The organism is Mesorhizobium sp. CNPSo 4670, from assembly GCF_057784235.1.
In genome coordinates this window covers 1-56864 of the sequence record NZ_JBWJFQ010000023.1, presented here as the reverse complement: position 1 = coordinate 56864, position 56864 = coordinate 1, and the positions used below count along the sequence as shown (strand labels likewise).

Sequence of the window (56864 nt, the reverse complement as noted above, 5' to 3'; positions counted from 1 at the left end):
TACGACAAGGTCTGGGTCTATGGTCCGCCGGATTTCTACGATCCGTTGACCGGCCTGGATGTGCCGTCGGCTGTCGGGGCAAAGATGAAATTCGTCGGTTTCCTGCAACGGAGCCTGCAGCGGAACGAGATGCCCGGCCACCGGCCCGAGGGCGACTATATCCTCGTTACCACCGGTGGCGGCGGTGACGGCGCCGACCTGATCCACGACGTCCTCGATGCCTATCAGCAGGATCCCCAATTGCAGCATAGGGCGCTGATCGTGCTTGGGCCTTACATGCCGGCGCGCAAGCGCAACAAGCTGCTGAAGAAGGGGGCCAAGATCCCCTATATCAAGATCATCGAGTTCGACAACCGCATGGAAGACCTGATTGCCGGCGCCAAGGCGGTCGTGGCGATGGGCGGCTACAACACCTATTGCGAGATCCTGTCTTTCGACAAGCCGGCGCTGATCGTGCCGCGCGTCAAGCCCCGCGAGGAGCAGCTGATCCGTGCACGGCGCGCAGCCGAACTCGGCCTCATCGAGATGCTCTTGCCTGAGGAAGCCAAGGATTCCCAGCGGTTTGCCGATGCACTGAAGGTGCTAGCGGACCGGCCCCGCCCATCGCAGAGCAATCCGCATCTGACGCTGGAAGGGTTGCCGCATATTTCCGAAATCGTCGCGGAACTGCTCGAGCGGCGGGCCGGCCGTCACCTTTCGGTCATTGAAGGCATGAACTGAGTTGCAAAACCGCAAGATCGTCGTGGTTCTGAAAGGCTATCCGCGGCTGTCGGAAACCTTCATCGCGCAGGAACTGCTCGGTCTGGAGCGTGCGGGGTTCGACCTGATACTGTTCGCGCTCAGGCGGCCGACCGACGCAAAACGCCACCCCGTGCATGACGAGATCAAAGCGCCGGTCCACTATCTGCCGGAATATCTGCATGAAGAGCCGCTGCGCGTGGTTCGCTCGCTGTTTGCTCATCTGATGCGGCCGGGCTTCTGGCGCGCGCTCGGATCGCTGGCGACCGATATCCCCCGCGACTTTACGCGCAATCGCGCGCGCCGTTTCGGGCAAGCGCTGGTGCTGGCGGCCGAATGGCCGGAAGACGCGGGCTGGCTGCACGCACATTTCGCGCACACGCCGGCATCGGTGACGCGCTATGCCAGCCTGCTTCGTGGCCTGCCCTGGAGCTGCTCGGCCCATGCCAAGGACATCTGGACTTCGGCGGACTGGGATCTGGCCGGCAAGCTTTCCTCGGCGCGCTGGACGGTCACTTGCACGAAAACCGGCTTCGACCGTCTGACGAAACTCGCCAACGGCAACTCGTCCGTGCATCTGAGCTATCATGGGCTCGACCTTGATCGCTTCGGCAGTTTCGCCGCGGCGCGAAAACAGCATGACGGCTCGGCGCGGGACGAACCGGTCGTCATCCTGAGTGTCGGGCGCGCCGTCGCGAAGAAGGGTTACGATACCTTGCTGGAGGCCCTTGCCCTTTTGCCCGGTGATCTGGCGTGGCGTTTCGAGCATATCGGCGGCGGCGAGGAACTGGAACGGCTCAAGGCGCTGGCACAAAAGCTCGGACTGGATGGTCGCGTCGCCTGGAAAGGCGCGCTTGCGCAGGAGGAGGTGCTTGAGCACTACCGCTGCGCCGACATCTTCGCCCTGGCCTGCAGGATCACCGCAAATGGCGACCGGGACGGTCTGCCGAATGTCCTGGTGGAGGCGGCCAGCCAGCGGCTTGCCTGCGTTTCGACCGATATTTCCGGCGTGCCGGAGCTTCTATCGCCTGAAGAAACCGGGCTGCTGGTTCCGACGGAAAACCCAATCGCCCTGGCACAGGCGCTGGAGCGCCTGATCCGTGATCCCGTGCTGCGTGCCCGCCTCGGCGACGCCGCGGAGCAGCGCGTACGCGGCGATTTCGATCATACGGCAAGCATCGGGCAGCTCAAGGACCTGTTCGAGCGGGAGTGGCGGGCCGCCGAATGAAGCGGCTGCGCGTCTTCTTCTATGTCCAGCACCTGCTCGGCATCGGCCATCTCGCGCGCGCCAGCCGCATTGCGGCGGCTCTGGCCGATGACGTGTTTGACGTCACCGTCGTAACGGGCGGAGCGCCGATCGCGGGGTTTCCGGGACCGGGTGTAAAATCTGTCACCCTGCCACCCGTCACCTCCGGCGATGAAGGATTTTCCGGGCTTGTCGACCTGCAGGGCAAACCCATCGACGATGATTTCAAGAAATGGCGTTCGGAGATGCTGCTGCAGGCATTCCGGGATTGCAGGCCTGATATCGTCATTGTCGAGGCGTTTCCATTTGGACGCCGGCAGATGCGTTTCGAACTCTTGCCGCTGATCGAGGCCATCGACGCGACGTCGCCCAGACCGCTGCTCGCGACGTCCGTGCGTGATATCCTTCAGGAGCGCGTCAAGCCGGGCCGAAACGAAGAAACGGTCGATCTCATCAACAGGCATTTCGACCTTGTCATGGTCCACGGCGATCCGGCTTTCGCAACCCTCGACAAGACATTTCCACTGGCTGGGGCGATCAGGGCCGAGGTCACCTACACAGGGCTCGTTGCCGCGCCGCCATCGCCCGCGACCTCCGAGCGCTTCGACATTCTGGTGTCGGTCGGCGGTGGGGCTGCCGGAAAGAGCCTTGTAAGCTCAACCGTCGCGGCGGCGCGCAATGCCAACAACGGTTGGAAATGGTGTTTGATCACCGGCCCAAACCTGCCGAAAGACGAGTTTGACGCGATCGCGGGCGATGCCACGCCGGGCCTGTCCATCTTCCGGTTCCGCGAGGATTTCGCCAGCCTGCTGAGCGGCGCCCGCCTGTCAGTCTCGCAGGCGGGTTACAACACGGTCTGCGATGTCCTGCGCGCGGGTTGTCGCTCCCTACTCGTTCCATTTGCAGCCGGCGGCGAAACCGAACAGACGGTTCGCGCCCTGATGCTCGAAGACCTCGGTCTTGCAACAGTGCTGACGGAAAAAGACCTAACGCCTGAAGGTCTGGCGCAAGCGATCGAACAGGCGCTTGTGGGACCGACGCCATCCGCGCATCGTCTCGACCTAGAAGGCGCGCGCCACGCGGCGCAAATCCTGCGCGAGCGGTATCGAACCTGGTTCCTGAAACTGGGGACCGGTTTCCGAGAAGTTCATCATCAAACAGACGACGGATCCTAGAGCGGTTCATCTTTGCACGGACACGCAGGACCGCCCTATCTCTTTGTTTTGACGCAAATTCCCTGAGGGGAAGCGCTACGCGCTATGCCATCAAACAGTTCCAATCAGCATGAAGCGCGTATAATTTTTTGTCGGCAGTTCGCCCGAGAACCGCACCTCCCGCAGCGCCGCCATGGCTTCGAAGGCTGCAAGTGAACCCACGCAGTTGATGTGCGTCGGCTCGCTGAAATAATCGTTCGATTGCAGCAGTACGTTCGTGCCCGGCGGAAGCAGGGCAAGCCAGGCGCGCAGATCGGCTATGTGCTCGCAGCTCGTATTGACCGTCAAGTCGGGCCTCCCGGCCGCATAGTCGAGTGCGTACATATCCGCCGTCAGCGCCCGGAACCGGTCGCCAGCTTCCCGGTTGAGGGTCCGGGCGACCGGCGCGACTTCGGGATCGATGTCGATGCTATCGACCGCCGCGATGTCGAAGCGGGCGTCGTTGAGAAGCATCGCCGGCAAGACGCCGTACCATCCACCCAGAACCCATATGCGGCCGAACCGGCCGCCGAAGCTTTCAAACAGCCTATCGCGCGCCCACATCTTGCAGGCGACCTGCTTGTGGTTGAAGGCATTGGCGATATCGGCCTCCGGATGCTTGGCGACGACGCGCGCCAGCCCTGCCACGAGAGGGCAGTTGACATAGGCAGCAATTCCCCGCGTGAGGTCCAGGGCTTGCTCGTGCCAGTCCATGCCGGCATTGCGCGGTTGCGTAACATCCATCATATTCGTCTTGTATGTTGGGATTTCGGGCGACACAACGCAATCTTGCCTCCCGCAAGGCCGTTTGATTCGCGGACGTGATTATGCTGCAAGCCGCTTCGCCATTGCCCGGTGCCGGAGAGAGCCTGTTGCGTCTGTCCGGACTATCGGCGTCGATCCGCCAGCGCCAGCCGCGCAACTGCGGCCTCGTGCTGAAACGCGCCGCCTCGCAGGTTGCTTCCATCGTCGAGGGCACAATCTCCGTGCACTGCAGCTTCGAGATTGTCGCTGGCGACGAAGAAATCGCCGCCACTCCATTCGCCTGCGGGTGCCTCTACATCCTGCATCCTTCCAACTGAAGGTCCACAGTCGCATATGGAACCCAGCCTAGCCCGCTATATCTGGACGCACACCAAGAAGCAGCAGGTCTGGATATTGATCATCGTCCTGCTTTCGATGATCCCGTATTTCATGTCCTTCGACCTGCCGAAGCTGATCGTCAACGGTCCGATACAAGGTAGCGGCTTCGAGCAACCCGGCGCGACCCGGCCATTCATGAAGCTACACTACAACGTGCCGTTCATTGGAGAGGTCCAGTTCTTCTCCGGCTTTCAGCTCGACCGCAAGGAGACGCTGTTTGCCCTGAGCCTTGTGTTCCTCTTGCTGGTCGTCATCAACGGCCTGTTCAAACTCTACATCAACACCTACAAGGGCCGCCTCGGCGAGCGCATGCTGCGGCGGATCCGCTTCGATCTGGTCGATCGTGTGCTGCGGTTTCCTCCGGTTTACTTCAAGCGGGTGAAATCCGCCGAAGTGGCGACCATGGTGAAGGACGAGGTGGAGCCGCTGGGGGGCTTCATCGGCGATGCCTTCCTGCAGCCGGTACTGCTCGGCGGCCAGGCATTGACGGCCATGCTGTTCATCATGGTCCAGAACGTCTGGCTCGGAATGATAGCGGTCGTGATCGTGGTGATCCAGATCGTGCTCATCCCGCGAATGCGGCGGCGGCTGATCGTGCTCGGGCGCGAGCGGCAGTTGACGGCGCGTGCGCTTTCGGGCCGGGTTGGCGAAATCGTCGACGGCATCGGCGCGGTTCACGTCCACGATACGTCGAATTACGAGCGCGCCGACATAGCGGCCCGGCTCGGGCTCATCTTCAAGATCCGCTTCGACCTTTACCAATGGAAATTCATGGTGAAGTTCCTCAACAATTTTCTCGCGCAGCTCACGCCCTTTTTGTTCTACATGATCGGCGGGTATCTGGTCATCCAGGGGCGGCTGGACGTCGGCCAGCTCGTGGCCGTGATCAGCGCCTACAAGGACCTGCCCGGACCGATGAAGGAACTGATCGACTGGGATCAGGCGCGGCAGGATGTCCAGGTCAAATATCAGCAGGTCGTTGAACAGTTCACCGTCGACGGTCTCATTGAGCCGAGAATCGGCGCATTGACGATCGAAGATCCCGGCCCGATGACCAACCCCCTGTCGGCGATCGGTGTGTCCATCGCGGACGATGGCGGTGCCATGCTCCTCGACCGTATCTCCCTGCAGGTCAAGCCGGGAGAGACGGTGGCGCTGGTCAGCACCGCGACAGGTGGCGCGGAGGCGCTTGCAGAAGCTTTCGCGCGGCTGAACTGGCCGGCCAGCGGGAAGGTCGCTTCGGGCGCCGATGACCTGCTTGAACTCCCCGAAGCAGTGACCGGCCGGCGCATGTCATACGCCTCGTCGGATGTCTTCCTGTTCCAGGCCAGCCTTCGCGACAACCTGCTCTACGGGTTGAAGCATGCGCCGCTGACGCCGGTGACTTATGATGGCGCCGCGGCAGACCAGCACCGCTGGAACATGCATGAGGCGCGCCGGTCGGGCAATCCGGATCTTGATATCCAGAGCGACTGGATCAACTATGCTTCCGCCGGCGCTACCGGCCCGCACGACCTCTTTGAAGCCGTGCGCCGGGTGCTCGACGCGGTTGTCCTGTCGCGCGACATTCTGGATCTTGGCTTGCGCTCTTCGGCCAACCTCACGCGTCACACGGAGCTTGCCAGGCGGATCGTCGAACTGCGTGCGGCGCTGCGAACCCGGCTGGAGCAGGAAGGGCTGAGCGGCCTGGTGGTTCCTTTCGAACCGGGCGCTTACAACAAGGAAGCAACGATCGGCGAAAACCTGCTATTCGGCGCCGCCGCCGGCCCCAAGCTGGCCGACAGGGCTCTGGCGGCCAATCCCTATTTTGCTTCCGTGTTGAAAGAAGCCGGCCTCGACCGCACGCTCTACGAAATGGGCATGGAGATCGCCGAACAGGCGATCGAGCTGTTTGCCGACCTGCCGCCCGATCACCAGTTCTTCCAGCAGCTCGCCTTCATGAGCGCCGAGGAGATACCCGCCTACGAAACCTTGCTGCAACGGCTCAAGAACCGTCCACACGAGGCGGTTTCCGAGAACGACCGTGCCATGATCGTCACCTTGAGCTTTGCCTATATCGAACCCCGGCACCGCTTCGGCCTGCTCAGCGACGAGCTGATGAGCAAGATCGTCTCTGCACGCAACCGGTTTTATGAAAACCTGCCGCCCGAGCTGCAAGATGCGATCGAACGGTATGATCCCGCCAAATACATTGCCGCGGCCACCGTCATGGACAATGTCCTGTTCGGGCGTGTGGGCAACAGCCATCCCGACGCGCCGGACCGCATACGCTCCATCGTCTATGACATTCTTGACGAACTGGGACTTTATGCCGAGCTGCTGGATGTCGGCCTCGACTTCAACGTCGGCTCCGGCGGCAGGCGGCTGACCGGTGGACAGCGACAGAAGCTCGATGTTGCCCGGGCCCTGCTCAAGCGTCCCGATTTTCTCATTCTCAACCGGCCGCTGTCGGCGCTGGACCATCGCATGCAGGAGAAGGTGCTTCGAAACGTGCTCGAGGCAGCCAGGTGCGACGGCCATTCGCCGGCAATAGTATGGGTGGTGACGAATCCGGCAATGGCGGCGATGTTCGATCGCGTTGTCGTCTTCGACTCGGGTCAATTGGTGGAAGACGGAACACACGAGACACTTTTGGCAGGCAACGGTATCTTCAAGGAACTGCTGTCATAGAGGTACGGACATTCAGATGGGATCGTTCTGCAGGTGGGAATTTGCCAGGCGACATCGCCCGATCGCACGACATCGGGCGAGCCACCGCGTGGCTCGCCTCGCCATCCCGGAAACAGAATTGATTCCATCAGGGCGTTCGTTGCTCTAGTCTGGCAAACGCGAATTTTGGGAGGTTTGCGACAATGCTGCTCAAGGATGAAGTTGGAATGCTGCAACGCATTCCCTTGTTTTCCGGCATCGAGTCGACAAAACTCAAGCTGCTCGCGTTCACATCCGACCGGGTGAGCTACAGCGCCGGGCAGATCCTCTTCCGTCAGGGCGACGAGGGAGACGCCGCCTATGTCATCCTTTCAGGCAGCGCGGATATTCTGGTCGATTCCGACAGCGGACCGATAAAAATTGCCGAAATGGTGCCAAATTCGATCGTTGGCGAGATCGCCATATTGTGCAACAGCTCCCGCACAGCCACCGTCAGAGCGGCAAGTCCGGTGGAGGCCTTGAGAATCCGCAAGGATCATTTCTTGAGGCTTATGCGGGAGTACCCGGAAATGACCATCGAGATATTGCGGGTTCTTGCCGACCGCCTAAGCCATACGACCGCGGATCTGATCGACGCACGAAGCGCCAAATAACAATGACTGCTCGATCCACCGTCGCTACGGCACTGGCCCCTGAGAAGGCCACCCTGACAAAACCTGTCTCGCCTAGCAGCCGTTGTTTGGCTACGATGAGTGACGGTACTGCGAAGGGCTAGCATGGACGACGATGTTTTCCTGGTCAGGTTTTGGGGGGTACGCGGCAGCATTTCGGTATCCGGGCCAGAATTCTCCCGCTATGGCGGCAACACGATCTGCATCGAGATGCGATGCGGCAAGCATACGCTCCTGTTCGACGCGGGCTCTGGCCTGCGGCCTGCCGGCGGGGCGCTTCGGGCGTCGGGCATGACCGATTTCGACCTGTTCTTCACCCATTGTCATTACGATCACATCATCGGGCTGCCGGTGTTTGCGCCGATCTATGACCGGAGCGTCAAGATTGCGCTCTGGTCCGGGCATCTTGCAGGACGCATGACGACCAGGCAGATGGTCGATGAGTTCATACGGCCGCCGTGGTTTCCGGTGAGACTGGATATCTGCAAGGCAAGCCTCGACTACCACGATTTCGTATCCGGCGACGTGCTTCGGCCGCGCGAAGGGGTGGTGGTCCGAACCGCCAGTCTTGTCCATCCGGGCGGCTGCATAGGCTACCGGGTCGAATGGGGCGGCCGCGTCGTGGCGGTGATCACAGACACCGAGCACGAGCCGGACAAACTCGATCAGGCGGTGCTCGGCCTGATCGCAGATGCCGACCTCGTCGTTTACGATTGCACCTACACCGAGGAGGAAATGGAACGCCGCCGCGGTCACGGGCACTCGACATGGCAACAGGGCGTCAAGCTCTGTGAGGCGGCCGGTGCGCGGGGGCTTGCGCTGTTTCACCACGATCCGACACGCACCGACGAGCAACTGGACGAGATCGAGAAACTGGCCAAAAAAAGGTTTGCCGGCGCTTTTGCCGCGCGCGATGGCCAGACGCTCAAATTCCCGGTCTCATTGAACAAGAAGCGCTGAGCTATTTTCCTCTGCCGGCGCTGCGCCCGATCAGTGTCCTGATCGGAAGCCATGCGCAGGCCTCAGTCCGTGCGGTGAGCGTGAACAGCCGTTCGACGAAAAGCCAGGCCGACTCATCATGGACGAGATGGTGGGTGAGCAGGCCGACCGGTTCGCCGCCGTCGAATGCATGCTGCAATTGCGCGACGATCGCCTGAACCAGCAGGCCATGATCGCGGCAGCCGCGTGTGCCATGCCAATCCATGATGTCGACATTACTGTTGATGACCGCCAGGGGAGCCGGCTTCGGCGGCCCATAGACCGACAATGCCGCAAATCCTATCGATCCAAGGTCGGATACCAGGCCGGCGTCGATCCTGTTCCAGGGCGGCACCAGCATCGGAACGGCACGCGCGCCGTGCAGGCCCATCAGGTGCGACAGCCCGCGAGCCAGATCATCCAGGACCGCCTCGCGTGGCCGATGCGCGCCGAGCTCCTGCTTTTTCTGGCCCTCGGGCGAATGATTTCGGTGCGCCCAGCCATGGATGGCGATCGTGGCATGCGGCGCCTCGTCAAGCCGGACCACAAGCCTCTCATCCGTCAGGGCCGGAATGACGGCCAGAGTGACCGGAACCGCGAATTTCCCGGTGAGGTCGAGCAGCCGATCAAGCTCAGGCGTCGGCTCCACGGCGTCATCGTCGCGCAGCCAGAACTCCCCCTTGCGGCCGGCCCGTTGCCAGCGCGCCAGTTCTTCTACCAAGGGCTGCCAGATCCGATCGGGTGTCATGAAACGGGGATCTTCGAAAGAAGTTCGGCCAGACGCGCGGCAGCAGCACCGAGGGAGCGTTCTTCGAGGATGAAACGTCTGGCTTTTTCGGCCATGATGGTTCTTTCGTCGTTATGGGCCAGAAGCCTTTCGATGGCGGAAGCGAACGCCGCCACATCGCCCGGCGGGGTGAGAAACCCGGTCTGACCATTCCGCACGACCTCCGGCACGCCGGCGATATCCTGAGCCACCACCGGAAGGCCGGCGGCCTGTGCTTCAAGATAGGCAATGCCATAGGCCTCGCCGTAGCCCGGCCAGACGTAAATTCCCCCCCTGTAGAGGACATCCGGCACGGCGGCCGGCTCGATCGCGCCAAGCCATTCGATACGGTCGGCGGGCAAGCCGGCGAATTGCGCTTTCACCTCGTCACGGGCAGGCCCATCCCCGACGACCGACATGGTCCAGGGCAGGTGGCCGATCGGGCCGAGCGCTTGCGCCAGCATGCGATAGCTTTCGACCTTGTCGCCCTGGCGCATCATTGCGACGGTAACGAGGCGCGTCGGACAACCGCGTGCCGGCATTTCCCGGAATGCCGATGTGTCGATGAAGGGCGAAAGCATACCGAGAGCGGCGTCGGGAATCGCATCTGCCAGTCCCTGGCGGTCCCTGTGTGTGAAGCAGATGTTCAGCGCTGCCTGTTCGACGGCTCGCGCCACCAAGCCTTGCGTGTCGGCCCACAAACCGGTGTTGCGCCGCCTCGAATAGGAGGCTTCGGCCGTCACATAGGGGACGGCAAAGGCCGACGCCAGTCCGGGCCCGATCAGGTCGGGCGCCTTATAATAGGGATGATAGGAGAACCAGAGATCGGGCTTGCCGTCACGATCCCAAAGCTTGGTCAGCCGCGCGGCTTCCTCTCGGGCTTCGATCTTGAGCGCATCGAAACTTTTCGACTCCGGCTCGCGTAGATACAAGCGCAGTTCGGATGCCAGTTCGACGCTATGCCCGCCATGCTTCAGCGCCTTGGCGAGCATCCGTGCCATCTGGCGGTCGCCGGAGGCGACGGGATGATTGGGCGACTTCAGCGGCGCGTAGAAGGCAATTCGCATCGCGCGACCCTATCATCGGAAAGCCTGCGCAAGTCAATTTCGTAGCATGATCGACTTCACCTCTAAGCAGTGGAATGTGCTATCTGATGGTCATGGAAACAGCTGCCGCGCCCGACCCGTTTGTCGCTTCCTTGCCGGTATTCGCAAAGTTCGAAAGCGTTGCCGATATCGACAATTATCGGCCTTTGCCGGATGGCTGGGCGCTGGCCACCGCCGACATCGTCGGCTCGACCAAGGCGATCGAGGCTGGGCGCTATAAGACCGTCAATATGGCCGGCGCCAGCGTCATCTCGGCGCTGCTCAATGCGCTGGGCCGGCAGGATTTTCCCTTTGTCTTCGGCGGCGACGGCGCGCTCGTGGCGTTTCCCGGCTCGGCGCTGGAGATCGCCCGTAACGCGCTGGCTTCTGTCCAGAGATGGGTGGCGGACGAACTGGACCTGACCTTGCGTGCGGCAATCGTGCCGATAAAGGATATAAGAGCGCAAGGCCTCGACGTTCGCGTGGCGAGGTTCCAGGCCTCGGAAGCGGCGTTCTATGCGATGTTTGCCGGCGGTGGCGGCAGTTGGGCGGAAGCCGAGATGAAGGCGGGGCGCTACCGCATCGACCCCGCGCCGGCCGGGGCGCGGCCTGATCTGACCGGCCTCTCCTGCCGCTGGAACCCGATCGAGGCCCGGCATGGCGAAATCGTGTCGATCATAGCCATACCTGGGGCATCGAGCGACTTGCGCGGTTTTCAGTTTCTGGCCTCCGACATCATCGCCCTTGCCAGCAGGCAGGAACGCGATGGCCACCCGGTGCCGGTAGACGGGCCGGCCTACAGCATTCTGCCCGCCGGCCTCGATGTCGAGGCGCGGGCCACGGCGCCGCCAGGGCGGCGGTGGTTGATGAAGCTGTGGGTGGTGTTCCTGATGACGCTTACGGCTGTTACCGATAGATTTGGCTGGACGATCGGCCGTTTCGATCCGAAGGTCTACAAACGCGAGGTGGCCAGCAATTCGGATTTCCGGAAATTCGACGACGGCTTGAAGATGACCATCGACGTTGACGCGGATGTCTTGCAACGGATCGAGAGCCGGCTGAAACAGGCGGAAGAGGCGGGCATCTGCAGCTATGGCCTGCACCGCCAGCAGTCGGCCTTGATGACATGCCTCGTCATCTCGCCGCTGCAGCCCGATCATGTTCATTTCATCGATGGTGCCGACGGCGGCTATGCGATGGCTGCCGCACGCCTGAAGGCGAAGGCGCCGGTCCGATGACGGCTTGCGGAAATCGATTTTCGGCAATATGCCTCGGCCATGGTTCTCGGGATCCGATGAGCTTCGCCATGGGCCGCGGGTAGTCTGTCCGAATTGACGGGAAAGCAGATTTTTGGACGCCTCACGATCGACATATGACCGTCTCCTGGACCGGATTTCGACGCGTTCGGCGCAAGTCGGCGTGATCGGATTGGGCTATGTCGGATTGCCTCTGTCGGTTGCGGTCGCACGCGCCGGCTTTCCGGTATCCGGCTTCGACATCGAAGTCCAGAAGGTCGAGAGCCTGAACAAGGGCCAATCCTACATCGAGGCGGTGACCTCGACAGCCCTTGCCGACCAGGTGGCGAGCGGACGCTTCCGCGCCACTGCGGATTTTGCCGAACTGGCCGTCTGCGATGTCATCATCATCTGCGTTCCGACACCGCTGACCAAACACCGTGAACCGGACCTCTCCTTTGTCAGGAACACGGCAGGCACCATCGCCAAGCATCTGCGTCTCGGTCAGCTGATCGTGCTGGAATCGACCACCTATCCCGGCACCACCGACGACGTGATCAAGCCCATACTGGAAAAAACCGGCTTGCAGTCGACCACAGACTTCTTTCTCGGTTTCTCGCCCGAACGCGAGGATCCCGGCAATCGCAGCTTCGAAGTCGCGACGATCCCCAAGGTCGTGGCAGGCGACGGCATCGAAGCGGCGACGCTCGTGCAGGCTTTCTACCAAAGCGTGGTCAAAACCGTCGTTCCGGTTTCCACCACGGCGACCGCCGAGGCGGTCAAGCTGACGGAAAACATCTTCCGCTCGGTCAACATAGCCCTCGTCAATGAGTTGAAGGTGGTGCTCGGTGCGATGGGCATCGACATCTGGGAGGTGATCGAGGCGGCAAAGAGCAAGCCCTTCGGCTACATGCCTTTTTATCCTGGCCCCGGACTTGGCGGGCACTGCGTTCCGATCGATCCCTTCTACCTGACGTGGAAGGCGCGCGAATACGAACTGCCGACCCGCTTCATCGAGCTGGCGGCGGAGATCAACACGGCCATGCCGCGTCATGTGGTCGATGAACTGGCGAAGGCGCTGGACCGGCGCTGCGGCAAGGCGCTCAGCCGCTCGCGCATTCTCATCATCGGGCTCGCTTATAAGAAGAATGTGCCCGACATCCGCGAAAGCCCCTCATTGCGGCTCATTGAACTCATCGAGGAATGGGGCGGCAAGGCGGATTTCCACGATCCGCATGTGGCCGAGATTCCCAGCACACGGGAGCATATGGCGATCAAGGGGCGTCGCTCGGTCGAATTGACCGAGGCGGCCTTGAAGGATTTCGATGCTGTGGTCGTTGCAACCGACCACGACGCGATCGACTATCAGACGATCGCCGATCACGCTCTGCTGATCGTCGACACACGCAATGTTTTTGGCCGCCTCGGGCTAGCCCGAGAAACGGTGGTGAAGGCCTGACGGCGTCTGGTCGGCGAATTTTTCAGCCGATGTCAGGATCGTGGTTGCACTCCGCCGGCAGCCTCGCCACATGATGGCGCAACAGATAGATGCAGTTCGCCCGCTCCTTGCCTGCAAGGACAGTCATTCGGGACATTCTAGCCGGCTTCATTGATTTCGAGGGTATTATCCTTGGGTCGTTGGCGGACTGTGTTGTGGCGGATCAAAGGAGTGGCCCATCTTGGACGGGTTTGGAGATAGCATGAGCACAGAAATTTCCACCATTCTCGTGGATAAGGTTGCCGATTGGCTGACCCAATCGGCGCTCGAGGGCAACGACCTGGAAACGTTGGTAAAAGGCTTTTGTGAGCGGCTGGCTGCCGCCGGCCTGCCACTGAAGCGGGTGCATCTGAGCTTTTCGATGCTTCATCCGCTTTATGACGCGCTTGGCTTCACCTGGTTTCGCGGCCAGGGCCTCGAAGTAGAAGGCTTCCGCAACGAGGGCGGCGTGCCGTCCGACAGGTTCGTGACCAGCCCATATTACCATCTGCTCAGCAACAAGCTCGACCATCTGCGACGCCGGTTCGACCCGTCGGTGCCGTCGGAGTTTCCTGTTTTTGATGAACTCAGGCTTATGGGCGTCACCGATTACATGGCTTTCGTCCATCCATTCAGCGGCAACACCACGCAGGGCATGATGGGGTCTTGGTCGACCGACAGTGCTGCCGGCTTCAGCGACAGCATGATTTCGGCGCTGCTGCGCATCCAGAACCATCTCGCTATCGCAACCAAGATGGCGGTGCTTACCAAGCTCGCCGACAACATGATGACCACTTATCTCGGCGGCGACGCCGGCAGGCGCGTGCTGGACGGCCAGATCAAGCGCGGCGAGGGCGATACAATCCGGGCCGCACTGGTCATGGCCGATATGCGCGGGTCGTCAAGGCTTGCCGAAACCTCCGGCCGCGAAATCTATATCGATACTCTGAACCAGTTTTTCGACGCCGTTGCCGCACCTTTCAATCGCAAAGGCGGGCAGATCATGAGTTTCATCGGGGATGGCTTCATTGCCGTCTACCCTTGCGAAAGGCACCGCTCGCAGTCCGAGATCGCCTGTCAGGCTGCTCTTGCGGCGGCGCACAAGGCCAGCGCGCGCATGATGGATCTCAATCTGCGCAGGAAGCAGCAGGGGTTGAGCGACATAGGCTTCGGTATCGGCCTGCATGTCGGCAATGTGATGTTCGGTAATGTCGGCCTTACCGACCGGCTGACATTCTCTGTCTTCGGCTCGGCTGTAAACGAGGTCCAGCGCCTCCAGACCCTGACCAAGAAATATCCGCACAGCGTTCTCGCCAGCAAAGACTTCGCCAGCTATTGCGGCACCAACAGCTGGCTGACGCTCGGTAACGAGGAACTGGCGGGCATCAAGAAGCTGACGGTGCTTTCACCCGATCTGTCGGGCGCTCTTGCGCTCGATGAAGACAGTGCGATGGAGCCGGTTCACGACCGGATATCGGACGCCGAGCAGGTCATGCTGCTTCATCGCGATGCCGCCCGGCTGTCGGCAGGCGACCGGCGGAAGCTTCAGTAACCGCCACGATCTGATCCGGACGCTTTTGGTCTGCAATCCGGTCGCGGGTTCCGTCAGGGAACTGGCGACCGTTTAGAATCCAAGTTGCTCTAGGCACGCAATGCGCTAGTCTCGCTTTCTGGGCCTGCCGCCAGGCAGGCCGCCAGATTGGGGCTGGTGTGAGAATGAATTCGGGTATGAATTCGGGTGTTGACCTGCTGCGGATCGAAGATGTTGGCATCTCGTTTGCCATCGTCGGGGGGCCGTTGCATGCTGTCAGGCGTGCAAATCTTCGCGTCCTGCCCGGCAAGGTTACCGCGCTTGTCGGCGAGTCCGGTTCCGGAAAATCGGTGCTCAGCCAGGCCGTGATGGGCATCTTGCCGAAGACGGCCCATGTTCGCGGCCGCATCCTGTTTTCCGATCCTGAAAGGCCCGGCACGACGCAGGATATCCTGCAGATGCCGCGTGACGGACCCGAAATCCGGGCGTTGAGAGGCAGCCGCATCGGCAAGATCTTCCAGGAGCCGATGACATCGCTGTCGCCGCTGCACACGATCGGCAACCAGGTCAGCGAATCCCTGCAGATCCATACGCCCATGCCTCGGGCGGAGCGCAAGGCGCGGACCGAGGAAATGCTCAGCCTTGTCGGTTTTCCCAATCCCAAGCGCGCCTATGATATGTATCCGTTTGAACTTTCGGGAGGATTGCGTCAGCGCGCCATGATCGCCATGGCGCTTATCTGTCGGCCCGCCTTGCTGATCGCCGACGAGCCGACGACGGCGTTGGACGTCACCATCCAGGCGCAAATCCTGCAATTGCTGCGCGGGCTTCAGACCAAGCTGAACATGGCGATGCTGCTCATCACGCACGACCTCGGCGTGGTCGCCAATGTCGCCGACGAGGTGGTGGTCATCTACCATGGAGAGATCATGGAAGCGGGACCTGTCGAGGCGATATTCCGCCGGCCAGGTCACCCTTACCTGAAGGGCCTGATGGCGGCCGTTCCGCATTTCGACCTGAAGCCTGGCGAAAGGCTGAAGGCACTCCGCGAGGTTCCGGTGAATGTCGAGAACCTGCTCGGCAAACAGACGGCGCCGGCATCGAAGGGGCCGGACGACATCCTGCTGTCGGTCAGGGATCTCACGAAGACTTTCACCATCCGCAAGTCCGGATGGTTCGGCGGAGATCACCAACCCTCTGTTCGCGCCGTGGACGGCGTGAGCTTCGATATCAGGCGGGGTGAGTGCCTGGGTCTGGTCGGCGAAAGCGGCTCCGGCAAGACCACCGTCAGCAAAATCCTCATGCGGGCTGTCACCCCTAGCGGCGGCTCTGTGATCTTCAACGGCCGCGAAGGACCGATCGACGTCCTCGAAGCCGAGGGAGACGCCCTGCGCATGCTGCGCGCGAAAATCCAGATGGTCTTCCAGGATCCGGTGTCGTCGCTCTCACCGCGCATGACGGTGGAGAACATCTTGAGCGAGCCCCTGGAAATCCATCGACGTGGCAATGCCGCGTCCCGACTCGCCATGGTCAAGAGCCTGATGCAGGCAATCGGGCTCGATCCGCGCTTCATCCAGCGTTATCCGCACAGTTTCTCCGGTGGGCAGCGTCAACGTATCGGCATCGCGCGGGCGTTGGCGCTGGGGCCTGAACTCCTGATCTGCGACGAACCGGTTTCGGCGCTCGATGTCTCTGTCCAGGCGCAGATCCTGAACCTTCTGAAGGACCTGCAGAAGGAACTGGGCCTGACTTACCTGTTCATATCCCACAATTTGGCAGTGGTGGACTACATGGCAGACCGCATCGCGGTGATGTGCGGCGGGCGTATCGTCGAACTTGCGCCGCGCGAAATTCTGCTTCGGAAACCGGTCCACCCCTACACGCGTTCACTGGTCGCCGCGGTACCTTTCCCCGATCTCGACAGGCCGATGGATTTCAAGACGCTGAAGCTCAGCGGCGCTTCCGACACCAGCGCATGGGGACCGCAATTCCGCGACGAGGGCGAGGAGGATGTGCTGTCGCCGCTCGATCTTGGCGGCGGCCACCTCGTGCTGGCCCGACGTTCGGCCGATGTCAGCGAGCTACGCCATTGATCAGCCGGCGCACTGTCCTTGGCCTCATGGCTTCGGCATTTCTGCCGAGCACGTCGCGCGCCGGCGATCTGGAGCCGGAATTCCTTCAGCCGGAGCTGAAGGCCAGGGCGCTGCCGGCACTCGCCGAACGTCTGCCCAAGAGCCCGCGCGCGATCAATCTCGCTGCGATGGGTCGGCAGCCGGGCCAATATGGCGGCACGCTGCGAACGATCATCGGCAGCCAGAAAGATATCCGGATGATGACGATCTATGGATATGCTCGCCTGGTCGGCTACGACGAAAAGCTCAACATGCAAGCCGACATTCTCGAAAGTTTCGACGTCGCCGATGATCGCGTCTTCACTTTCAAGATACGGGAAGGGCACAAATGGTCTGACGGCAGCCTTTTGACGCCGGAGGATTTTCGCTATTGCTGGGAAGATGTCTGGCTGAACGACGAGCTTTCGCAAGGCGGGCTCGCCCCGGCCCTGATGGCGGACGGCAAGCCGCCACGCTTCGAGATCGTCGATCCGTTGACGGTCCGCTACAGTTGGGACGCGCCCAATCCCGACTTCCTGCCCAAGCTCGCCGCTGCGGCGCCGCTGTCGCTTGTTCTGCCGGCCGCCTATCTCAAGCAGTTCCACAAGAAGTACCAGGACCCATTCCGGCTCGCTGGCCTCATGAAGGAGAACCGGGCCCGGAAATGGACGCTCCTGCATATCCGCATGTCGCGGCAGTATCGCCCGGAGAACCCGGAACTGCCGACCCTCGATCCCTGGCAGAACCGGACCAAGCCGCCGGCCGAGCAGTTCGTCTTCGAGCGCAATCCGTTCTTTCATCGAATAGACGAGAATGGCCGGCAACTGCCCTATGTTGACCGGATTGTCATGAACGTCAGCTCATCGACGATCATTTCCGCCAAGACCGGTGCGGGCGAGAGCGACCTGCAGAGCCTGGGAATTGACTTCACCGATTACTCCTTCCTGAAGGATGCGGAGAAGCGCTACCCGGTGAAGATGCATCTGTGGAAACGCACACAGGGTTCGCGGCTGGCGCTGCTGCCTAATCTGAATTGTGCTGACCTGGTGTGGCGTGGCCTTTTCCGTGATGTGCGCGTGCGCCGCGCACTTTCGCTGGCTGTGGACAGGCGCGAGATCAATTTGGCTGTGTTCTACGGGTTGGCGCAGGAAAGTGCCGATACGGTGCTGCCGGAGAGCCCGCTCTTCCGGCCGGAATTCGCGAAAGCCTGGGTCGCCCATGATCCCGACCAGGCCAATGCCCTGCTCGACGAGGCCGGGCTTCAGAAGCGTGGCGATGACGGGCTGCGGATACTTCCCGACGGACGCCCGGCGCAAATCATCGTGGAAACGGCCGGCGAAAGCACGCTGGAAACCGACGCGCTCGAACTCATCACCGATCACTGGCGCAAGATCGGCATCGCCCTGTTCATCCGGACTTCGCAGCGCGACATTTTCCGTAGCCGCGCGGTTGGCGGCCAGATCATGATGTCGATGTGGTCGGGCATCGACAATGGCGTGCCGACCCCCGATATGAACCCGTACCAGCTGGCCCCCACCATCGATGACCAGCTGCAATGGCCGCTCTGGGGTGCTCACTATTTGTCTCATGGCAAGATGGGTGAGGCGCCCGATCTTCCGCCTGTGGTCGAGTTGATGGCTTTACTCGCGCGCTGGAACGCATCGACCGAAAGCGCGGAGCGCGCCGAAATCTGGACGTCAATGCTGTCGATCTATACCGATCAGGTGTTTTCGATCGGCACGGTGAACGGAACGCATCAGCCGGTTCTGGCATCCTCGCGGCTGCGCAATCTGCCTGACAAGGCGCTCTACGGCTACGACCCGACTTCCTATTTCGGTGTCTATATGCCGGATACATTCTGGCTTGGAGAGTCCTGAGCGTGCTTCGATATCTTGTCTGGCGTATCGCTGTGATGGTTCCAACGCTGCTGATCATATCGGCGCTGGTGTTCACGATCATCGAACTTCCCCCAGGCGACTATTTCGACAGCTATGTTGCCGAGCTTCGGGCTCAGGGCGAAGCGGTGGATTCCGACCGCATCGAGATGATGCGCAAGGAATATGGTTTCGACAAGCCGATGGTTGTTCGCTACTTCTACTGGGTCGGCGGGATGCTGCAGGGCGATTTCGGCTATTCCTTCGAATATGAGCTGCCGGTTCGCGACGTCGTCGGGGACCGAATGTGGCTGACCGTGCTGGTTTCCTTCGTCACGATCATCTTCACCTGGCTCATCGCCTTTCCGATCGGCATGTACTCAGCCACGCATCAATACAGCTGGGGCGATTACGGCCTGACTTTCTTCGGTCTTCTCGGCCTTGCCATTCCGAACTTCATGCTGGCGCTGATCCTGATGTATTTCGCCAACATCTGGTTCGGTACGTCCATCGGCCATCTCATGGACCAGCAATATCTCGGTGAGCCGATGAGTTGGGACAAGGCGAAGTCGATCCTCGCCCATCTCTGGATCCCGGTCTTGATCATCGGCACCGGGGGCACGGCAAGCATGATCCGGCGGCTGCGCGCCAATCTGCTCGATGAGCTACACAAGCAGTATGTGGTGACCGCGCGCGCCAAAGGCCTTCATCCCTTCAAGGCGCTGGTCAAATATCCGCTGCGCATGGCGCTCAATTTCTTCATTTCCGACATCGGCTCTATCCTGCCGGCCATCATCTCCGGTGCCGAAATCACGGCGATCGTCCTGTCCTTGGAAACGACCGGGCCGATGCTGATCAAGGCGCTGCAAAGCCAGGACATGTATCTGGCAGGGTCGTTCCTGATGTTCCTCGCCTTCCTGACGGTCATCGGAGTGCTGATCTCCGACCTGGCGCTGGCGCTGCTTGATCCACGAATTCGTTTGCAGGGCGGTAGCACCAAATGAACACGCATTCGCCGCTGCCCGCTCCGGGTGCTCCACTGCAACACTACGTTTCCACCGCGCCCCTCGACCTGCAGTCGGTCGAGGCGATGACGCCGGAGCAGTCGAAGGTCTTCCAGGCGTCGCAGTTGCGGTTGATGTGGTGGAAATTCCGAAACCACCGGCTTGCCCTTGTATCCGGCATATTCCTGGCAGTGCTTTATTCCGGGATACTGATCTGCGAGTTCCTGGCGCCCTACAATCTGCACACGCGCAACATGGACTACATCTATGCGCCGCCGCAGCGGGTGCGCCTGTTCCACAACGGCGAGTTCGTCGGGCCGTTCGTTTATGGCCGCCAGATGACGCTGGATATGGACACGCTCAAGCGGAACTACATCGAGAACCAGGATGATGTTCAGCGGCTGCGTTTCTTCTGCAGGGGCGACACTTACCGGTTCTGGGGCCTGATCGAAGGTGACAGGCATTTGGTCTGCCCTGCCGAAAACGGCCAGCTCTTCCTGGCCGGCACCGACAGGCTGGGGCGCGATGTGCTCTCGCGCATCATCTATGGCGCACGCATTTCGCTGACGATCGGCCTCGTCGGCATCAGTTTCAGCTTCCTGCTCGGCATCGTCATCGGCGGACTGGCCGGCTATCACGGCGGTATCTTCGACCTGATCGTTCAACGGATCATCGAAGTTCTGCAATCGATCCCCAGCATTCCGCTATGGCTGGCTCTGGCGGCGATTATGCCGATAACCTGGAGTCCGGCGGTGATCTATTTCGGCATCACCGTCATCCTCGGGCTGCTCGACTGGACCGGACTGGCGCGGGCCGTGCGTTCAAAACTTCTGGCCTTGCGCGAGGAGGATTACGTTCTGGCCGCGCAATTGATGGGCGCCAACAGCAGCCGCATCATCGGGCGGCACCTCATTCCCGGCTTCATGTCGCATCTGATCGCGACGGCGACGCTCTCCATACCCAGCATGATCCTGGGCGAGACGGCACTGAGCTTCCTTGGGCTTGGCTTGAGGGCGCCGATAACCAGCTGGGGCATCCTGCTCACCGAGGCGCGCAGCGTCAACGTGATCGCGTTCTATCCATGGCTGCTTTTGCCTATGCTCCCCGTCGTTCTCGTCATCATGGCGTTCAACTTCCTCGGCGATGGCTTGCGGGACGCCGCGGACCCCTACAAGTGAGATCGCCATTCCGCCGCGCGCCATGCCGCCTGCTCCACCCCGGTATGACCCTTGCCGGCGGCCTGTCCGGTTGTTGCAATGTTTGCCGTTCGCCTCTATACGCGGCGAAATTCGATCGAGGTTTAACAAGTGCCCTCGGGTTTCAGCCGCGAACCGCCCTGGTCGCGAGCGTCGCCGATTTCTTGGGCTGGTTCAGGACATACAACCGTATATGAGTCGCCTCGAGAGTTTCATCCGTCGGATGACCGCACAGCGCGACATTCTCGATCAAGTCTGTGTCGAGGTGGCGAAGATCGAGGGCCCCGTGCTCGAACTCGGCCTCGGCAATGGCCGGACGTTCCACCACCTGCGCGAGCGCCTGCCCGGACGCCGGATCGTGGCGTTCGACCGCGCACTTGCCGCACACGACAGCTCAATTCCCGACGCTGAAAACCTCGTGCTCGGCGAGATAAGCGAGACGGCGCCCAGGTTCATCGGCATCGACGCCGCTCTTGTCAATGCCGACCTCGGCACCGGCCACGAAGATCGCGATGTGGTGACCCTTAGCTGGCTTCCCGATCTGATCGCGCGCCTGCTTCGCGTCGGCGGCTTCGCGGTCAGCGGCATACCGCTCCATCACCCGCAGTTGCAACGCCTCCCACCGCCGCCTTCGGTGCCCACAGATCGTCTATTTGTCTATAGGCGTGTGTGAGGGGCCGAGACGACCCAAAGCGCGTCGCGTTGAAACGGATTCAGGCGACACGCTATAAGTCTTGTTGTTATGCATGGCGTTGCCCCAAAGCCGGGCCACTTTCGGGCGACATGCAGTAGAGCGGTTCACCGTTCCACGGAAACGCCGAACCGCTCTATCTCGTTGTTTTAACGCAATTCTCCAGGGAACGTGCCACGCGCCTTTCCCGGGAAAACCGTTTCACACTTTTCCTGGAATTGTTCCAAGTGTTCAGGGGATCGTATAGACTGCTATCTCCCGCTCAATGCCGCGCAGCGCGACCTCGTGGGGCACGGGCGTCAGCGCTTTCCTGTGCAATAGATCGGCGGTGAGATTGTCGTCGACCACCGCACGAGTGGCGAAGATCGCCTGTGCGGTGGCAAGGTTCTGGACCCGCGAAGCAATGTTGACGGTCTGGCCGAAATAGTCCTGTCGCTCGTTCATGGACACGGCGATGCAGGGGCCGGCATGGACCCCGATCTTGAGCAGAAGATCCTCGCGCCCGCTCTTGTCGTTGAGCGCACGCATGGCATCGCGCATCCTGAGGGCCGCGGCAATTGCCCGATCGGGCGTCGCGAAGGTCGCCATCACCGCATCACCGATCGTCTTCACCACCGCGCCTGCCTCCGCCGCGACGATCTCGTGCAGAACCTGGAAATGCTCGCGCACGAGATCGAAGGCTGAGAGGTCGCCCACCCGCTCGTAAAGCGCGGTCGATCCGCGCAAGTCGGTGAACAGGAAGGTCAGGCTGGTGATCTTCAGGCGCTGGTCGATGTCGAGCGTGTCCGCGCGATAGAGATTGCGGAACGTCTGGTTGGTGAGCAGGCGCTTGGCCGTCAGGAAGGGCCGGCGTTTGCCCAGCAAATCATGCAATGCCGGTCCGGCGATGAAGACCGTCGGCAGCACGCGGGTGTCGGTCCTGTTTTCCAGCGAAATGCGCATCGGGCCCGGTTGCATCTCCAGCGTCTGGCTCTGGACATGGTCGCGGTCGAAGACCAAGGACAGGCTTCGGCGTTCCTTTGTTGGTTCGCCCTTCCCGTCGATGAACTGCGCTGAATGGGTGACCGGCTCGAAGACGATGATGAATTCGGACGGAAGCTGTATGAGCAGAAACGCCTTTTCACCCGGTGCAAGCTCGATGTCCTCCAACGAGAACGCCTCTATCTTTTTGGCGAAATCCTCTTCCGGCAGATCGACGCCGGACCCCCAGTAGATCTGGCGGAAATATTCCACCAACGGCAGTTCGTGTGGATTGTGGGCGGCAATCCTGCGCACGCGGGGACTGACGGTGAATGTCACCTCGACCATCTCGTCGAGGGTCGGCGAATAGCCCTCGGCGCACAGCGCGCAGGTGTATTCGTCCTTCTGCAGGGTTTTCAGCGTGGCGTTGGTGTCGAGCACGCCGCCACAGCCGGGGCACAGAACATTCCAGGAAATGTCGAAGATACCCACCCGCGCCGCGTGGAGAAAGGCACCTATGGTGCGTTCCTCGTCGAGGCCATGCTTGCTGGCGAAGGCTGGCGCATTGATGCGGCAAAGTTCGCGGTCCTCGCCCTCCGCGACGGTTCGCTTGATCGCGTCGATTGCCTGCGGATCGACATCGGTCGATTGCCGCAGAAGCGAGAATAGATCCTGAGCTTCGTTCATCGTGCAGGCTCCGGAATATGCGCCCCCGAGGCGTGTTGATCCGGACCGCTCTTTGGTCCGAGTCGCCATTTTACTGCGAAACGGACCGCACGGCCATTCGAATAGACAAGCCTGGTGACAGTCCAATTTCTATTCAGCAGATTTTTACCGGCCGCAAGCGGCACTATGATGGTACATTGGGCATTCATTTTTGGGGCTTTCTCCCGTGCCGACATCCGACAACCCGCCATTTCCCGCGGCTCTGCGCCTTTTCTCCGCAGGGGTTATCATCGTCCTGATCGTGGGCGCCGGCCTGTTTTTCGCGCCGGCACTGGTCAAGCCGCGCTGGCCCTGGCCCGTCACGCCATTCAGTGCCCGCTTCCTCGGCGGCTTCTACACCGCCGAAATGGCGGTGATGGCGGCGCTCTTGTTCTGGAATCGCTGGTCGCCCGGCAGGCTGGTGCTCGTCATGGCCTTCATCTTCACCGTCATCGTGTCGGCGGTTTCGTTGATCAATCTCGGCTATTTTAATTTCGAGCGCAAAGCGGCCTGGCTCTGGTTCCTGGTCTATCTTGCCTCAGCTGCGGTATCCGGGCTGTTCCTGTGGCAGGCCAGGGCCCGTCCTTCAGCAAGAGGCGTGACCCTAAACCCCGCATGGCGCGGCTACATGTTGGCGGAAACGGCGATCCTTGGGCTCTATGGCGTCGGCATGTTGCTGTTTCCCCTGATGGTCAGCAGCACCTGGCCATGGCCGGTCGATCCCTTCCACGCCCAGGTCTACAGCGCCATCTTCCTCGCCGGCGCTGGCGGCGTATATCTGGTCTGGAAAAGCGCACCGCGCGAGGAACTGCTGGTGCTTGGCCTGGCGCAGTTTCTGGTTGGCCTGCTTGCCATTCTTGGCCTCGTCATCACCGACGCTGCGGTGCATCGGATCGACTGGACGGCGCCCAAGACATTGTGCTGGCTTGCCCTTTTCGGCTGGATCGGCATCAGCGGCGTCTTCAAACTCTCCGCCGCCTCCCGCTATTTCAGCACGCAATCGGCAGCATAGCTTGCAGAGACGGCTGGATTTTCAGGTGACGTCCGGTGCATCGTGCCGGGCCTATTGCCTTCGCCGGGAACGCCATGACCAACACGTCATCCTCCGAGAAAATCCAGCCGCAGCTCCGCGCCATCCGGCCAAGCGATGCGGAGGCGCTTTGCGCTATCTTCAACATGCCGGGCTTCCGGTGGGGCACGCTCAGGATGCCCTTCGAGATGGTGGAACAGGTCGAGCGGCGCATCGCCAAGGCCGGCCAGGAAACCACCTGGATCGTCGCGGAGCTGGACGGCAAGGTCGTCGGCCATGGCAGCCTGGTCGTGCAGGGGTCGCCACGCCGGTCGCATATTGGCGAGATCAATATCGGCCTTGACGATGGCTTTGTCGGCAAGGGCATCGGCTCTGCCATACTTGGTGCGCTGCTTGACGTGGCCGACAACTGGCGCGCCCTGAAGCGGGTCGAGTTGACCGTCTATGCCGACAACGAACCGGCCGTCCGTCTGTACACAAGCCATGGCTTCGAGGTCGAAGGTCGGCATGTGAAGGCGGGTTTTACCGACGGGCAGTACCACGACCTGCTGAGCATGGCCCGACTGCGGTTTTGAGATCCGCTGTTTGGAGACTTACCTGTTTTGATCGAGTTGACGATCCAGGTGTGGGCCGGCCGGGTCCAGCAAGTCTGGTCTCCCTTGGCGTTTGCACCGCGAGCGGCTAGACGGGACCAATGACCGCCATCTCTGACCCAACCGCTGCGCCTCCGGCGGAAATTCTAGCTGTGCTGTCGCTGCTCTGCCCGGAAGTCGTGCGTGATATCGAGCAGAGCTGGAATGCGCCGGTTTCCGAGTACGCCCGCCATCTGTGGCGGCCGGTGGCGACGCCTGCATCGGCCCCGGCGGTCGCTGCCCGGTCGATCCTGCGCGACGTCCTGCATCAGCGCCTTGGTGCGATCATGCAGCCTGAAGAGATCGGCAAGACCCTCGAAGAGTTCGAGCGCAGACCGGTGATCCAGTCCGGCCTGCACTGCCTGCTGCTGATGGACCGGATCACCTTCGATGCCCTCCTGCTTGCCTGGCTCGGCGCGGTCGAAAACGGGCTGTCGGCCTTCGTCGGCTTCATGGGAACGACGATGACCATGGAGACGAACGGCCGGGAGGGGCCGGGATGGCTCGATGTCGGCGACGACAAGGTCAATTTGTTTGGCATGGGGCGCCACAAACTGTGCCGCAAGAGCGCCTGCGTGGCCGGTCCCGTCTCCCTCAACAAGCGGGCGCTCGAAGCTGTGGGCGATGAAACGGATGCCAGCCGCTGGCTGGGCACGCTGCTTGCCGGCCACGACAAGGTGTTTGGGACCGCCGCCGATGCGCTGACGGCTCTCAACGAGGATCTGGTCGACGATTGGGATCGTTCCGGCATGGCTCGGCCGGTCTTCATCGATGATCGGCTCGCCGCGGCCGCCATGGCGCGGCATCTGGAACACGACGGCAGCCTTCTTTCCAGGCTGCTCATCGAGCCGGCAAGGCGCCAGCGTCTCGAACGTGCCTTGCAAGAGGCGGCATCGGGCCCATTTGGCAGATTCCTGCCCAATAGCACGGCCTATTTCTGGGGCATCCGCGAGGAACGCGTGCGCAAGCTCGTGCTCGAGAACGGGCAGTTGATCGAGCCTGACAGGCCGCATGGTCTCTCCATCCCGTTCGAGCGGCCGCATCTCAGGCAGGCGCTGCTGGACGGCGTGCTGCTGCCGAACCTGTTCCTGATGTTCCTCGTCCTTGCCATCTTGCCGCGCGTGCGGGTCGTGGGCGGCCTGAGGCAGATCGGCTATGTAGCGCTTTTCCACTCGATCCTGCTGGCAGCGCTAGACCAAAACGCGCTGGAGGAGCGCGAACTGGCTGTAGAGCTGCAGGTTCGGGAAAATGCCTGGGGCATGCGGGTCATCGATGAAAAGATCTCAGTCCGCGAGCAGCTTGCCGGCCTGCCGGAAGGGGCGCTTTTCCCGGACCTCCTCCGGCAATACCGATTGCGGACCTTTGCCGAGACGACCGACGACCTGAAACTGGTTCGCGAAAACGCCCGATGGCGCAAGATCGGCCAGGCAGGGATCAGGGCGACCTGATATCGCCGCAGTTGTCATTGCACAACACCGGCCTTGCGGAGCCCGTCCACCACGAGTTCGAAATCGGCAGGGTTCTTGTAGGGCAAGACCTTGCGACGGTATTCCAGCGAATAATCGGGATTGAGGCGAAGCACCTCCTGCCATGCCGCGCGGGCCTCGGCGAAACGGCCGAGATGGCCGTAGCAGGCGGCCAAAAGAGCGCGCGAGACATCGGTGACGGCGTTGCGAGCCAGCCGTTGCAGCAAGAGGTCAACGGCCTCTTCGTACCTTCCCAGTTGAAACGCGGCCAAAGCCTGGAAGTGCAGAAGCACATCGGGAAAGTACGGATTCAAGGTCTTCCCCCGGGCGAAGCTCTCGAGGGCCTCCTCGGGTCTGCCCGAAAAGTACAGCGCCTCGCCGAGGATGACGTGCCCCTCGGCGAAGTTCGGATTGAGGGCGATCGCGTGCTCGGCCTCGTCGATGGCTCCATCGTGCCGTCGTGTGTACAGCTTGGCTATAGCCAGCGCCCAGTGCGCCCAGGGATCACTGTCATCCAGCGTTACCGCTCGCGTTGCGATCTCTTCCGCTTGCGCCATCGATTCCGGCGGCGAGGCACTCCACCTGTTCAGGTAATCGAGTCCGTGCGTGAGGGCGAGGAAAGCGTGGGCAGAGGCAAACTTCGGGTCCAGGTCGATGGCACGTTGCAAGACATCGCGGGCTGCGACGTTGGTCTCCTTCGTCAGCCGGTGCCACAGCTCCCGGCCCCGCAGGAAACAGTCATACGCCTCCGCGTTGCGCGGGTGCTCGGGGGCCAGCCGCTGACGGTCACCCTCAGTCAGATTGAGCGCCAGCGCACCGACGATCTGCTGGGTTACGTCGTCCTGCACGGCGAATATGTCGGTCAGCTCGCGATCGAACCGCTCCGCCCAAAGATGGCCGCCCGAGGTTGCATCGATAAGCTGCGCGGTGATGCGCACCCTGTTCCCCGACTTGCGTACGCTGCCTTCAAGCACATGCCGCACGCCGAGCTTCGTGCCCACCTCCTGCACCTGGACGTTCTGGCCCTTGAAGGTGAACGACGAATTGCGGGCGATGACGAAGAGCTGCGACAGTTTGGACAGCGCCGTGATGATGTCCTCGGAGATGCCGTCGGCGAAGTAGTCCTGTTCGGCGTCACCGCTCATATTGGCGAATGGCAGGACGGCAATCGACAGCTTCGGCGGCGCTGCCGTCGCCGGTCGGTTCTCGGTTTCCGAGGCAGCGGCCGCCCTGGTCCCGGCGCTGCCGACTTGCAGCGAATAGACCCGGATGGGCTCGGCGATGTTCTTGAGCTGCGTGCTGCCCAGATCGCTGACCGAGAGATCGAGCCTCGCCTTGACCTGGCGATAGGCATCCTCGGACAGGCAGATGGCGCCGGGCGCCGCGACGCCCTCCAAACGCGAGGCGATGTTGACGCCGTCGCCCATCAGGTCGCCGTCGCTTTCCTCAACCACATCCCCTAGGTGGATGCCGATCCTGAACTCGATGCGGCGGTCCTGCGGCACGCCGGCATTGCGCTCCACCATGCCATTTTGAACCTCAACGGCGCAGCGCACGGCATCCACCACGCTGCGGAACTCAACCAGCGCCCCATCCCCGGTGCGCTTGATCACCCGCCCGTTGTGCACGGCGATGATCGGATCGATCAGGTCGCTGCGCAGGGCCCGCAACCTCGCCAAGGTACGATCTTCGTCCGCGCTGGCGAGCCGGCTGTATCCGACGACATCTGCAGCCAGGATTGCGGCCAGCTTGCGATTCTCGCTCATCGGTCCGTCTCCTCGTCCCCACAATAGCAGGAAGACGGAGGGTAAGAGGGAACTTTCGCAACGACGGCTATGTAGCCGCCCGAATCGGCAGCGCTCCGCCCGGGATCCACACGGATCGCCCGATGCCGATTTGCGCTGCCGCTTGCTGGTCGACGCCTAACGGTTCATCCTTGTGAGTACCCTGGCCGTGACGTGCGTGGGGAATCACGCCGCCGCGGCCGCTTTAGGTCTTTGTTTTTATGCATGTCGTTGCCCCAAAACCGGGTTCACTTTTGGGCGACATGCATTGGTGAGGTCTTGTCGATGGACTGCTCGGGCTGCGGTTTCGAGGTTGAGAGCGGATACGCTTTCTGTCCGAGGTGTGGCAAGCGCCAGCCCGTGCCATGCGCCAGTTGCGGCTACCCCTGCGCACCTGATTTCGAGTTCTGTCCGAAATGCGGGGCAAGCGTCGGTGCGGCCGCAAAAGCCGTCGAACGGCCTGCTCCGACACAGAGCCGGACCGTCGTGCCCCCTGCTCGAACGCCGTCGCTGCTTGCCAACATCGAGAGCGACGATGGGCTGCATCCCGTCTCCGACGCCGATCGCCGGACGGTGACGGTCCTGTTTGCCGACCTTTGCGGCTTCACGACACTCAGCGAGCAGCTCGACCCCGAGGTGATGCAAGCGCTGCAAAACGAACTGTTCAAGGAATTGACGGCGGCCGTGCGAAACTTTGGCGGTTTCGTCGACAAATTCATCGGCGATGCACTGCTGGCTCTCTTCGGTGCGCCAGTCGCGCATGAGGACGATCCGGAGCGTGCGCTTCGCGCCGCTCTCGACATGATCGCCCGGACGGCGCGGCTCGGTGAAAGCGCGCGCCACTCCGGCTCGCCTCTGTTGCTCCACATCGGCATAAACACCGGCCCGGTCGTCACTGGCGGATTGGGCATCGGCACCGCCAAATCCTATTCGGTGACCGGCGACACCGTGAATACGGCGCAACGCCTGCAATCGCTGGCAGCACCAGGTGAGGTGCTGGTGGGCGAGCTCACTCACAGGTTGACCCGGCATGCCTTCTCCTACGAGCCGCTGGGTGATGTCGTGCTTCGCGGCAAGGCTGGCAGCGTGCTCGTCCATCGGCTGGATGCACCGCTTGCGGCGCCGCGTGCGGCGCGTGGGCTCGAGGCGCTCGGCCTCAGCGCACCGATGATAGGGCGTGATGCGGAGCTGCACAGAATGCTGGCGAGCCTTGACCAGGCGTGCGGCGGCTCGGCCCAACTTGTCCGCCTCGTTGGCGAAGCCGGTATCGGAAAATCGCGGCTGGTAAAGGAGTTTGTCGCCCGCGTCGGCGACGAGGATCGTTTTCGCAACCTCGCCGTGCGGCAAGCCACGTGCTCACCGCTGGGCGAACGATCATTTGGCGCCTTGGGCGCAGTGGTGCGCAGCGCTGCCGGGATGATGCAGAACGACACTGGGGACGAAATGCGGGGCAAGCTCGCTGGCTTGCTGACCGATCTCGGCCTGCAGGGCGAGGAGGCGAAGCGGCTGATGCCCTTGCTCTACCATGTGCTTGGCCTTGGCGACCCCGATGCCACCTTGCAGCATGTCGAGCCCGAGCAGTTGCGGCGGCAAATTCTCTACGCAGTCCGCACAATCATCGAACGGCGGCTTGCGTTGTCGCCGCTGTTGATCGTCGTCGAAGACCTGCACTGGGCCGACGCCGTGTCGCTCGAGGCACTGCGTTTCGTGATGGACAGGTTGGAACGCACGCGGCTGATGTTGCTGGTCACGCATCGTCCGGGGCCGGACAGCGGCCAGCTCGACTCAAGTCGGGTCAGTCACACAGCGCTCAGGCTTTCGCCGCTCAGCCATGATGAAGGACGCAGCCTGTTGGCGGCGCTTTTCGGCGAGAGCTGGGTAAACTCCGCAGGAACGCTTCTTGACCAGATCCTCGAGCGCGCGGGCGGCAACCCCCTTTTTATAGAGGAGATCGTTCGCGGCCTTATCGATCGCGGTGTCCTAGTGCGCGAGGGCCAGCGATGGCGGACTGTGGCAGGCGAAGCCGCAACCGGCATTCCCGCCACCATCCAGGCAATGTTGCTTGCTCGCGTCGACCGGCTGCCCCAGGACGTGCGCCGGTTGGCCCAGGAAGCCGCGGTGATCGGCCCGCGCTTCGATGCCACACTTCTGAAAACCGTGACAGCCGACCCCGGCCGGCTGGAAGCCGGTTGCGAACTGCTTTGCGATGCGGAAATCATCGAGGAAGTTGCCGGATCAGGCTCGGTTTCGTCGCAAAGCTACCGCTTTACGCAAACATTGCTGCAGGACGTGACCTACCAGAATCTGCTCCTGCAGCGTCGGACCGACATCCACGGTCGGGTCGGCGCCGCCTTGGAGCAACTGTGCGGCGCCAGACCGGAACGGCTCGAGGATTTGACCGTGCTCGGTCATCATTTCGCACAGAGCGCCGAGCGGGAGAAGGGCGCGCAATACCTGCAAGCGGCGGGCGATCGCGCTCGCATGATCTACGCCAACGACGACGCCCTTCGTTTCTACGAGCGGGCACTGACTGCGTTGGGCGCGATCGGGCAAATACCGCTCAAACTGGCGATTGCAGAGCGCATTGCCGATTTGAGCGGCCCGGCAGGCCGCCGCGAGATCGCGCACCACCACTACGAGACGGTGTTGCAGGCATACCGCGAGTCAGCCGATCGTGTCGCTTCGGCGCGCGTTTTGCGTAAGATCGGTCGGCTGCTCTGGGACGTCGGCAAGCGCGACAATGCAGAATCCCGCTATGCCGAAGCGGCAGCGCTCCTCGATGGAGCGGATGCCCCGATCGAGCAGGCGCATCTGTGGCAAGAGCGTGGCCGACAGGCGTTCCGTAGCGGCGATCACGCTCTCGCGGCAAAATGGGCGGACGCGGCGCTGGATTGCGTGGGCACTCTGACAACGGAGCATGCCTCCGAGGCCGGGCGTGATGCCACTCTTGTGACCGCCGAGGCCCTCAATACCAAGGCGGTCGCGTTGGCTCGCCTTGGGCGAAACCGTGAAGCCGTGGGTCAGGTCGAGCGTAGCATTGAACTGGCCGAAGCCGCCGGTCTGCTGGGCGCGGCCTGCCGTGGCTACACCAATCTCGGCGTGCTTTACACCACCATCGATCCGGCAAAGGCGATGGAGGTCTGTCGGCGCGGTCTTGAAGTGGCGCGCCATATTGGTGATCTGGGTTTCCAGGCGCGCCTTCTCGCCAATCTGGCGGTCGCTTGTTGTACTTTCACGGATCGCTGTCCAACTGAGGGCGTGCCGGCTGCCGAGAAGGCCATCGAGATCGACCGAGCGCTCGACCAGCGCGAGCACCTGCCGGTGCCGTTGATCGTCCTTGGGCAAATCCACCAGTGCAACGGCCGTCCGGAGCTGGCGGTCGGCTTGTTCCACGAAGCACTGGACGTAGCCCGCGAAACGGGCGAACCCCAACTGCTGTTTCCGTGTTATGATGGTCTTGCAACGCTTAATCTCGACCTCGACAATCTGGCCGAGGCCGAACGCTACTTTTCCCTGGCGCAGGGTATATGCGCCCAGCACGGGCTCGACCCGGAAGCGCTTGTGGTGCTGCCTTTTCTCGACTAGCCGGGTGGGAGGTTGAAATGTCCGCGCCTAGTGACTTGGTACCGCTTCAACCGGGTGACCGCGCGCCGAACTTGGTACTCGACGCCATTACCCAGGAAGGCAAGATCGCGCTTGACGACTTTCGTGGGCAAAAACCGGTGCTGGTCGGCCTGTTTCGAGGTCTGCATTGTGCGTTTTGCAGGCGCCATATCGCCGCCCAGGCGCGGCTTGATCCGGAGCTGCGCGAAAAGGGCGTGGAGAGCCTGACGGTAGTCAACACGCCGATCGAACGGGCGCGTCTCTATTTCCGCTACCACCCGATGCCGAATCTGCTTGCGGCCTCCGACCCTGAACGCGCTTCACATCGTGCTTTTGGACTGCCCAATCTCGAATTCACCCAAAACGAGACGAACTGGCCATACAAGGTCTCGATGGCAGCGGCAATGAATATGCGGGTCGACATGCCAGGCGAGTTGCCCGGTCCTATGGATCCTATTGCGGCCGCCGAAATCCTCGACAAGAAGGACCATTACGAGCTGACCGAAGCCGACGAGCAGATGTTGGCAACGGGACACGGACAACTGGTCGGTCAGTTCCTGCTGGACCGGCAGGGGATCGTCCGCTGGAGCTTCACGGAGGTTCCAGAGGGTGGGCGATACATGTTTGGGGCACCAAGCCCGCAGGAGCTGATGTCTGCCGTGTCCCAGGTCGCCCAATAGACTTGCGCCGCCACAGCGCTGGTTCGCAAGGCCATGTAAGCAAAAGGCGCCCCGAAGGGCGCCTCTTAGTCGCTTGATTCCCCTGGAAGGAAACTGGAGCGGGTGAAGCGATTCGAACGCTCGACCCCAACCTTGGCAAGGTTGTGCTCTACCCCTGAGCTACACCCGCTCACACGGCGTCTTGGCCGCAAGCCGGGCCTATATGGCTGAAGAGCGCGGCGATTGCAACAGGGAAATGTCAGGCATTTTGCTATGCGGCGGGCGCGCTCGCCGCGATGTCGCATGACGGTCTTGTGTCGGCTGCCCCATTGGCCGTAAACGGCTTGGCAGGAAACGGGACGAAGACAAAACCGATGCCGAAGACCGAAGCTGAGCTGATGGAATTTCTTGCCGAACTCGGGATCGCAGCCTCGACGCGGCGCCATCCGCCGCTGTTCACGGTTGCCGATTCGCAGGCGCTGCGCGGCGAAATCGCCGGTGGCCACACCAAAAACCTGTTCCTGAAGGACAAGAAGGACAATTTCTTCCTGGTCACTGTCGGCGAGGACGCGGTCGTCGACCTGAAGCAGATCCACCAGCTGATCGGCGCTGCCAGCCGCGTGTCCTTCGGCAAGCCGGAGATGCTGATGGAGCTGCTCGGCGTGACGCCGGGCGCGGTCACGGTCTTCGGCCTGATCAACGACGTCGCGGGCCGGGTCAAGGTGGTTCTCGACAAGGCGCTGATGGACCATGCGGTGATCAACGCGCATCCGCTGACCAATGAGGCAACGACGTCGGTCGCGGCGGCGGACCTGATCAGATTCGTCGAGGCAACCGGCCACGATGCTGCTATCTTGAAAGTCTCCGCGTGATCGCCACATGGATGGCCTAAGTCAGATTGTCTGAAAGCGCCTGGCCGCCGGCGGCCGCGCCACGGAAGGGTAAAGAGATGAGCGACAACAATCCGTTTGGCAGCCATGGTGGCCAATACTCCACCACCGTGCAATATGGTGGAACCGAGGCTCCGCGCGCGAAGGCCGCGCTTGGCGAGGCGCCGCCGGCCCCCGCCCCAGGGGCCACCGATGTGATCAAGGACACGACGACCGCCGCCTTTGCCGCCGACGTCATCCAGGAATCGCGCCGTCAACCGGTTCTGGTCGATTTCTGGGCACCCTGGTGCGGGCCGTGCAAGCAGCTGACGCCGCAACTGGAGAAGGCCGTCAAGGCCGCCGGCGGCAGGGTCAAGCTGGTCAAGATGAACATCGACGACCATCCCTCGATCGCCGGCCAGCTCGGCATCCAGTCGATCCCCGCGGTCATCGCCTTCAAGGACGGCCAGCCGGTCGACGGCTTCATGGGCGCGATCCCGGAGAGCCAGATCGCCGAATTCATCACCAAGGTCGGCGGCAAGGGCAATGGTGCGCCGCCGGTGGCCGAGGCCCTGGCCGCCGCAGCCGAGGCGCGTGAGGCCGGCGACATGCAGACCGCGGCCGACATCTACGACGCCATCCTGGCGCAGGCGCCGGAGACGGTCGAGGCGATTGGCGGGCTGGGCGACCTGTTGTTCGAGGCTGGTGACATCGAGGGCGCCGAGTCCTTGCTGGCAACGGCGCCCGAGGCCAAGAAGGATGCGCCACCGCTGGCCGCCCTGCGCGCCAAGATGGCCCTGGCGGCGCAAGCGGCAGCGCTTGGCAACCCGGCCGAGTTCGAACGGCGCCTGGCCGAGAACCCCGGGGATCATCAGGCGCGTTTCGATCTGGCCATGATCCAGAACGCCAATGGCGATCGCACGGCGGCGGCCGACAATCTGCTGGCCATCATCAAGGCCGACCGCGCCTGGAACGAGGACGGCGCCAAGACGCAATTGCTGCAACTGTTCGAGGCCTGGGGCATGACCGACGAGGCGACGCTTGCGGCGCGCCGCAAATTGTCGTCGCTGCTGTTTTCTTGAGCCGGTTACCGATTGTTTTGGTCGCGCAGGCTTGCGGCCGGCGGCCATCGCGCCAGATTACCAGTCGAGGACTGCGCTTCGGTGGGAAGCGATCGGAGGAATGAGGTGCAAGCGGGAAACGCGCATTATCGGCTCGCCAAGAATTTGCCGTCGACGATCCCGATCTTTCCGCTCGAGGGTGCGCTTTTGCTGCCGGGAGGCCGCATGCCGCTCAACGTCTTCGAGCCGCGCTACCTGCAGATGGTGGACGAGGCCATCGCCGGCTCGCGGCTCATCGGCATCATCCAGCCCAGCCTCGACGGCGCCTTGCGCGACGATGGCGAGCCGGAGCTCTGCAATGTCGGCTGCGCCGGGCGCATCATCGCCTTTTCTGAAACCGGCGACGGCCGCTATCTGATTTCGCTGCAGGGCGTTTGCCGGTTCCGCATCGCCCACGAGCTGACGGTCAAGACGCCGTTTCGCCAGTGCAAGCTGGCGCCCTTCCTGGCCGATCTCGACGAGGACCAGGCGGCGAACGAGATCGACCGGCCATCGCTGCTCAAGGCGTTTCGCGCCTATCTGCAGGCCAATGACCTCGAAGCCGACTGGGAGAGCGTCAGCCGGGCCGAAAACGCCATGCTGGTCAACGCGCTGTCGATGATGGCGCCCTATGGGCCGGCCGAGAAACAGGCGCTGCTCGAGGCGGCGGATCTGAAGACACGGGCCGAAACGCTGATCGCCATCACCGAAATGGCGCTGGCGCGCGAGAATGAGGATTTTGGTTCGAGCCTGCAATGAGATGCGTCGATATCTAGCCGGCCTGCAAACAGCAAATTTCCTGCGCTGGCGGCCCGACCTTGCTCTCGACAGATCTTGGGTCCGACACGGATCCGACACTTGAGAAGAGGACACGATGGCAGCGGACGGACGCGACGGGAAGAAGGTCAGTGTCGACCCCAAGCTGCTGGAGCTGCTGGCTTGCCCGCTGACCAAGGGGCCGCTGACCTGGGATCCGGAGCGTGGCGAACTGATCTCCCGGGTCGCCAAGCTCGCCTATCCGGTGCGCGACGGCATCCCGATCATGCTGCCTTCGGAAGCGCGGACGCTCTCCGTGGAGGATGTGTTGTCGCCGCCACGCTTGAGTGGGCCGTCTTGATAGGTGGCGAGATTGGCAGCGGCTGGCGGGACAACGCCCCCCTGTGCTACTGAAAATTGCGTCCCTTGGGCATGACACTTTCCGCCTCTTCCGACAGCATTGCGAGGTCCGGTCGGATCGCCGCGTTGCGTGGCGCGGGGCCGCGATCCGGACCGCTGACGGGGTGTTCCGCAGGGCCGGCGACTGTCAGGTTGGCTTGGCTGACCTTTTCCAGGAGCACGGTCAGCCAGGGCGTCAAATCCTCGATCTTCTCGGCGACGATATGGATGACATCCGATTCCGACTGCAATTTGCCGGTGACGCGGACGAACCTGGCGCCCATGATGACGGGCCGGTAGCGGTCGAAGGTTCTCTGCCAGATGATGATGTTGGCGACGGCCTTGTCGTCCTCCAGCGTCAGGAAGATCGCGTTGCCCTTGCCGGGGCGCTGCCGCACCAGCACGAGGCCGGCGACCGAGACACGCCTGCCATCGCGCACGGATGGCAATCCGGCATTGGGCGTGACGCCGGCCCGGTCGAGCCGCTCGCGCAAGAAGGCGACCGGATGCGCCTTCAATGACAGGCCGAGCGAGCGGTAGTCGTGGATGACATGCTCGCCGAGCGGCATTTTCGGCAGCTTCGTCTTGGGCTCCAGCTCGCGCAGGCGGATCGCCGGCTGGTCGAACAGCGGCAGTTTTTCGGCGGCACTCTTGCCGTCGAGCGCGCGCACCGCCCACAGTGCTTCACGACGATCGAGGCCAAGCGAACGGAAGGCGTCGGCCTGCGCCAGCTTTTCGATCTCGTCGACATCGAGGCCGGAGCGCAACCAGACATCCCTGACCGACTCGTAGCCTGAACCGCGCCGCTTGACGAAAGCGTCCATGCGCTCCTCCGACAGGCCCTTGATCTGGCGGAAGCCGAGCCGCAGCGCATGATTTGTATTGATGACACCACGCATTTCGGCATGGCGTGGGAGGATGCGGGCCGGATCGAAAGATGCTTTCTCCAGCGTGGAGTCCCAGACGGAGAAATTGACGTCGACGTCGCGGATGTCGACGCCATGGTCGCGCGCGTCGCGGACGAGCTGGGCCGGCTGGTAAAACCCCATCGGCTGCGAATTCAGGATCGCGGCGCAGAACACGTCGGGGTAGAAGGTCTTGAACCAGCAGGAGGCATAGACGAGCAGGGCGAAGGAAGCGGCGTGGCTTTCGGGAAAGCCATATTCACCAAAACCCTCGATCTGCTTGAAACAGCGCTCGGCGAAGTCCTTCGTGTAGCCCTTGCCAATCATGCCGTCGATCATGCGCTGGCGGTAATTGCCGATGGTGCCGGTGCGCTTGAAGGTGGCCATGGCGCGGCGCAGTTCGTCGGCCTCCCCCGGCTTGAAACCGCCCGCGACGATGGCGATCTTCATGGCCTGTTCCTGAAACAGGGGCACACCAAGTGTCTTGCTGAGGATCGCCTCCAGCTCCGGCTTTTGATACTCGGCCTTTTCCTTGCCTTGCCTTCGGCGCAGGTAGGGGTGAACCATGTCGCCCTGGATCGGACCCGGCCGCACGATCGCCACCTCGATGACAAGGTCATAGAAATCCCTTGGCTTGAGACGCGGCAGCATCGACATCTGGGCGCGGGATTCGATCTGGAAAACGCCGAGCGTGTCGGCGCGGCAGATCATGTCGTAGACCTGCTTATCCTCCGGCGGCAGGGTGGCCAGCACATAGGGTTGGCCATATTTATCTCGCGCGTTTGGATAGTGATCCTTAAGCAGGGCGAAGGCACGCTGCAGGCAGGTCAGCATGCCGAGCGCCAGCACATCCACTTTCAGGATCTTCACCGCGTCGAGATCGTCCTTGTCCCATTCGACCATCTTGCGCTCGTCCATCGCCGTCTTGACGATAGGGACGATCTCGTCCAGCCGGTCCCTGGTGATGACGAAACCGCCGACATGCTGCGACAAATGACGGGGAAAGCCCATGATCTCGTTGGAGCGCTCAATCACCAGTCTTGCCAGCGGGTCGGCGCGGTTGATGCCGCCAGCGTGAGCTTCCTTCTCGCCAAGTTCCGAGGTAGACCAGCCCCAGATCGTGCTCGACAATGCGCTTCTGACATCCTCGGAGAGGCCCATTGCCTTCGCCACTTCGCGCAAGGCCGAGCGCCCGCGATAGCTGATGACGGCGGCGGCCAGTGCGGTGCGCTTGGCGCTGTATTTCGTATAGATGTACTGGATGACGGTCTCGCGTTTCTCATGCTCGAAGTCGACGTCGATATCCGGCGGCTCGTTCCTCTCCTCGGAAATGAAGCGCTCGAACAGCGTGTCGATCTTGTCCGGCCCGACTTCGGTGATGCCGATGCAGAAGCAGACGATCGAATTGGCGGCCGAACCCCGCCCCTGGCAGAGGATGTCCTGGCCGCGCGCGAACTTGACGATGTCGTAGACCGTCAGGAAATAGCGGGCGTAGTTCAGCCGCTCGATCAGAGCGAGCTCTTCCTCTATGCGCGTGGTCACGGACGCAGGCACCCCCGCCGGATAACGGTTGGCCGCCCCCTCCCGCGCCAGCCGCTCCAGCTCGGCCTGCGGCCCGAGGCCGGACTCCGTCGGCTCGTCGGGGTAGTTGTACTGGAGGTCGCTGAGCGAGAAGGTCAGCTCCTGCGCAAAGCGCAAGGTCTCGGCCAGCGCCTGCGGATGCCTGCGGAACAGGCGCGCCATCTCCATCGGCGGCTTCAGATGGCGCTCGGCATTGGCGGCCAGCTGCAGCCCGACCTCGGCGACGGGCGTGTTGAGGCGGATCGCGGTCAGCACATCCTGCAGCGGGCGCCGCTCAGTCGTGTGATAGAGAACGTCGTTGGTCGCCATCAGCGGGATGCCGGCATTTTCGGCAAACGCCGCTGCCTGCTCGATCCGGAAACGGTCATTGCCCGCATAGTCCGGCGCAACGGCCAGACGGAGATTTCTTCCGAAACGATCCTTGAGCTGGCGAAGCAAGGCGAGACTGTCTTCCGCCCCGGCCGTCAGATCGGGCAAGACCGCAAGCGACATCAGGTCCCCCCATTCGAGCAAGTCGCTGCGCTCGAGAAGAGTGGCGCCCTTCTCGTTCTCGTCGCGCAGGTTGGCTTGCGTCAGCATGCGGCAGAGATGCCCCCAGCCCTTGCGGTCCTGCGGATAGGCGAGAATGTCAGGGGTGCCGTCACCGAAAACCAGCCGGCAGCCGGGATGGTAGGAGAGCGTCTCGACCTTGGCCTGCTGCCAGGCGCGCACCACGCCGGCCACCGTGTTGCGGTCGGCAAGTCCGATCGCGGAAAAGCCGAAAAGCTTGGCGGCGACCACCAGTTCCTCCGGCTTCGAGGCGCCGCGCAGGAAGGAGAAATTCGACTGGATGCCGAATTCTGCATAGGGAATGACGGTCAGCGCATTCATGCGAAGACCCCATGCAGGAACCAGCGTGGCGGCACCTGGGAGCCGCCATAGAGGCCTTGCCGGTAGAGCCAGTAGCGGCGGCCGTCGGCATCCTCGATGCGAAAATAGTCGCGTGTCGATGCCGCCTCGTCGCTCGCGGCCTCGCGCCACCATTCCGCCGCGATGCGTTCCGGTCCCTCGGCACGCGTCACCCTGTAGAGCGCACGCCGCCAGCGGAAGTTCAGCGGCGGGCCCTCCGGCATTTCGGTGGCCGGCACCTCGATGGGCTCGGGCGAGCGGAACAGCCGGATCGGCCGTTCCGGCGGGAAGATGGTCATCGGCGCCTGCATCCGGTCCGGCTTCTTCGGCGGCGTGGTCCGGCGCGGGGCCTCGGTGAAGGGGATCGTGGCGACGGCGCGCTCCGGCAGATGGCTTTCCACAGTGACCGGTTGCAGGACCGCGCCCTCGCCGAGCCGGGCGCGGATGCGGTCGGCGAACAGCGCGATATCGGCGCCGTCATCGGTCGCGTCGCCGGCAAGGTCGGCCTGCTGCATGTCGAAAGCGGCGGCCGACAGCACCGAGAGCCGGACGAGATCGAAGCCATAGCCGGCATCGATATCCTGTTCGAGCGCGGCCAGCCTTTCATGGAACAATTTCTGGATCAGCGGGGGTTCGCGCATCGGCCGCGAGGTGCCGATGGCGATGCGGCTGACCGCGCCGTCGACGCGAAACAAAAGCAGCGCCAGCATCCTGGCGCCCTCGCCACGGCGCTCGAGATCGGTCTTCAATGCCGCCGCCAGCATGCCCACCAGCCGCTCGATATCCTCGGTCAGGGTGACGGGCTCGCTGAGATGACGCTCGACCGAAAGCGGCGCGACGGGAAGGCGCGGCGACACCGCTTCGTCGAGACGGCCAAGCGCCTGGTCGAGGCGCAAAAGCAGCGAGGCGCCGAAGCGGCGGGCAAGCGGCGCGCGCGGTGCCGCCATGACGGCGCCCGCCGTGCGCAGGCCGACGCTTTCCAGGCTGGTGCGGGTGGCGGGCTCGATGCGCAGGGCTGCCAGCGGCAAGGGCGCGAGCAGCGCCTCCTCCTCGCCGCCTGCGACGATGCGGTCACTGGCAAAGCGTGCCGCTGCCCAGGCCGCCCCCGACGTCGCGGCAAGCCCGGCGCGGACATCGAACCCCTGATGGAAGAAGCGCGACAGGATGTCGTCCAGCATGGCGCGTTCGCCGCCGAAAAGATGGGTGCAGCCGGTGACGTCGAGAAACAGGCCGTCCGTTGCGTCCAGCGCCACCAGCGGGGTGTAGCGGTCGCACCAGTCGGCAAGGCCTTCGAGCAGGCGGCGGTCGGCCTGCGGGTCGGCCTCGACGATGTCGATCGACGGATGCATGGCGCGCGCATCGGCGATGCCCATGTCGCGCTTCAGGTGCAGCGCCTCAGCCCGCTCGTCGAGGGCCGAGATGCGCTGCGCGTTGCCCTTGCGATGGCTGATCACCAGCGGCAGGTGATCCGATGGGCGGGAACGCCAGGACCGCCCCAGACGCTGCCGCAGGATCCTTTCGACCGCGAGATAGGGAAACCACAGCGACAGGATTCTTTGCTCTTTCCTCGCCCCATCTTTCATCGAATGCGCGTTCATCGGGGTTCCACTCCAGTGTGAATTGTCCTGGCAGAGCCGTGCGGCTCTTGCCGATGGTGATGGTGAAGGCCGGGCGGCCGATCGAGCCGGCGAGCCGCCCGGCGATGGTGTCGCGCGGCACCGCCGGCGCCGACGCGACGATAAGACGAACGGGTGCGGCCGTCGGTTCGGGCTCGGCGGCCTGCCGCAGCAGGAACACCGGGCGACCGGCACTCTGCGCCCGGGCATGCAGCCGGCGCGTCGCGGTCAGGTCGAGCCGCTGCGGATTGCCGCGGATCTCGAGGATGACGGCGGCGAGCGCCGTCATCCGGGCGGCCTCCTCGGCGACCCACAGCGCATCGACAAGTTTTGGCGCCTCGGAAAACAGCAATTGCTCGGGTTCGATGCCGAACGAGGCATGAAGCCCCCTGGCATAGGGAAAGCCGGCCTCGCGAAAAATCTCCGATGTGCCGATCCACAGCACCGGCAGCCCTTGCGTCTGCTTGAGGATCAGGCTTGTGAGCGACAGAGCGAAGCCGGCGACGGCTCCGGCATCGCGGGTTTCAATGCCATGGATTTCGCTCAAGGCGGCTTTCGGCAAGCCGCCGCTCAGGGCAGCATCGAGGCGTTCGACGCCGGTGGGCAGGAACGCATCCGGCAAAGCCGCGGCAACCCCGCGGCGGACAATTGTCACATCGATGCTGGGACCGGCGTCGACGCGAGCATCAGGGGTCACCGCGGCCGGCGCCTGCAGGCGCTCGGGCAGCGTTCCCTCGATCTTCGCGATCTGGCGGCGCAGGGCAAAAACAGTCTCCCGCGCCACGGCGGTCATCGCCATGACGGTCAGCTTTCACTCACAATTGTTCCTGTTATGTTCCCTATAGATTCCAGAGGGACCCCCAAGAGTCAAGCGGAGTCATGGGGAATTTATTCCTGTCGTGGGGCTTGGCAGAGGCGTGGCCGCCCGCGCCATTTGCCGATTGCGGCGCGAAAGCCTATATGCCGGGATTAAAGGACACAGCATGGCCCGCATCTACAAGACCCGCAGCTGGCACGACGAACTTTCGCCGTCGATGGAGGAAATGGAGTTCCTTGCGCTGGAGGCTTACGCCCATCTGCCGGAGGATTTTCGCAAGCTGACCGGCGAGATCGTCATCCAGATCGCCGAGTTCCCGACCGACGAGATCATGGACGACCTGTCGCTGGAAACGCCCTTCGACCTGCTCGGCCTGTTCGAGGGACGCGGCATCGCCGAGCGCTGGAACCCGCAGACCGGCGAAGGCCCGAACCGCATCACGCTCTACCGCCGCGCCATCCTCGACTACTGGGCCGAAAACGAGGAAACGCTGGGCGACATCGTCACCCACGTGCTGATCCACGAGATCGGCCACCATTTCGGCCTGTCGGACGATGATATGGAGAAGATCGAAGAGGCGGCTGAGTAGGGTGTGCTGATATTCAGGTGATGCCGGCCTGCAAATGGCTGATACCTGCGCTTCCGGTGCTCACGCACCCAAACGTACGCTCCGCTCCGGTTCTCGGAACCCACCTTGTTTGGTCGCTTCGCGCCCGTCTTCGACTCCGGCTCGGCCTGACTGAATCTCAACACACCCTGCGTCGGAGCTAAGCCTACCAATCACTCAGCTTGGTATCCGGCCCATATTCCTGACCGTCGATATCCTTCACCACGGCCTGGCCGCAGCGCATCGTCTTGGCCTTCTTGTCGAAGGCATAGGTCGGAGAGCCGAACAGGTGCCAGCCCTTGTTCAGCGCCGCAGTCACCTTGTGGCAGAAGCTGGCATCGTCAGGGCCAGTGAGAAAGCGGTAGAGTTTCATCAGTCAATTCCTGTCGTGAGTGCCCTTAGCCCGCGAGCATCAGGCGATATCATGCGCCGATGGCCGCCGCCTTCGCCAGCAGTTTTTCAGCTTGCGCCAGGTGCAGCCTCTCGACCATTTTTCCATTCAGCGCAATCACGCCCTTGCCGGCATTTTCCGGAAGCGCAAAGGCATCCTTTACCCGGCGTGCCTCGGCCACGGCTTCTGTTGACGGGGCGAAGGCCAGGTTCGCCGCTTCGATCTGGGCCGGATGGATGAGGCTCTTGCCGTCGAACCCCATGGCCGCCGCTTCCGTGCATTCATGGGCGAAGGCGTCGAGGTCGCGAAAATCGTTGGAGACGCCGTCGAGAATGTCGAGGCGGCCGGCGCGCGCGGCCAGCACCATCTGCATCAGCCACGGCACGAGGTAGCGCCGGTCGGGCGTCGCCGACACGCCGGTGCCGTTGAGCAGATCGTTCGTTCCGGCAACGAAACAAGCCAAGCGCGAAGCCGGATCGCGGCCAAGTTCGGCAATGGCGCCGATGTTGAGCAGCGCCTTGGGCGTCTCGATCATCGCCCACAGTTTCACGCTGTCGGGAGCAAAATTGTCGTCGAGCACGTCGCCGGCCTCGAGCAAGTCGCGCGGCGAGTCGACCTTGGGCAACAGGATGCCGTCGGGCTCGCAGCTAGCGACAGCCAGCAGGTCGTCGGCGCCCCATTCGCTGGCCAGTGCATTGATGCGCACCACCATCTCGCAGCGGCGGCCAACGTGGTTGGCAGCTGGGCGGTTGGCGAAGATGCCGGCCAGTTTTTCACGCACGGCGATCTTGTCGGCCGGGGCGACGCCATCTTCGAGGTCGATGATGACGGCATCGCAGGCAAGCTGCGCGATCTTGGCCAGAGCCTTGTCGTTGGAGGCCGGGATGTAGAGCACCGAGCGGCGTGGGCGATAGGTTTCCATGGCTGATCTATGCCGTCTGTGGATGGTCGAGGCAAGTCGTCTCCAGCCCTGCACGAAAACTGCACACGCTTGCGGAAAACCTCCTCGGATCCGCCCCGCCGTCTCCCTGCCGGCCTGCGAAACAGGCGGCATGCAAAACCGAGCAAAACCCCGTTGGTCCCTTCCTTACCGGTTGCGCAGCGAAGGCTGGTGGCTGGCCGATCCGCCGCGCGCGAATCCCGTGGCGATCCTCATCCCTTTTGCCCGCAAGCGCCCGCCGATCGTCCGGCTGGAAGCCATCAGGAAGGCCAGGTCATGACAACATTCTTCTCTGCGGCACCTAGCTATTGCAGCCGCTTCGGTGTTGCCGTGCTGCTGGTCGCGCTGGCGGATTTTCTGTTTTACGGCCAGCCAGCCGGAATCACGGTTTTCCTGTTCGCGATCCTTATTGCCGCCGGGGTGGTGGCCGTGCATCCCGCCGCCTTCAGCGGCAGGCTGTGGATCAAGCCCACCGCGCTGCTTGTCGCGCTGCTGCCGCTCGCCGAAAATGTCAGCGCGCTGTCGGTATCGATCGCGCTTGCGGCCCTGGTCGTCTTCGCGCTCTCGCTCAGCGGGCGGCTGCGCCATTGCATCGCTCGCATTGCCGGCCAGATCGCACTGTTCGGGCTGGCGGCGCCGTTCCGCTTCATCAGCGATTTCATCCGCTGGCGCAGGGTGGCGCGCCGGTTCGGCCGGCGCCGGGTGCGGCTGGCGGCCGTTGCCGTCTGGGTGATGCCGCTGACACTGGGCGCCGTCTTCCTGGCGCTGTTCGGTGCCGCCAATCCCGTCATTGAATACTGGCTGTCGCTGATCGATCTTCTAAAACTGCTCGATCTGATCCAGCTGGCGCGGATTGCCTTCTGGCTGTTCGTGCTCGCTGGCGTCTGGGCCTTCCTGCGGCCCCGCCTGCCGCGCTTTCGGCAGCGCGGCTCCCGGCCAAACAATCCCCTTGCCGGTGCTCAACCGGCGACCAATCCGCAAAGGCACGTCGTCGAGGACATCGTGTTTGGCAAGGCAGCCATTCTGCGCGCCTTGATCGTCTTCAACGTGCTGTTCGGGCTGCAGACTGGGCTCGACGCCACCTATCTGTGGGGTGGGGTCGCCCTTCCCGACGGCTTGAGCTACGCCGCCTATGCGCATCGCGGCGCCTATCCCCTGATCGTCACGGCACTGCTTGCCGCCGGCTTTGTGCTGGCGGCGCTCAGGCCGGGAAGCGAAACATCGGGGGATCCGCTCATCCGCCGGCTGGTCTATGCCTGGGTGGCGCAGAACATCATGCTGGTCATCTCGTCGATCCTGCGGCTCGATCTCTATGTCGGCATCTACGCGCTGACCTACTGGCGCATCGCGGCTTTCGTCTGGATGGGGCTGGTGGCATCAGGTCTTGCGCTGATCATCGCCCGCATCGCGCTCGGAAAATCCAATGAATGGCTATTCTCCGCCAATCTTCTGACGTTATCCCTGACGCTTTATGCCGGCTGTTTCATCAACTTTGCCGCGCTGATCGCCAACTACAATGTCGACCACTCCCTCGAAATGACCGGCCAGGGCATTTCCCTCGATGCCTGGTATCTGCGCTCGCTCGGTCCGGGTGCGTTTCCGGCGCTGGATCGCTTCCTCGATCATCAGAGTCGAGCCGCCAACAATTCGGTCTTCCGCGAACTGGCAGGGCGGCGCGGCAGCGACGAAGACTGGTACCGCACCGTCCAGCAAAACTGGCGGGCCTGGAGCTTTCGCGACTGGCGCCTGCTTCGCTATCTCGACAGCAAGGGGTCGCTCGTGCTTCCTCAGCCATCGCAACCTTCCTTGCCGGGCCGCTGACCGATGCCGCATCACATCCTCGTCGCCGACGATGACCCGCATATCCGCGAGGTGATCTGCTTCGCGCTGGAAAAGGCCGGCATGAAAACGCTTGGGGTGGCCAACGGCGCCGCCGCCTTGCAGGAGATCGGACGACGGGCGCCGGATCTCGTCGTGCTCGACATCGGCATGCCGGAGATGGACGGGCTAGAGGTCTGCCGGCGGCTGCGGCACACATCCGACGTGCCGGTGCTGTTCCTGTCCGCGCGGGACGAGGAGATCGACCGCATCCTCGGGCTCGAAATGGGCGGCGACGACTATGTGACCAAACCGTTCAGCCCGCGAGAGCTGGTTGCCCGCGTCAACGTCATCCTGCGGCGCGCCCGCCCTGTGCCGCCCGAACCCGCCGACGACAGGCAGTTCGCGCATGGCAAGCTCGCTTTGGCGCCGGCCAGCCATGCCGCCAGTTTCGACGGCAGGCCGCTCGCCCTGACCGGGATCGAGTTCTCGATCCTGAAAGGATTTTTGGCGCGGCCGACGCATGTGCTCGACCGCGACGCGGTCATGGCCAACGCCTATGCCGCCAACATCCATGTCGCCGGCCGCACAGTCGACAGCCATATCCGCAACATCCGCGCCAAGCTGGCGGCGGCGGGTTGCCTGGATGCCATTGAGACCGTGCATGGCGTCGGCTTCCGGCTCGGCCGATGCAGCTGACGGCCTCTAGCAAGTGGATTGGCCGCAAATGGCGGCCGCGCCTTGCCACGGTCGTCGTTGCCATCCTGATCGTGGTGATGGCCTTGCCGCTGGTCGGCCTGTTCTTCTTCCGGCTCTACGAGAACCAGCTGATCCGCCAGACCGAAGCGGAGTTGATCGCGCAAGGTGCCGCCATTGCCGCCATCTATGCGCAGGACGTGCGCGATGCCGGCATCCCGACGGAAAAACTCGGCGCGCCGATGCCGCGGGCAAACTCGGATGCGAGCCGCAGCGTCGATCCGGACCCGATGTACAGGCCGATCGAGCCGCAGCTCGATCTCGCTTCCGACACCGTGCTGCCGACGCGGCCGGCGGCGATGCCTGCCATCATCGATCCCGTCTTTGCCGCGATCGGCGCGCGCCTGTCCGGCATTCTCGACGCCACGCAGCAAACCACGCTGGCCGGCTTCCGGCTGCTCGACCCCACCGGCGTCGTCATCGCCGGACGTGGCGAGGTCGGGCAGTCGCTTGGCGGGGTCGAAGAGGTGCGCGAGGCCCTTGCCGGCCGCTATGCCAGCGCACTCAGGCTGCGCATTCCCGGCTGCTGATCGGCCTGGTCTTCCTGCGCACCGTCAGCCGGCCGATCTATGCGCTGATCGACCGCACAGAGCGTATCGCCGCCGGCGATCGCCAGGCCATCAAGCCGCTCGATCACCATGGTACCTACGAGATGGCGGAGCTTTCCGCCGCCTTCCTCGACATGGCCGAAAAACTGCAGGCGCGATCGGACAGCATCCAGACCTTTGCCACCCATGTCTCGCATGAGCTCAAATCGCCGCTGACGGCGATCCAGGGCGCGGCCGAGCTGCTGCGCGATTCCGGTTCCGCGATGGACGAGGCCGAGCGGCGGCGCTTCTCCAACAACATCGTCACCGATGCGGGACGGCTCAACCTGCTGGTGCGCCGCCTGCTCGACCTGGCGCGAGCCGAAAATCTGGCGCCGAGCGGCGAAAGCACCTCGATCGGCGCAGCGCTGGCACTGCTGCCCGTCGACAACAGGCTGGCGGTTCGCCTCGAGGCCGGCGGCGAGATCGGTTTGCGCATATCGGCCGAGAACGCGGCAATCGTGCTTGCCAATCTCATCGACAATTCGGCCAGGCATGGCGCGACGCAGATTTCAGTCACGGCGGGGAGTACCGGCGGCAAGGCGACCGTCCTGGTCAGCGACGACGGCGCCGGTATTTCGCCGAGCAACCGCAGCAGGATTTTCGAGCCGTTCTTCACCACGCGCCGCGATTCCGGCGGCACCGGAATGGGCCTCGGCATCGTGCTGGCCCTCCTGAAAGCGCATGATGGCACGATCAGGCTGGTTGACTCCGAACGCGGCACGCGCTTCGAGATTATCTTGCCTGCCGCGTGACTCCCCGATCAGCGGCTCGAACCGGAAAGGGCATAAAAGCGTGCGCTACGACATCGTCATCATCGGCGGGGCCATCGTCGGCTCCTCGATCGCTTATTATCTGCGCGAGGAAGGATTTTCCGGCTCGATCGCGCTGATCGAGCGCGATCCGCAATTTGCGCATGCGGCGACGACGCTGTCCTGCGCCTCGATCCGGCAGCAATTCTCGATCCCGGAAAACATCCGGCTGTCGCAGTTCACGCTGAAACTGTTCCGGCGGCTGAAGGACGAATTCGGCGCGGATGCAGATATCGGCTTCCACGAAGGCGGCTATCTCATCCTCGCCGGCGAGAACGGGCTGCCGATCCTGAAAGCCAATCACCAGGCGCAGATCGCCGAGGGCGCCGACATCCTGCTTGAAGATGCCGACGCCTTGGTGCGTCGCTTCTCCTGGCTGTCGGCCGAAGGCATCACCGCCGGCGCCTATGGCCGGACCGGCGAGGGCTGGTTCGACGCGCATGCGATGCTGATGCTGTTCCGCAAGGCGCTGCGCGAGAAGAAGATCGATTTCATCACCGCTGACGTCACCGGCATCGAGCGGCAGGGCCAGAGCGTGACCAGTGTCAGCCTCGACAATGGGGAAAAATTCGAGGCCGGCATCGTCATCAACGCCGCCGGGCCGAATGCCGGCAAGGTGGCTGATATGGCCGGGCTGGCGCTGCCGGTGGAGCCGCGCAAGCGCAACGTCTTCGTCTTCGAGGCGCGCGAGAAATATGCCGACATGCCGCTGCTGGTCGACCCGAGCGGCATCTGGCTCAGGCCGGAAGGCTCGGTCTACATCACCGCTGGTGCCGAGCCGGAAGAGGGCGACGGGCCCGCCGATCCCCAGGATTTCGATGTCGACTGGCCGCTGTTCGAAGAGGTGATCTGGCCGGTGCTGGCCACCCGCATCCCGGCCTTCGAGGCGATCAAGCCGACCCGCGCCTGGGTCGGCCACTACGACTACAACACGCTCGACCAGAATGCGGTGATCGGCCCCCATCCTGAGGTCGGCAATTTCCTGTTCGCCAACGGCTTTTCCGGCCATGGCTTGCAGCAGGCGCCGGCAGTCGGCAAGGCGCTGGCCGAGCTGATCGTGCATGGCGGCTACCGCACGGTGGACTGCTCGGCGTTTGGCTATGGCCGGGTTGCGGAAGGGCGGGCGTTTAGGGAATTGAATGTGATTTGAGGTGTTAGGCGTTGGGAACATGCCGTTCCCGTCGAGTTCCCGCCCACCCCCCTCTGGCCTGCCGGCCATCTCCCCCGCAAGTGGGGGAGATCGACAGCTTCGACGCCGCGTCACCCCTGTCACGTTTCGAGATTGGCGAAAGCGATTGAGCGTGTAATCTCCCTCCTTGCGGGGGAGATGGCCGGCAGGCCAGAGGGGGGTGCTGTCCCGCCGACATCAAATGGGTCTGCACCGCCAACCAGTCGGCTAAGCCGCGGCCAATCACCCCACCTCGAAATACGCCTGCAGCCAGCCCAGCACCCTGCCCCAACCCTCGGCATGCTCCGCCGCCGCGTCGCTCAAGCCGGCAAAGCCGCCATGACAGATGGTGACGCGCGTGCCGGCGGTGATCGGCTGCAGCAGCCACGCCACCGTCGTTTGCCGCCGGCCAAGCGTGGGATGGTCCCACTCATAGGCCCGCGTCTGCACGATCCGGCGCGGCGCTTCGATCTCGAGGAATTCGCCGCCGGCCAGCAAGTCCCTGCCGTCGGCCGGGCGGACGACAACCGTCCAGCGGCCGCCGACGCGAAGGTCGGCCGACCAGTCGGCCATGCGATAGGTGTCGGCGGACCCCCACCATTGCTCGATTTCTCTCGTGACCAGCGCGCGGAAGATGCGTTCCACAGGCGCTTCGATCTCGGCTGACGCCATGATCGTCTCGCCATTCGTCATGCTCTGTACCGCGAGGATGTGTATCATCGGTGCCTCTTCATCCGTTTTGTTTCGGTATCGAAACGAGCCTTTCACCCTTTTGATGGCGGACGCTCGAAACCCTTGCCGGTCTCGAGCAGGCTCTTGAGGCTCGCCAACACCAGCGGCCAGCCCTTGGAGACATTCGGGATCAGCCGGTGCGGGCCGTCGGCCTCGTGGGTGACGGCAAGCTTCATCAACTCGCCGTCCTGTTCGATGGCGAAGGTGCAGCGCGTGTAGCCGTCTTCCTTGACCTCCGGCATCCATTCATTGCGCCATTTGATCACCAGGCGTCGCGGCGGGTCGATTTCGAGGATCTCGCCGCTGTCGGCGACGCTTCCGTCAGGGAAGATCAGTTTCCAGCTGGAGCCGACCTTCCACTCGCTCTCCTGATAGGAGCAGAGGAAGAACTGCCGGTTGAACTCCGGATCGGTCAGCGCCTCCCAGAGTTTTTCGGGCGTGGTGCGGATGTAGGTCACGTAAACGAAGCTGTTGCTCATCAGTCTTCCCTTTCGAGGCGTTTCTTCAGGTCACTCAATGCATCCAGCCGATGGCGCTCGAACTTGCCGATCCAGCGTTCGGCGATCTCGTTGATCGGAACCGGGTTGAGGTAGTGCTGCTTCTCGCGTCCCTTGCGGAGGGTGGTGACGAGGTTGGCTTCCTCCAGGATCGCCAGGTGCTTGGTCACCGCCTGGCGCGTCATGTCCATCTCCGCGCACAGCGCATTCAGCGTCTGCCCGTTCCGGGCATGGAGGTTGTCCAGCAATTGCCGGCGTGTCGGGTCGGCCAGGGCGCGAAAGACGGCATCCATGCTCATGACCTTAATATGCAACCATTTGGTTGCATGTCAAGATGCAGATTTCACGCCGTTCGCGCCAGGATGCGATCGCAAGGGGAGAAAATGTCAGCTCATGCGGGAGAACCAGAAGGCGTCGGGCATGCGCGTCATGCCGATGCGTTCGTAGAAGCCGACGGCGTCGGGCATGGAGATCAGGCTGATGGCGACGGACGGTCCGAGTTGCCGCCGTGCCTCGTCCATCAGGCCTTTGCCGATGCCGAGCCCCTGCGCCGATTGGGAAACGGCGAGCTCGGAGATGTAGCAGACCCAGGAGAAGTCGGTGAGGGCGCGGGCAACGCCGATCAGCGGCTTGCCCTCGACATCGAGACGCGCCGTCAGCACCAGATTGGCGCCCGACAGCATCGCCTGCAGGCGAGTGTCGTCATCGACAGGCCGTGTCTCGCCGAGGCCGGATTCCACCAGCACACGGCGGAATTCGGCGATGTCGAGCGCGGGCTCGCGGGCATAGAGGGTTCGGGAATTTTCTGCCATGACACCCAGACTGCACCATCGGGCGGTAAATTCGAAGCCGTTTTGCGCAGCTGGCCATCCTGCACGAACAGTTGCCTTTTATTTGCCCGCGGCTTTGTGTAAAGCGTGCCTCAGCAATCCCCCGAAACAAGAACACGGGCAAAAGCCATGGAAAAATTCACCAAGCTCACCGGCGTCGCCGCTCCAATGCCGATCGTCAATGTCGACACCGACATGATCATCCCCAAGGATTATCTCAAGACGATCAAGCGCACCGGGCTCGGCACCGGCCTGTTCGCCGAAATGCGCTACAATGACGACGGCTCTGAAAATCCGGATTTCGTGCTCAACAAGCCGGCCTACCGCAAGGCGCAGATCCTGGTCGCCGGCGACAATTTCGGCTGCGGTTCGAGCCGCGAGCACGCGCCGTGGGCGCTGCTCGATTTCGGCATTCGCTGCGTCATCTCGACCTCGTTCGCCGACATCTTTTACAACAACTGTTTCAAGAACGGCGTGCTGCCGATCACCGTCAGCCCCGAGGATCTCGAAAAGCTGATGGATGACGCCTCGCGCGGCTCCAACGCCACCTTGTCGATAGACCTCGAGGCCAAGGAAATCCGCGGGCCGGATGGCGGCGTGGTCGCGTTCGACCTCGACGATTTCAAGCGGCACTGCATGCTCAATGGTCTCGACGATATCGGCCTGACCATGGAGAAGGCCGGCGCCATCGCTTCGTTCGAGAAGAAAAACGCCGAACAGCGCCCCTGGGCCTGAAACACGCGGCCTGACTGCAAGGCCGCACCGACGGCGAGTCTTCGGGTAAGGCGAGGACTTGTCATGACACGTTCGCTTGTTGCCGCCGCCTGCGGGCTGGTGTTGATCCTGCTGCCGATAACGAGCCTCTTCGCACAGCCGCCTGTCATCGACCAGCAGGCGCCGATCCCGTTTGAGAGCGGTCAACTTACCATCACCCAGGAGGAGCCGGACGGCGAAAAGGTGCTCGCCTACGACGGCCAAAAGCTGGCGAGCAATTATGACGTCTTCTTCGACAGGATCGTCGACATCGCCGGCACTGAAGTGGCGCTGGTCGATGTCGGCGACGGCAATATCGACCATCTCTGCGGTCCCCCGGTGATGATCGTGTGGAAGCCGAAAGGCGGCACGATCCAGGGCATCACGGTCGAGCAGGATGGCTGCGGCGCACCGGCGTCGGTGACCGACAATGTGATCTATTTCGTCCCCTATCTGCTGCCGGGCGCCTCGAAGCGGGCGATGCAATGGTCGCCCACCGACGGGCTGACGATTGCGGGCAATCTCACCTACATGCCGGATCCGGGCACGGGCTGGAAGGATGTCGACGTGTCGAAATACGAGGACATGATCGACGCCTTCCACAACGAGGCGGTCTACAGCGACGCCGCGGCCTTGCTTGGCAAGGACATGACCGTTCTGGCAGCCAGTTTCCTGGCCGCCGGCGGTACGAAAACAACCGCGTCCGGCATCGTCTATTTTGATGGCTGCGCGCCGCACAATTGCGGCGGCAATCACGGTTTCATGGCGGTCGACGCGACCAACCAAAAACTCTATTTCGCCCGCAGCAGTGGCAAGCCCAGGATGGATATGTGGCCGCCGGTGCAGACCTGGCCGGCCGAGGTCAAGGCGGCGCTGGACGAGGCGTTTGGATCTGCAAATTAGAGCGGTATGAGGGCGTTCTGATCCGTCGCGATCCTTCCCACCCCCTCTGCCCTACCGGGCATCTCCCCCGCAAGGGGGGAGATTGGCAGCGTCGGCGTTCCGCCCGTCTCTGCAACGTTGGTGATCGGCAATGGCGACATCCGATCTCCCCCCTTGCGGGGGAGATGGCCGGCAGGCCAGAGGGGGGTGCTGTCCCGCGATGCAAAAGGCTATCCGCCCTTGAAATCTCGCCGCCCAGTCGCCCAGTGGTGCGGACTGGCGTTTCATTCCCGGCTGGATATGATCTGACGAAACGGAGGATCACCATGACTCGTTCGCTTCTTGCCGGCGCTTGCGGGCTGGCCCTTTTCCTGATGCCTGTGACGAGCGCTTATGCCCAGACGCAGACGCCCGCGGCGCAGCTGGCGCCGTCGGCCGAGAAACCGGCCACCGACCAGGGTACAGGCGCCGCCGATGCTTCCGACGACGACAAGCAGGCGCCTGTGCCATTCGAAGGTGGCCAGCTGACCATCACCCAGCCGGAACAGGACGGCGAGAAAGTGCTTGCCTATGACGGCCAGCAGCTGGCGAGCAATTATGACGTCTTCTTCGACAAAATTGTCGAGGTCGGCGGCGTCAAGGTGGCGCTGTTCGATGTCGGCGATGGCGGCAATCAATGCGGCCCGGCCACGGTGATCGTCTGGAAGCCGGAAGGCGGCACCATCCAGAGCACGACGGTCGAACAGGACGAGTGCGGCGCGCCGCCGTCGGCGGTGTCCGACAACGCCATCTATTTCGTGCCTTATTTGTTGCCAGGCGACGAGAAGCCGGCTTTGCAATGGTCGCCGACCGAGGGGCTGACGACTTCAGGCAACCTGACCTACATGCCGGAACCGGGCACCGACTGGAAAGACATCAATCCGGAAAAGTACCAGAACATCATCGACGCCTTCCACAACGAGGCCGTCTACAAGGAAGCGCAAAAGCTGCTCGGCAAGGACATGCCCGACATGGCGACCAGTCTGCTGGTCGGCGGCGGCACGGAAAAGACCGCCTCGGGCGCCTTCTACGCCAGCGGCTGCGTGCCGCATGACTGCGGCGGCAATGACGGTTTCATGGCGGTCGACCCGGCCAAGCACAAACTCTATTTCGCCCGCCGCGGCGACAATGGCCAGCCGAACGCCTGGCCGGCGGTAACGACATGGCCGGCCGATGTGAAGGAGGCGCTGGACAAGGCGCTGGGGTCGGCGAACTAGGATATGTTGATATTCAGGTGATGCCGGCCTGCAAACGGCGGGCTCCTGCGCTTCCGGTGCTCACGTACCCAAAAGTACGCTCCGCTCCGGTTCTCGGAGCTCACCATTTTCGGCGCGGCCTGACCTGAATCTCAACATATCCGCCATCGTCGCGACAACAGCCAATCCCGTCTGGCCCATGGCAGGCCCGACCTGTTCCCGGCAAAATGATCGCCACAATGCTGCGAGGCACCCCATGCGAAAACTCATCTCCACCGGCTCGCCGTTCGAAAAGACCGCCGGCTATTCGCGCGCGGTGGTGCAGGGCGACTGGTGTTTCGTGTCGGGAACGACGGGCTATGACTATGCGACTATGACGATGCCGGATACGGTCGAGGCGCAGACGCGCAACTGCCTGGCGACCATCGGCAAGGCCTTGCAGGACGGCGGCTTTGAGATGGCCGACGTGGTGCGGGCGCATTACTACATCACCGATGCCGCCTTCGTGGATATCGTCTTCCCGATCCTCGGCGAGACATTCGGCGACGTCAGGCCGGCGGCGACGATGATCGTTTGCCAGCTCAACAAGCCGGAAATGAAGATCGAGATCGAAGTGACGGCACTGCGGCGCACGGCATGAAGGACGGGCAGGCGATGAAAGTCCGGCGGATCGTTGCCAACATCGAGACATCCGACATCGCGGCAGCGAAGCGCTTCTACCAGGACGTGCTCGGCCTCGGCGTGGTCATGGACCATGGCTGGATCAGGACCTTGGGCTCGCAAGAGAAAATGAACGTCCAGGTCAGCTTCGCCGTCGAAGGCGGCTCCGGCTCGCCGGTGCCTGATCTCTCGATCGAGGTCGACGATGTCGATGCGGCGCTCCACGCCATGAAGGCGGCCGGCTTTGCCATCGAATACGGCCCGGCCGACGAGCCCTGGGGCGTGCGGCGCTTTTATGTGCGCGATCCGTTCGGCCGGCTGGTCAACATTCTCTCGCATCGGTGATCGCGGTTGTAACGCGCAGGCTTGCGCGCCGGGCGCTTGGCGTTTAGCAAGGCCGCGGTTCAATTCTTTCCAGGACGGTTCTCCATGGCAACGAAGCATCTTTTCCTGCTCGCCGGTGACGGCATCGGTCCGGAGGCGATGGCCGAAGTCAAGAAGCTGATCGCCGTCATGAACGACAAGCTCGGCAGCGGCTTTGCCACCGAGGACGGTCTGGTCGGCGGCTGCGCCTACGATGCGCATGGCGCGGCTATTTCCGATGCCGACATGGCAAAGGCGATGGCGGCCGACGCGGTGCTGTTCGGCGCCGTCGGCGGACCGAAATGGGATGCGGTGCCTTACGAGGTGCGCCCCGAAGCCGGTCTGCTGCGGCTGCGCAAGGACATGGAGCTGTTCGCCAATCTGCGCCCCGCCATCTGCTATCCGGCACTCGCCGCGTCCTCGTCGCTCAAGCAGGAGGTGGTCGAAGGCCTCGACATATTGATCGTGCGCGAGCTGACCGGCGGCGTCTATTTCGGCGAACCCAAGCAGATTATCGATCTCGGCAACGGCCAGAAGCGCGGCATCGACACCCAGGTCTACGACACGTTCGAGATCGAGCGCATTTCGGGCGTCGCTTTCGAGCTGGCGCGCACGCGCAAGAACCACGTCACCTCGATGGAAAAGCGCAACGTCATGAAGTCGGGCGTGCTGTGGAACGAGGTCGTCACCCAGACCCACAAAGCGCGTTACTCCGACGTCAAGCTCGACCACATGCTGGCCGATGCCGGCGGCATGCAACTGGTGCGCTGGCCCAAGCAATTCGACGTCATCGTCACCGACAATCTGTTCGGCGACATGCTGTCCGACATCGCCGCCATGCTGACCGGTTCGATCGGCATGCTGCCGTCGGCCTCGCTCGGCGCACCGGATGTAAAGACCAAGAAGCGCAAGGCGCTCTATGAGCCGGTGCACGGTTCGGCGCCCGACATTACCGGCAAGGGCATCGCCAACCCGATCGCCATGATCGCCTCCTTCGCCATGTGCCTGCGCTATTCCTTCGGCATGGTCGAGGAAGCCGACCGTGTGGAAGCCGCGATCGCCGCCGTGCTCGACGAAGGCTTGCGCACCAAGGACATCCTGTCGGCGGGCATGACCGAGGTCGGCACCGTAGAGATGGGCGACGCGATCATCGCCAAATTCCTCGGCTGATCGCGTGGCGGTCGACGTCCGCTGGGCGACGATCGAGGACGCGACGGCGCTCGCCACCCTGCTGTGCGAGATGGCCGTGCACTACCGGCAGCCGCCGCTCAACCACGAGCGGGCCTTGTCGGCGGCGCGAAAATGGCTCGGCGAGGAAAGCCCGACCTATCCGCATTTCGCGCTGGCCTTCGTCGAGGGCGAGGTCAGCGGCCTGGCGTCGGTGGCGATCGCGCATCCCGGCATCGATCTCGAGCGGTTGCTGTTCCTCAAGGACCTGTTCGTGCGCGACGAGGCTCGCAACGCCGGCGTCGGCCGGGCGCTGATCGGCTTTCTCGCCGGCCATTGCCGGCGCCATGGCATCGGCCGTATCGACTTGACTACCGAGGACTGGAACGAGGGCGCGCTGCGGTTCTACGACCGGCTCGGCGCCGAGCGCCACGGCCAAAAGGTCTTTCTCAGGCTCTCGGGAGAGGCACTTAAGGTGGCTAAACCTTGATCCCTGCCGGCACCGGTCCCCACTGGTTTTCCCGGGCCTGTGTCGGAATCAGCGCGAAGACCAGGATGATCAGGCTGCCGATGGTGGGGATGAGGATCACCAGGCTGAGCCAGCCCGACAGGCCGATGTCGTGCAGCCGGCGGACGATCATGCCGAGGCTGGGCAGAAATGTCGCAAGCAGGAAGGTGCCGCACAGGCCAACAGTCACCGCCGCCGATACGTCGCTGTCGAAATGGCCCATATCCGTATCGGTGAACAGGCCGATGCCGCCGATGATCAGCAGGCAAACCGTCCAGAACAGGCAGTAGCCCCAATATTCCTTGCGCCGGGCGCGGCCGGCGAAGTTGAAGTAGTTCCGCGTCACGCCGCGCCAGAAATAGCTCCACAAATCGGTGGGTTCGGCAGGTTCGGAGGAGCGACCGAAATGCTGGGCCTGGGGTGCACCGGCCGCAGCTTTATTGCCGGCCTGAGGCTGTGCGGTGCTCGTGCCGGCGTCGACGGCCGGGGCTGCGGTCTGGGCGGCGATCGAAAAGACGTCGCGCGCCTGCCCGCCGCCCGGCTGGAACTCGACGGCCGTGCCTTTGGATATGGCGGTTTGCCGGCGCAGGTTCTCGCGGGTGAAGGTGTAGCGGTTGCCGTCGGCTCCGGTGATGAAGCCGAAGCCCTGCTCCTCGTCATAGTGAAGCACTTCGCCGCGCATATCCTGCCCCCTGTCATTCGCGCCCGACCCAGACTGTTCAAAGTTCCAGTAGATCGCAAGGGGCGTGCACGAAAATGGGAGGAACCTTGCGGGAGGATGGCGGGACAGCACCCCCCCC

The 56864-nt window shown here is 63.0% G+C and carries 50 protein-coding genes, 1 tRNA gene and 1 pseudogene (1 of these 52 running past the window's edge); 36 read left to right on the top strand and 16 right to left on the bottom strand.

The window, feature by feature from the left end; genetic code table 11:
- The 3 genes in view from AC0ZT5_RS29080 to AC0ZT5_RS29070 are tightly spaced (at most 1 nt apart) and all read left to right on the top strand, a layout consistent with a single transcriptional unit that may run on beyond the window.
- Positions 1 to 720 carry the 3' portion of a glycosyltransferase family protein gene (locus AC0ZT5_RS29080; RefSeq protein ID WP_488499231.1) on the top strand. Its footprint begins 495 nt before the window's first position, so only the last 720 of its 1215 coding nucleotides appear in the window; the start codon falls outside the window, past its left edge; the stop codon is at positions 718 to 720.
- 1 nt (position 721) lies between these two features.
- On the top strand, positions 722 to 1966 hold the full coding sequence (locus AC0ZT5_RS29075; RefSeq protein WP_488499230.1) for a glycosyltransferase family 4 protein: 1245 nt from the start codon (positions 722 to 724) through the stop codon (positions 1964 to 1966).
- The gene (locus tag AC0ZT5_RS29070; RefSeq protein ID WP_488499229.1) at positions 1963 to 3159 is read left to right on the top strand and encodes a glycosyltransferase family protein; all 1197 of its coding nucleotides are present in this window, start codon (positions 1963 to 1965) and stop codon (positions 3157 to 3159) included. Before AC0ZT5_RS29075 ends, AC0ZT5_RS29070 begins: the two co-directional genes overlap by 4 nt.
- Before the next feature lie 90 nt (positions 3160 to 3249).
- Here the strand turns inward: AC0ZT5_RS29070 and AC0ZT5_RS29065 are convergent, their stop codons facing one another.
- Entirely contained in the window at positions 3250 to 3921 is a 672-nt protein-coding gene (locus tag AC0ZT5_RS29065; RefSeq protein ID WP_488499228.1) for a class I SAM-dependent methyltransferase, read from the bottom strand.
- A gap of 83 nt (positions 3922 to 4004) precedes the next feature.
- Between AC0ZT5_RS29065 and AC0ZT5_RS29060 the strand changes: the two genes are divergently transcribed.
- The 4 genes from AC0ZT5_RS29060 to AC0ZT5_RS29045 all read left to right on the top strand — a co-directional run bounded on the left by AC0ZT5_RS29060 (position 4005) and on the right by AC0ZT5_RS29045 (position 8600).
- A complete protein-coding gene (locus AC0ZT5_RS29060; protein WP_488499227.1) occupies positions 4005 to 4259 on the top strand; it encodes a hypothetical protein in 255 nt (84 codons plus the stop codon).
- A 16-nt stretch (positions 4260 to 4275) separates the two neighbouring features.
- Positions 4276 to 6990 (top strand): ABC transporter transmembrane domain-containing protein, encoded by a 2715-nt coding sequence (locus AC0ZT5_RS29055; protein WP_488499226.1) that lies wholly within the window; start codon positions 4276 to 4278, stop codon positions 6988 to 6990.
- A gap of 182 nt (positions 6991 to 7172) precedes the next feature.
- Complete coding sequence (locus AC0ZT5_RS29050) at positions 7173 to 7622, top strand: cyclic nucleotide-binding domain-containing protein (RefSeq protein ID WP_095083929.1); 450 nt, start codon at positions 7173 to 7175, stop codon at positions 7620 to 7622.
- A gap of 123 nt (positions 7623 to 7745) precedes the next feature.
- Positions 7746 to 8600: an MBL fold metallo-hydrolase gene (locus tag AC0ZT5_RS29045; protein ID WP_488499225.1), complete on the top strand. Its 855-nt coding sequence runs from the start codon at positions 7746 to 7748 to the stop codon at positions 8598 to 8600.
- Between the two features lies 1 nt (position 8601).
- Here the strand turns inward: AC0ZT5_RS29045 and AC0ZT5_RS29040 are convergent, their stop codons facing one another.
- Positions 8602 to 9366 carry a polysaccharide deacetylase family protein gene (locus tag AC0ZT5_RS29040; protein WP_488499224.1) on the bottom strand — a complete coding sequence of 255 codons (765 nt, stop codon included), beginning with the start codon at positions 9364 to 9366 and terminating at the stop codon, positions 8602 to 8604.
- Positions 9363 to 10451, bottom strand: a complete 1089-nt coding sequence (locus tag AC0ZT5_RS29035; RefSeq protein ID WP_488499223.1) for a glycosyltransferase family 4 protein — start codon at positions 10449 to 10451, stop codon at positions 9363 to 9365. The genes AC0ZT5_RS29040 and AC0ZT5_RS29035 overlap by 4 nt, the downstream gene beginning before the upstream one ends.
- A 74-nt stretch (positions 10452 to 10525) precedes the next feature.
- Between AC0ZT5_RS29035 and AC0ZT5_RS29030 the strand changes: the two genes are divergently transcribed.
- From AC0ZT5_RS29030 to AC0ZT5_RS28995, 8 genes are all read left to right on the top strand, one after another.
- On the top strand, positions 10526 to 11707 hold the full coding sequence (locus AC0ZT5_RS29030) for a DUF3095 domain-containing protein (RefSeq protein ID WP_477284267.1): 1182 nt from the start codon (positions 10526 to 10528) through the stop codon (positions 11705 to 11707).
- Between the two features lie 112 nt (positions 11708 to 11819).
- Positions 11820 to 13163, top strand: coding sequence for a nucleotide sugar dehydrogenase (locus AC0ZT5_RS29025; protein WP_488499222.1), 1344 nt, complete (start codon positions 11820 to 11822; stop codon positions 13161 to 13163).
- Between the two features lie 241 nt (positions 13164 to 13404).
- Positions 13405 to 14733: an adenylate/guanylate cyclase domain-containing protein gene (locus AC0ZT5_RS29020; protein WP_488499221.1), complete on the top strand. Its 1329-nt coding sequence runs from the start codon at positions 13405 to 13407 to the stop codon at positions 14731 to 14733.
- 176 nt (positions 14734 to 14909) lie between these two features.
- Positions 14910 to 16805, top strand: a complete 1896-nt coding sequence (locus AC0ZT5_RS29015; protein ID WP_488499220.1) for an ABC transporter ATP-binding protein — start codon at positions 14910 to 14912, stop codon at positions 16803 to 16805.
- Positions 16802 to 18700 carry an ABC transporter substrate-binding protein gene (locus AC0ZT5_RS29010; RefSeq protein WP_488499219.1) on the top strand — a complete coding sequence of 633 codons (1899 nt, stop codon included), beginning with the start codon at positions 16802 to 16804 and terminating at the stop codon, positions 18698 to 18700. The genes AC0ZT5_RS29015 and AC0ZT5_RS29010 overlap by 4 nt, the downstream gene beginning before the upstream one ends.
- Before the next feature lie 2 nt (positions 18701 to 18702).
- Entirely contained in the window at positions 18703 to 19701 is a 999-nt protein-coding gene (locus AC0ZT5_RS29005; protein ID WP_477284277.1) for an ABC transporter permease, read from the top strand.
- Entirely contained in the window at positions 19698 to 20879 is a 1182-nt protein-coding gene (locus tag AC0ZT5_RS29000) for an ABC transporter permease (RefSeq protein ID WP_488499218.1), read from the top strand. Before AC0ZT5_RS29005 ends, AC0ZT5_RS29000 begins: the two co-directional genes overlap by 4 nt.
- Positions 20880 to 21090: 211 nt before the next feature.
- Positions 21091 to 21570: a class I SAM-dependent methyltransferase gene (locus tag AC0ZT5_RS28995; protein WP_184872685.1), complete on the top strand. Its 480-nt coding sequence runs from the start codon at positions 21091 to 21093 to the stop codon at positions 21568 to 21570.
- Positions 21571 to 21819: 249 nt separating this feature from the next.
- On the opposite strand, the gene AC0ZT5_RS28990 is transcribed toward AC0ZT5_RS28995, so the two are convergent.
- Positions 21820 to 23235, bottom strand: coding sequence for a DUF5939 domain-containing protein (locus tag AC0ZT5_RS28990; protein ID WP_488499217.1), 1416 nt, complete (start codon positions 23233 to 23235; stop codon positions 21820 to 21822).
- A 205-nt stretch (positions 23236 to 23440) separates the two neighbouring features.
- Between AC0ZT5_RS28990 and AC0ZT5_RS28985 the strand changes: the two genes are divergently transcribed.
- From AC0ZT5_RS28985 to AC0ZT5_RS28975, 3 genes are all read left to right on the top strand, one after another.
- A complete protein-coding gene (locus AC0ZT5_RS28985) occupies positions 23441 to 24265 on the top strand; it encodes a hypothetical protein (RefSeq protein ID WP_488499216.1) in 825 nt (274 codons plus the stop codon).
- A 74-nt stretch (positions 24266 to 24339) separates the two neighbouring features.
- Positions 24340 to 24858 carry a GNAT family N-acetyltransferase gene (locus AC0ZT5_RS28980; protein WP_488499215.1) on the top strand — a complete coding sequence of 173 codons (519 nt, stop codon included), beginning with the start codon at positions 24340 to 24342 and terminating at the stop codon, positions 24856 to 24858.
- A 119-nt stretch (positions 24859 to 24977) separates the two neighbouring features.
- Complete coding sequence (locus AC0ZT5_RS28975; protein WP_488499214.1) at positions 24978 to 26363, top strand: hypothetical protein; 1386 nt, start codon at positions 24978 to 24980, stop codon at positions 26361 to 26363.
- A gap of 14 nt (positions 26364 to 26377) precedes the next feature.
- Here AC0ZT5_RS28975 and AC0ZT5_RS28970 read toward each other — a convergent pair whose 3' ends face one another.
- Positions 26378 to 28147, bottom strand: a complete 1770-nt coding sequence (locus AC0ZT5_RS28970) for an adenylate/guanylate cyclase domain-containing protein (RefSeq protein ID WP_488499213.1) — start codon at positions 28145 to 28147, stop codon at positions 26378 to 26380.
- 303 nt (positions 28148 to 28450) lie between these two features.
- Here AC0ZT5_RS28970 and AC0ZT5_RS28965 point away from each other — a divergent pair, with 303 nt between their 5' ends.
- A complete protein-coding gene (locus AC0ZT5_RS28965; protein WP_488499286.1) occupies positions 28451 to 31750 on the top strand; it encodes an adenylate/guanylate cyclase domain-containing protein in 3300 nt (1099 codons plus the stop codon).
- Between the two features lie 17 nt (positions 31751 to 31767).
- A complete protein-coding gene (locus AC0ZT5_RS28960; protein ID WP_488499212.1) occupies positions 31768 to 32448 on the top strand; it encodes a peroxiredoxin-like family protein in 681 nt (226 codons plus the stop codon).
- Positions 32449 to 32542: 94 nt separating this feature from the next.
- Here the strand turns inward: AC0ZT5_RS28960 and AC0ZT5_RS28955 are convergent.
- A tRNA-Gly gene (locus tag AC0ZT5_RS28955) sits at positions 32543 to 32617 on the bottom strand.
- Between the two features lie 184 nt (positions 32618 to 32801).
- Here AC0ZT5_RS28955 and AC0ZT5_RS28950 point away from each other — a divergent pair.
- From AC0ZT5_RS28950 to AC0ZT5_RS28935, 4 genes are all read left to right on the top strand, one after another.
- On the top strand, positions 32802 to 33299 hold the full coding sequence (locus AC0ZT5_RS28950; RefSeq protein WP_488499211.1) for a prolyl-tRNA synthetase associated domain-containing protein: 498 nt from the start codon (positions 32802 to 32804) through the stop codon (positions 33297 to 33299).
- 77 nt (positions 33300 to 33376) lie between these two features.
- Complete coding sequence (gene trxA, locus AC0ZT5_RS28945; protein ID WP_488499210.1) at positions 33377 to 34378, top strand: thioredoxin; 1002 nt, start codon at positions 33377 to 33379, stop codon at positions 34376 to 34378.
- 105 nt (positions 34379 to 34483) lie between these two features.
- The gene (locus AC0ZT5_RS28940) at positions 34484 to 35155 is read left to right on the top strand and encodes an LON peptidase substrate-binding domain-containing protein (RefSeq protein WP_095083949.1); all 672 of its coding nucleotides are present in this window, start codon (positions 34484 to 34486) and stop codon (positions 35153 to 35155) included.
- A 115-nt stretch (positions 35156 to 35270) separates the two neighbouring features.
- A complete protein-coding gene (locus AC0ZT5_RS28935) occupies positions 35271 to 35513 on the top strand; it encodes a Trm112 family protein (RefSeq protein WP_477224748.1) in 243 nt (80 codons plus the stop codon).
- Positions 35514 to 35559: 46 nt separating this feature from the next.
- Here the strand turns inward: AC0ZT5_RS28935 and AC0ZT5_RS28930 are convergent, their stop codons facing one another.
- The 3 genes from AC0ZT5_RS28930 to AC0ZT5_RS28920 are packed head-to-tail and all read right to left on the bottom strand — an operon-like array spanning position 35560 to position 41340.
- On the bottom strand, positions 35560 to 38907 hold the full coding sequence (locus tag AC0ZT5_RS28930) for an error-prone DNA polymerase (RefSeq protein ID WP_488499209.1): 3348 nt from the start codon (positions 38905 to 38907) through the stop codon (positions 35560 to 35562).
- Positions 38904 to 40379, bottom strand: coding sequence for a DUF6504 family protein (locus AC0ZT5_RS28925; protein WP_488499208.1), 1476 nt, complete (start codon positions 40377 to 40379; stop codon positions 38904 to 38906). The genes AC0ZT5_RS28930 and AC0ZT5_RS28925 overlap by 4 nt, the downstream gene beginning before the upstream one ends.
- Positions 40321 to 41340, bottom strand: coding sequence for an ImuA family protein (locus AC0ZT5_RS28920; protein WP_488499207.1), 1020 nt, complete (start codon positions 41338 to 41340; stop codon positions 40321 to 40323). The genes AC0ZT5_RS28925 and AC0ZT5_RS28920 overlap by 59 nt, the downstream gene beginning before the upstream one ends.
- A gap of 184 nt (positions 41341 to 41524) precedes the next feature.
- Between AC0ZT5_RS28920 and AC0ZT5_RS28915 the strand changes: the two genes are divergently transcribed.
- The gene (locus AC0ZT5_RS28915; protein WP_095084388.1) at positions 41525 to 41947 is read left to right on the top strand and encodes a metallopeptidase family protein; all 423 of its coding nucleotides are present in this window, start codon (positions 41525 to 41527) and stop codon (positions 41945 to 41947) included.
- Between the two features lie 184 nt (positions 41948 to 42131).
- On the opposite strand, the gene AC0ZT5_RS28910 is transcribed toward AC0ZT5_RS28915, so the two are convergent.
- Both AC0ZT5_RS28910 and AC0ZT5_RS28905 read right to left on the bottom strand, forming a co-directional pair.
- Complete coding sequence (locus AC0ZT5_RS28910; protein ID WP_095083952.1) at positions 42132 to 42338, bottom strand: DUF1737 domain-containing protein; 207 nt, start codon at positions 42336 to 42338, stop codon at positions 42132 to 42134.
- 49 nt (positions 42339 to 42387) lie between these two features.
- A complete protein-coding gene (locus AC0ZT5_RS28905) occupies positions 42388 to 43278 on the bottom strand; it encodes an HpcH/HpaI aldolase/citrate lyase family protein (RefSeq protein ID WP_488499206.1) in 891 nt (296 codons plus the stop codon).
- Positions 43279 to 43572: 294 nt separating this feature from the next.
- Between AC0ZT5_RS28905 and AC0ZT5_RS28900 the strand changes: the two genes are divergently transcribed.
- The 4 genes and pseudogenes from AC0ZT5_RS28900 (at position 43573) to AC0ZT5_RS28885 (ending at position 48419) form a co-directional block, all read left to right on the top strand.
- Positions 43573 to 45117, top strand: coding sequence for a DUF4153 domain-containing protein (locus AC0ZT5_RS28900; RefSeq protein WP_488499205.1), 1545 nt, complete (start codon positions 43573 to 43575; stop codon positions 45115 to 45117).
- 3 nt (positions 45118 to 45120) lie between these two features.
- On the top strand, positions 45121 to 45813 hold the full coding sequence (locus tag AC0ZT5_RS28895) for a response regulator (protein ID WP_488499204.1): 693 nt from the start codon (positions 45121 to 45123) through the stop codon (positions 45811 to 45813).
- A pseudogene (locus AC0ZT5_RS28890) lies at positions 45804 to 47212 on the top strand (sensor histidine kinase). Before AC0ZT5_RS28895 ends, AC0ZT5_RS28890 begins: the two are co-directional and overlap by 10 nt.
- A gap of 40 nt (positions 47213 to 47252) precedes the next feature.
- Positions 47253 to 48419 carry an NAD(P)/FAD-dependent oxidoreductase gene (locus AC0ZT5_RS28885; RefSeq protein ID WP_488499203.1) on the top strand — a complete coding sequence of 389 codons (1167 nt, stop codon included), beginning with the start codon at positions 47253 to 47255 and terminating at the stop codon, positions 48417 to 48419.
- 261 nt (positions 48420 to 48680) lie between these two features.
- On the opposite strand, the gene AC0ZT5_RS28880 is transcribed toward AC0ZT5_RS28885, so the two are convergent.
- The 4 genes from AC0ZT5_RS28880 to AC0ZT5_RS28865 all read right to left on the bottom strand — a co-directional run bounded on the left by AC0ZT5_RS28880 (position 48681) and on the right by AC0ZT5_RS28865 (position 50478).
- The gene (locus AC0ZT5_RS28880; RefSeq protein WP_488499202.1) at positions 48681 to 49157 is read right to left on the bottom strand and encodes an SRPBCC family protein; all 477 of its coding nucleotides are present in this window, start codon (positions 49155 to 49157) and stop codon (positions 48681 to 48683) included.
- Positions 49158 to 49201: 44 nt separating this feature from the next.
- Positions 49202 to 49648, bottom strand: a complete 447-nt coding sequence (locus tag AC0ZT5_RS28875; RefSeq protein ID WP_477224737.1) for an SRPBCC family protein — start codon at positions 49646 to 49648, stop codon at positions 49202 to 49204.
- The gene (locus AC0ZT5_RS28870) at positions 49648 to 49959 is read right to left on the bottom strand and encodes an ArsR/SmtB family transcription factor (protein ID WP_064987727.1); all 312 of its coding nucleotides are present in this window, start codon (positions 49957 to 49959) and stop codon (positions 49648 to 49650) included. Before AC0ZT5_RS28870 ends, AC0ZT5_RS28875 begins: the two co-directional genes overlap by 1 nt.
- 93 nt (positions 49960 to 50052) lie before the next feature.
- A complete protein-coding gene (locus tag AC0ZT5_RS28865) occupies positions 50053 to 50478 on the bottom strand; it encodes a GNAT family N-acetyltransferase (RefSeq protein WP_488499201.1) in 426 nt (141 codons plus the stop codon).
- Between the two features lie 147 nt (positions 50479 to 50625).
- Here AC0ZT5_RS28865 and leuD point away from each other — a divergent pair, with 147 nt between their 5' ends.
- From leuD to AC0ZT5_RS28830, 7 genes are all read left to right on the top strand, one after another.
- Entirely contained in the window at positions 50626 to 51231 is a 606-nt protein-coding gene (gene leuD, locus AC0ZT5_RS28860; RefSeq protein ID WP_184872662.1) for a 3-isopropylmalate dehydratase small subunit, read from the top strand.
- A 63-nt stretch (positions 51232 to 51294) separates the two neighbouring features.
- Positions 51295 to 52152 carry an Ivy family c-type lysozyme inhibitor gene (locus AC0ZT5_RS28855; RefSeq protein ID WP_488499200.1) on the top strand — a complete coding sequence of 286 codons (858 nt, stop codon included), beginning with the start codon at positions 51295 to 51297 and terminating at the stop codon, positions 52150 to 52152.
- A gap of 305 nt (positions 52153 to 52457) precedes the next feature.
- Positions 52458 to 53387: an Ivy family c-type lysozyme inhibitor gene (locus AC0ZT5_RS28850; RefSeq protein ID WP_488499199.1), complete on the top strand. Its 930-nt coding sequence runs from the start codon at positions 52458 to 52460 to the stop codon at positions 53385 to 53387.
- A gap of 235 nt (positions 53388 to 53622) precedes the next feature.
- Positions 53623 to 54006 (top strand): RidA family protein, encoded by a 384-nt coding sequence (locus tag AC0ZT5_RS28845; RefSeq protein ID WP_477284329.1) that lies wholly within the window; start codon positions 53623 to 53625, stop codon positions 54004 to 54006.
- 14 nt (positions 54007 to 54020) lie between these two features.
- Entirely contained in the window at positions 54021 to 54371 is a 351-nt protein-coding gene (locus AC0ZT5_RS28840) for a VOC family protein (RefSeq protein WP_488499285.1), read from the top strand.
- An 84-nt stretch (positions 54372 to 54455) separates the two neighbouring features.
- The gene (leuB, locus tag AC0ZT5_RS28835) at positions 54456 to 55559 is read left to right on the top strand and encodes a 3-isopropylmalate dehydrogenase (RefSeq protein WP_488499198.1); all 1104 of its coding nucleotides are present in this window, start codon (positions 54456 to 54458) and stop codon (positions 55557 to 55559) included.
- Between the two features lie 4 nt (positions 55560 to 55563).
- Positions 55564 to 56046 carry a GNAT family N-acetyltransferase gene (locus AC0ZT5_RS28830; protein ID WP_488499197.1) on the top strand — a complete coding sequence of 161 codons (483 nt, stop codon included), beginning with the start codon at positions 55564 to 55566 and terminating at the stop codon, positions 56044 to 56046.
- On the opposite strand, the gene AC0ZT5_RS28825 is transcribed toward AC0ZT5_RS28830, so the two are convergent.
- Complete coding sequence (locus tag AC0ZT5_RS28825; protein WP_488499284.1) at positions 56036 to 56746, bottom strand: DUF805 domain-containing protein; 711 nt, start codon at positions 56744 to 56746, stop codon at positions 56036 to 56038. The genes AC0ZT5_RS28830 and AC0ZT5_RS28825 overlap by 11 nt on opposite strands.
- Between the last annotated feature and the right edge of the window lie 118 nt (positions 56747 to 56864).

What these genes read in the sequence shown, in the direction of transcription:
- AC0ZT5_RS28920 (WP_488499207.1), bottom strand. Translation starts at nt 41,340, where the DNA reads ATGGCGATGACCGCCGTGGCGCGGGAGACTGTTTTTGCCCTGCGCCGC.
- leuB (WP_488499198.1), top strand. Translation starts at nt 54,456, where the DNA reads ATGGCAACGAAGCATCTTTTCCTGCTCGCCGGTGACGGCATCGGTCCG.
- leuD (WP_184872662.1), top strand. Translation starts at nt 50,626, where the DNA reads ATGGAAAAATTCACCAAGCTCACCGGCGTCGCCGCTCCAATGCCGATC.
- AC0ZT5_RS28875 (WP_477224737.1), bottom strand. Translation starts at nt 49,648, where the DNA reads ATGAGCAACAGCTTCGTTTACGTGACCTACATCCGCACCACGCCCGAA.
- AC0ZT5_RS28825 (WP_488499284.1), bottom strand. Translation starts at nt 56,746, where the DNA reads ATGCGCGGCGAAGTGCTTCACTATGACGAGGAGCAGGGCTTCGGCTTC.
- AC0ZT5_RS29040 (WP_488499224.1), bottom strand. Translation starts at nt 9,366, where the DNA reads ATGACACCCGATCGGATCTGGCAGCCCTTGGTAGAAGAACTGGCGCGC.
- AC0ZT5_RS28845 (WP_477284329.1), top strand. Translation starts at nt 53,623, where the DNA reads ATGCGAAAACTCATCTCCACCGGCTCGCCGTTCGAAAAGACCGCCGGC.
- AC0ZT5_RS28840 (WP_488499285.1), top strand. Translation starts at nt 54,021, where the DNA reads ATGAAAGTCCGGCGGATCGTTGCCAACATCGAGACATCCGACATCGCG.
- AC0ZT5_RS28990 (WP_488499217.1), bottom strand. Translation starts at nt 23,235, where the DNA reads ATGAACGAAGCTCAGGATCTATTCTCGCTTCTGCGGCAATCGACCGAT.
- AC0ZT5_RS28965 (WP_488499286.1), top strand. Translation starts at nt 28,451, where the DNA reads ATGGACTGCTCGGGCTGCGGTTTCGAGGTTGAGAGCGGATACGCTTTC.
- AC0ZT5_RS28915 (WP_095084388.1), top strand. Translation starts at nt 41,525, where the DNA reads ATGGCCCGCATCTACAAGACCCGCAGCTGGCACGACGAACTTTCGCCG.
- AC0ZT5_RS29050 (WP_095083929.1), top strand. Translation starts at nt 7,173, where the DNA reads ATGCTGCTCAAGGATGAAGTTGGAATGCTGCAACGCATTCCCTTGTTT.
- AC0ZT5_RS28950 (WP_488499211.1), top strand. Translation starts at nt 32,802, where the DNA reads ATGCCGAAGACCGAAGCTGAGCTGATGGAATTTCTTGCCGAACTCGGG.
- AC0ZT5_RS29030 (WP_477284267.1), top strand. Translation starts at nt 10,526, where the DNA reads ATGTGCTATCTGATGGTCATGGAAACAGCTGCCGCGCCCGACCCGTTT.
- AC0ZT5_RS28900 (WP_488499205.1), top strand. Translation starts at nt 43,573, where the DNA reads ATGACAACATTCTTCTCTGCGGCACCTAGCTATTGCAGCCGCTTCGGT.
- AC0ZT5_RS28970 (WP_488499213.1), bottom strand. Translation starts at nt 28,147, where the DNA reads ATGAGCGAGAATCGCAAGCTGGCCGCAATCCTGGCTGCAGATGTCGTC.
- AC0ZT5_RS28960 (WP_488499212.1), top strand. Translation starts at nt 31,768, where the DNA reads ATGTCCGCGCCTAGTGACTTGGTACCGCTTCAACCGGGTGACCGCGCG.
- AC0ZT5_RS29000 (WP_488499218.1), top strand. Translation starts at nt 19,698, where the DNA reads ATGAACACGCATTCGCCGCTGCCCGCTCCGGGTGCTCCACTGCAACAC.
- AC0ZT5_RS29020 (WP_488499221.1), top strand. Translation starts at nt 13,405, where the DNA reads ATGAGCACAGAAATTTCCACCATTCTCGTGGATAAGGTTGCCGATTGG.
- AC0ZT5_RS28975 (WP_488499214.1), top strand. Translation starts at nt 24,978, where the DNA reads ATGACCGCCATCTCTGACCCAACCGCTGCGCCTCCGGCGGAAATTCTA.
- AC0ZT5_RS28880 (WP_488499202.1), bottom strand. Translation starts at nt 49,157, where the DNA reads ATGATACACATCCTCGCGGTACAGAGCATGACGAATGGCGAGACGATC.
- AC0ZT5_RS29065 (WP_488499228.1), bottom strand. Translation starts at nt 3,921, where the DNA reads ATGGATGTTACGCAACCGCGCAATGCCGGCATGGACTGGCACGAGCAA.
- AC0ZT5_RS28935 (WP_477224748.1), top strand. Translation starts at nt 35,271, where the DNA reads ATGGCAGCGGACGGACGCGACGGGAAGAAGGTCAGTGTCGACCCCAAG.
- AC0ZT5_RS28995 (WP_184872685.1), top strand. Translation starts at nt 21,091, where the DNA reads ATGAGTCGCCTCGAGAGTTTCATCCGTCGGATGACCGCACAGCGCGAC.
- AC0ZT5_RS28910 (WP_095083952.1), bottom strand. Translation starts at nt 42,338, where the DNA reads ATGAAACTCTACCGCTTTCTCACTGGCCCTGACGATGCCAGCTTCTGC.
- AC0ZT5_RS28855 (WP_488499200.1), top strand. Translation starts at nt 51,295, where the DNA reads ATGACACGTTCGCTTGTTGCCGCCGCCTGCGGGCTGGTGTTGATCCTG.
- AC0ZT5_RS28865 (WP_488499201.1), bottom strand. Translation starts at nt 50,478, where the DNA reads ATGGCAGAAAATTCCCGAACCCTCTATGCCCGCGAGCCCGCGCTCGAC.
- AC0ZT5_RS29060 (WP_488499227.1), top strand. Translation starts at nt 4,005, where the DNA reads ATGCTGCAAGCCGCTTCGCCATTGCCCGGTGCCGGAGAGAGCCTGTTG.
- AC0ZT5_RS28930 (WP_488499209.1), bottom strand. Translation starts at nt 38,907, where the DNA reads ATGAATGCGCTGACCGTCATTCCCTATGCAGAATTCGGCATCCAGTCG.
- AC0ZT5_RS29035 (WP_488499223.1), bottom strand. Translation starts at nt 10,451, where the DNA reads ATGCGAATTGCCTTCTACGCGCCGCTGAAGTCGCCCAATCATCCCGTC.
- AC0ZT5_RS29015 (WP_488499220.1), top strand. Translation starts at nt 14,910, where the DNA reads ATGAATTCGGGTGTTGACCTGCTGCGGATCGAAGATGTTGGCATCTCG.
- AC0ZT5_RS28850 (WP_488499199.1), top strand. Translation starts at nt 52,458, where the DNA reads ATGACTCGTTCGCTTCTTGCCGGCGCTTGCGGGCTGGCCCTTTTCCTG.
- AC0ZT5_RS29045 (WP_488499225.1), top strand. Translation starts at nt 7,746, where the DNA reads ATGGACGACGATGTTTTCCTGGTCAGGTTTTGGGGGGTACGCGGCAGC.
- AC0ZT5_RS28870 (WP_064987727.1), bottom strand. Translation starts at nt 49,959, where the DNA reads ATGGATGCCGTCTTTCGCGCCCTGGCCGACCCGACACGCCGGCAATTG.
- AC0ZT5_RS28895 (WP_488499204.1), top strand. Translation starts at nt 45,121, where the DNA reads ATGCCGCATCACATCCTCGTCGCCGACGATGACCCGCATATCCGCGAG.
- AC0ZT5_RS29070 (WP_488499229.1), top strand. Translation starts at nt 1,963, where the DNA reads ATGAAGCGGCTGCGCGTCTTCTTCTATGTCCAGCACCTGCTCGGCATC.
- trxA (WP_488499210.1), top strand. Translation starts at nt 33,377, where the DNA reads ATGAGCGACAACAATCCGTTTGGCAGCCATGGTGGCCAATACTCCACC.
- AC0ZT5_RS29055 (WP_488499226.1), top strand. Translation starts at nt 4,276, where the DNA reads ATGGAACCCAGCCTAGCCCGCTATATCTGGACGCACACCAAGAAGCAG.
- AC0ZT5_RS28980 (WP_488499215.1), top strand. Translation starts at nt 24,340, where the DNA reads ATGACCAACACGTCATCCTCCGAGAAAATCCAGCCGCAGCTCCGCGCC.
- AC0ZT5_RS28905 (WP_488499206.1), bottom strand. Translation starts at nt 43,278, where the DNA reads ATGGAAACCTATCGCCCACGCCGCTCGGTGCTCTACATCCCGGCCTCC.